Source organism: Sedimentitalea arenosa (genome assembly GCF_016428585.1).
Classification (GTDB): Bacteria; Pseudomonadota; Alphaproteobacteria; order Rhodobacterales; family Rhodobacteraceae; genus Sedimentitalea; species Sedimentitalea arenosa.
In genome coordinates this window covers 1-55,194 of record NZ_JAELVR010000010.1, presented here as the reverse complement: position 1 = coordinate 55,194, position 55,194 = coordinate 1, and the positions used below count along the sequence as shown (strand labels likewise).

Sequence of the window (55,194 nt, the reverse complement as noted above, 5' to 3'; positions counted from 1 at the left end):
GCGGGTGATGTTGTCGAAGAGACCACGGATCGCAATCCCCAGCGGTCCGGTGCGGCTGGCGAGTGCAGCCATGGCGTCGGCTACGGTTTCCAGAGCGGGCGCCGCTGCGACCGCCAGCTGATTTGACAGCCCGCGCCAGATCAGCCCGAGCCGGGAGATGGCGTCGTTGGTCCGCTCGATCTGGTCGGCATCCTGCTCGGAAACCACGACGCCGAAGGCGCGCACGTCCTCTGTCGCCTGGCGCAGCGTCGCCGTGTCGATCCGCGACATGGCGATGGAGCCTTCCTCGCCGAAGAGCTGGCCCGCGACCGCCGCGCGCTCGGCCGCCGGCACGAAACCCTCGATGGCGGCATTGATCGCGTCAACGCGCGCGTCGAGCGGCAAGGCCAGCAGGTCAGCGGCCGAGAGCCCCAGCCGCTCGAGCGCCTGCGCCGCGGGACCGCCGCCGGCCGCGGCCTGGCTGAGACGGCGCGTCAGGTCCTTCGTTGCCTGCTCGATGCCCGACATGGAGACCCCGGCCAGCTCGCCGGCGCGTTCCAATGTCTGGATGGAGGCCACCGTCGTGGCAAGGGACTGGGCGAGCTTTGCCTGCGCGTCCACGGTCTGCAGGCCGGAACGCACCATGGCGACGCCCGCCGCCGTGGCAGCTGCAACCGCGGCAGCGGCGGCCACCTTCACCCGGCGCGAGAAGGCTGCCATGCGCGCATTCGCCGCCTCCATCTCGCGGCTGAGCCGGCCGAAACCGCGAGTGCCCGCTTCACCGACACCTTCCAGCTCGGCACGGACCTGCCGTCCGCCCACGGCCGCAAGGCGGACGCTGACCTTCTTCTCAGCCATTGCTTTGTTCCATCTGTTCGTTGAGCTTCGCGACCATCACCGCCTCAACGGCAGGCAAAAGTTCGGCCGCGGCCATGGGCGGAACGCCCAGCGCGTCGGCAAGTGAAATGGCAGCAGCCAGGTCCCAGCCGATGATGGCGGCGGGAAGCACGCGCAGCTGGCCGCCGAGACGGCCGACCAGGTCCCAGACCTGCCAGCCTTCATACGTTAGCGGCTGGTTGGTGCTACCTGGGCAATCCGGGCAGGTCCCTACGCAGGCGTCGCAGTATCGGTCGCCCCCGCCGAAGGACCATTCGGCGAGAGCGCGGAGGCGTTTTTTTCCTGCTCCAGCAACAGACCCCTGGAGACGTAGGTCAGCTGGAAAGCCTCGAAGATCGGCCAGATGTCGAGCAGCGCGTCAATGGCCTCGGGGCTTGGGTCGATCGCGTTGCCGTCGGCATCACCCACGCCCTCCCAGGCCAGAACCGCCCGCCGAGCCAGTGCATTGGCGAAGGCGATGGCGCGTTCCTCGTCGGTGGCCGCCTCGGGCATCGCCTCGACGGCCGGGTCGCTGCGCGTCGCGACCATGAGCGCGGTTGTCAGCGGGCGCAGCTGCACCCGGACACCGGGCGCGAGATCGTGCCAGCGGGGTTCGTTGGAAAGATCCAGCGTCAGCATCAGTATACCTCGACATCGTTGATCAGGGTTGCGGTGCACATCCGGCCGACCACGCTGTCGCGCGCCGCCTGCCAGTCGAAACTCGCCTGCACGCCCTGTGGCCCCGAGATCTCGATGCGCGGGCGCGGCAGGTAGACGGCGTGCACGGTGAAGGTGAAGCTTTCACCGCTTGGCAGAACGTAGGCGAATTCCATCTCGCAGGCCTCGCCGTTGATCGCCTGCGTCACCAGCGTGCTGTCGGCGAAACGGACTTCGATGGAACCGGTCAGCGTGGCAATGGAGGGGTCTGCCCCGTCGATCCGGCCGTCGCTCCTGATGGTCTCGATCCGGTCAAGATTGTTGGCATAGGTGATGTCGGCGGAGACCACGTTGCCGAGCGCAGTTCCGTTCCGAGTGATCGACCCGTTGAAGTGACCGAAGCGCTTGAGCGCAATGTCCGCGGGTGTACCTGCGCTGGTGGTCGTGCCGACCGTCTCGCCCTGCGCCACCAGCCGCGCGGTCGCGGTCAAAAGCCCCGAACGCTGCATCTGCCAGGTGATCTGGTCGAGCACGCAGCCGGAGTACATCGCGTAGCGTGGCACCTCGGGCATGCCGGTCTCGATGGAAAGGCTCGGCAGCGTCCAGGACCCCGACTGGAACTCGTGAGTCCAGGGGCCGATGCCAGTCGTGGTCGGCGCGCCAAAACACGCCTTGAGCCAGAACCCGAAACCCTCGGCGTCGAGCGGCACGACGATTTCGCCGTCGGCCGTCACCGCGTCCTTGACCGGCGCCAGTGGATCGCGGCCGTAGCCGAGCAGTTCGGAGTTCAGCAGCGGCTGTTCTGCGCCGAGCGATGTGCTGGCGAAGGGCATGCGGGTGAAGCCGCTGGCGGGCGGCGTTCCATAGGTCGTTTCGAACGCGAGTGCCATCTGCGCTCTCGCCCCCTGGGCTCGTGCCATAGGGTGTTTCTCCTTCTCCGAATAGACTGTATTGCTGCCCTGAGTGATGTCTTGAACATCGAGATCTCATTGGCCTTCCGGCCTCGGGGCTTTTAGGGGATTGTCATGTTTGAAACAGCGTTCACCATCATCTTCATGCTGGTGGCACTTTTCGTTGTGTTTTGGCTCTACATCCTGTTGCCAGCAGGCATGGCGACAAACCGAGGTCGCAGCGCGTTTGGGTGGGTGCTATTGAGCCTGCTGTTTTCTCCGATACTCGCCTGTCTCCTGCTGTTGCTGATTGGAGACAACCCTGACAGGCAAGAGTCGTAGTTTTGGGTCAGTGATCTGCAGGTCTTCCATTCAGAGGCCGTGTCCCGCTCAAAGAAGCGGATCACTCGTAGCGTAGAATAAGACGACCGGAATCACGGCCGCCTTCAGGCTGGCCGCGCCCTCGACCGGCAGGTCGACAGGCCGTGGCGCTTCCGTCTCGACCCAGTCGCAGAGCCCGCCCAACGTGCGGTCAGTGGCGAGCGCCGCGCCGATGTTGGCGCAGAGGGTGTCGAAGGCGGCGTCACGGTCGGCGCCTTGCACGACCGTCTCGATCTCGGTGCGGTGCTGGTAGTGGAAGCGCAGCGGTGACAGCGTTACCTCGGGCTCCCCCGGCTCGCCGTCGCGCAGGATCAGCAGGCCCTCGGCCGGTACGCGCTCGGGCAGAACCTCGCCACGGAGCGCGGTGGCAGGCAGCGCCGAGAGCCGCGCATGCAGAGCGGAGAGGATGGTTTCGCGTGGAGTGGGCATGGCATTTGCCTACATTTCCATGATATCGAACAATTTTTGCTTCTCCAAAATGAAATCGCAAAATATTCTCAGGGGAGTGAGGAGGATGATTTGCCCGATTTAAGAGTGCGCAGAGCTGTTTGGTGGTTGTCGCTGGTAATGTTCTTAGGCGGCATGGTCGTTGCATACTGGGTTCACTCAAGCGGACTTTCATTTTGGCTAAAGCGGGTCGATTGGTGGCACACGATTGGTGCTGTCCTAATCGCGGGTGTATCGCTGGTCATTTTTGTAATTGCTTCTCGGGGTCGTATGACGGACATGGGTGCTTCGATGAGACTTCTTTGGCTTCTCCCAGCGTTTCCGGTCTGGGTATTGTTTATGGGCTTGGTGCCCGGAGCAACGGAGGCAAAGCCGGATCCAGTCAGAGCAACGTTTAGACAACTGTGGATCGTGTTTCTGGTTGGATCTGTCCTAGCTGCAGTTCTGGCAGCGGCCTTCACTTGGCTGGAGAGCAGCAAGTTTGACGCAAACGATTCCACAAGGGGAGTTTTGGGCGATTCAAGGCCCAAAGCTGGTGTATCGCCGTCTTCGAACCAACCGGAGTCAAAGTCTATAGCCATGAGCTACGACGACTGCCTGTCGTTGATTCGCCGTACCGGGACGGATTTGGGAGTCGCTCCAATCAACATTGTTGAAACAGATATTATGCGGATGGTGAGGTTTGTGGCCTCGGATGGGACGGTCTTAGTGACCTGCAGTCGTCCGGACGGCAAAGCAGTGATCACCAAAAGTGATTGATCCAATGCATTACTTTTAGTCTCGTCTACCAAACCCACCTCGCCACAATCAACTTTGGCACCCCATCCAAAGCGCGTTCCGCATCCCGGTCCAGAACCAGCCGCTTCGGCAGCCTGACCTGCGGCACCAGCAGAAAGATCGGCACCGTCGCCCGCCCGCGCCCGGTTTTCGACCGCGACGCCACGCCCAGTCCACGCGTATTCAGCCGCCCGTCAACGACCAGCAGGCTCGGCCCTCGGCGGCGATAGACAAACCGCAACCGCAGCCCGCGCCTTCGTTCCCATTCGCCCGGCGTCATCCGGGCGCCGCCCCGCCCGCGTCCTGCCGCCGGCAGGGGGATCGCGAGCCAGAACCCGTCTTTCGAGCGGATCAGCGGGCCGGTGTCATGGGCGCCGACGATGACGGGCGCCTTGGACCAGACGAGCGCCGCGGCGTTCAGGCTCTCGCCCGCCTTCGGGAAGGTCTGGCTCCGGATCGAATTCGCCAGACGCCGGCCGAGTCCCGCGCCGGTGATCTGGTTTCGCCAGGCGGTCTTGAGCCCGGTGCCGGCCTCGCGCATCGCAGCGGTGACGGCCTTTTCACCCGCCTTGATCTCAGCCTGAATCATGCCGACGAGGTCAGGGGTGATCTCCAGCTTCAGCTTCATGCGGGCTGCAGATCGAGCGTCCAGACCAGCCGTTCCCTGTCCCGGACCGGTTCACCCTGAATGACAAAGCTCTCGGCACCGAGAACGATGAGATCACCCGGGCGCGGGTCGGGCAGATCGGCGACCCGGACATCCAGCATGGTGCTGTCCGAGAGAATGCGCGCCTCGCCGAACCCGGTGATCCGGTCCGGCGCCTTGCGGATGGCGTGGAGGGTGCGCTCCTCGGAAGTGGTGGCCGAGATCCAGACCGCCTCCACCGTCAGGGCGGGATGGGCGAAGATCCTTTCCATGGCGGTGGCAAAGGGATTCATGGCGGATCAGTTCGAGCTGTGTAGCCGGATGGCGAGGCGGGGACGCTTGTTGACCGGCAGGATCGAGGCCTCGGTCATCAGATCGATCCAGCGGCCCTTGGCGTCCAGATGCTGGCGGGCATAGAGCGGCAGGCCGACGCTGTTGGCGGTCTCCAGCAGGTTGGCGGGTCCGCCATAGGTGGTGAAGGTGTCCATGGTGCCGAGCGGAAAGGCGATGCCCTCGCTGGCCGGAATGAAGCGCTCCGACGTGCCACCAGACAGCGTGGCGGAACCATTGTATTCCTCAAACAGCAGACCGGCGAAGGGGAAGTTGCGGCGGACATCCTGGCGCAGGGGCTGGGCGCCGGTGGCGGCGTAGAACTTGTAGGCCTCTTCGGTCTTGGGATGCGAGATCAGCTTGTCGAAGAACTCACGGCTCACGAGCGCGTGCACGGAGGACATGCTTTCGCCGAGCAGGTTGTCCTCGATGGCGCGCAGCACCTCGCGGACCTTGCCCTGCACATTGGTGCCGGCGGTGCCGAGCAGGAAGTCAACCGAGATTGGCGCGAGGCCGAACTCGGTGAAGTAATTGTAGAGCGTGGTGCCGGCGCCATCCTTCACGATGCCGCGCAGGGCGTTCATCTCCATGTATTCCCGGGTCTGGGCGTGCTTGCGCCGCATCAGGGTCAGTTTGCGGGTCATCACCGCGACCAGCGGATCGGCAGCGTCCGAAACGCCCAGCGCCGGGATGCCCTGAATGTCGGCGGGCAGGATCACGTCATCATGCGGGATCCAGGGGAGCGCGAAGCTGCGCATCGACCGGCCCTCGCGGGTTCCTACCGTGGCGGGGCCGCCCAGCGGCACCGAGGGCAGAAGGTTCAGGATGCCTTCATATTGCTCGATGAGAACGCTGCGCTGGGTAACGCCCTCAAAGCGAAAGAGGCCGATCTCGCCGAGGCGGGTGTAGAGGTTGGGCAGGATGTTGATGGCCTGCGTCATCTCGGCCAGCGAATAGCCGCCGGCGTCAAAGGGATTGCGGGTGAGGGTCATGGGGGCTCCGGGGAGAAGGTGGGAAGAAAAGCAGACGCAGGAAAAAGAGACGTCCGGATCAGGCGCTGTCGCGGACCAGGATGTTCAGGGATTCCAGCTCGGCAATCTTGGCGCTGATCTTGGTGCTGTCATCGACGGAGCCGTCGTAGATGAGCGCCGCGCGAGACAGGATCGCGGGTCCGCGGACCAGGACCACGCCGATGGCATCGGAGAGGCGGGCGTCGACGGGGTAGAGCAGCACGGCGGCTGCGGTTTCGGCGCCATCGCTGCCGCCATGGCTGGCCAGGGTGTATTTGCCGCTCGCCGTCACCCGGCCCAGGACCGAGCCGACGGGATAGTTTGTGCCCTCGAGCAGGGTGATGGTCTCGCGGGTGTAGTTGGGGTTGAGCTCGTATTTGAGCGCATCGCCCATGCTGGGCGGTTGTGTCAGGACGGACATGGATCAGGCTCCGGGGATTGAGGATGGATCAGCAGGTGCCGGCCGATTTCTGCGCGGCGGCGATGATGGGGCTGAGCTTCGGTGCGGTCACGGCCGGGGGCGTCGCGACAATCGCCGTGGCATCGCCGCGGGCGGCGAGATCGGAGAGCACATGGCTGCGCAGGGCATCGGGTTTGAGACTCCGGCGGACGGCATCGGCGGCATCGATGCTGACCCCCAGCCGGGCGGCCTGAGCACAGATCTGGGCCACTTCGGCCGCTTCGGCGCGGATGGCCTCGGGGGAGGCTGCCGCTGCCGGGACCACGGGTTCGGTGTTGACTGGGGGCTCAGCCGGTGCGGCTGCCCCGGCCGGTGCGGCCGGCGCAGCCGCTACAGGCGGATTGGACGGTGCCGTCGCGTCGGGCGTGGCAGCAGCGGGCTGCACAGCATGGGCGGCACTATCACAGGCATCGGTGGTCGTGTCAGAGGACATCAAAGGCTCCTTCATGGTTTGGGTTGGGTTGGATTGCGCCGGAATGCGGGGCGCAGACAGGCTCTCGGCAAAGGCCCGGAAACCAGTACGGGGATCGGCGACCACGTCTGCCAGCCCGGCGGTGACGGCGTCACTTCCGCGAAATACGGCGGCCTCGGTGCCCAGCGCCGCCTCGATGCTCAGCCGGTCGCCCCGCCCGGCGACCACAGTCTCGGCAAACAGGTGCCGCAGGTCTTCCAGTTCCGCCTGCATCCGGTCGCGCACCTCGGCCGGCAGCGGCTCGTAAGGGTTGGCCTCGGTCTTGCGGGCCCCGGCGTGGATCAGGGTGACGGCCATGCCTTTCTGCTCCAGCATCCCGCTCATCTCCGCATGCAGCACCACGACGCCGATGCTGCCGGCGGCGCCGGTGCGGGGCAGGGTGATGTGATCTGCCTGGCTGGCCAGCGCATAGCCGGCCGAGAGGGCGTGCTCGGCGACAAAGGCGTGCACCGGTTTGACCGCCCGTGCCGCGCGAATGCGATCGGCGAGATCAAAGGCGCCGGCCACTTCACCGCCGAAGCTGTCGATATCGAGCGCAAGGCCAAGGACATCCGGATCGGCGACGGCGGCATCGATCTGAGCAGCGAGCCCCTCATAGGAGGTGATACCCGAGGACTGCCCGATCCAGGCGCCGCGATGCACCAGCGTGCCGGCGATCTCGATCACGGCGATGCCATCGGTCAGCGTGAAGGGGCGGGCGATGTCGCCTCCTTCCTTCAGAGCCGGAGTTCCCGTGATCAGACCGGCGCGGGCCGGCCGGGCAGCCTGCCCGGGATTGTGAAGCGGCAGATCGGCGTCTGCGAAGGTGATCTTCTGCCCGGTGATCCGTGGTCCGAGCCCGGACAGGAAGGCCAGGGCTTTCGAGGGATCCAGCATCAGCGGCGTGTTGAAGGCGCGCTGGGCGATCTGGGTGTGATGCATTTCAATCATCTCAGGGGTGCCGTTGTCGTCTGGGATCTTGATTTTTCCGCCCGAAACCCGATATGGTAAGGCGAATGCGAAAAAGGTAAGGAAGTGCGCTGATGCAGGAATCAACGGTGACGGTGAAGGGGCAGACAACCCTGCCGAAGGATGTCCGGACGGCGCTTGGTCTCGCGAGCGGCGACCGGGTCCGGTATGTCATCCTGGATGGCGAGGTCCGGCTCCTGAAGGTGCAGCCTGTGAGCGGTCTTGCCGGCCTGCTTGCCAGGCCGGCACGGAAACCGGTCAGTCTCGAGGAGATGGACGAAGCCATTTCCGGCGCCGCCGCTGAGGGTTCCAAGGCGTGATTGCCATCGATACCAATGTGCTGGTGCGATTCCTGACCCAGGACGATCCCGATCAGGCTCGCGCCGCCACGGAGTTCATGACCGGGCTGCGCGAAAGCGATCCGGGCTTCATCAGCCGCGAGGTCATGGTGGAACTCGCCTGGGTGCTGGAGCGCGCCTATGGCTTCGGGCGCGCCGAGGTGGCGGGTGCGCTGGAAGGTCTGCTCTCCGCCACCGAGATCGAAGTCGAAGAGGCCGACGATACCGGCCGGGCAGTGTTTCAGTACCGGGAAGGTGGGGTCGGATTTGCCGATCTGATGATCGCCGCGGCGGCGCGCCGGGCGGATGCGGTGCCGCTGGTGACTTTCGACCGGAAGGCGGCGCGCATCGCCGGTGTGGAATTGCTTGAGCCTTGACGGCATCAGGTCGTCTCCTCGCTGGTAGATCCGTCATCTTCTGAACCTCCGCCGGGCTCGTGGTCGCTTTGGCCTTTATCGCCTTTGCTTGCCGGCCCCTGCGCCGGCGAGCCGGGCCGTCGGAAGTCGAGGCCCAGCGCCAGTTCCCGATCTCGCTCGGCGGCGATTTCACGATCGACCTGATCGGCGTCATAGCCGCGCTCGGACAGCGCCTGGGTGCGGGATTTGAGACCCGCCTCGATCTGCAGGATTTCGGCAGAGGCATCCTTCATCGGATCGACCCAGTCCCATTTCGTGGGCAGCCAGGCGCAGGCCTGGTAGTGCCGGCGCTGTTTCTCGTAGTCGGCGATGCCCAGCGCCCCGGACAGAACTGCCACATCCATCCAGCGCGCCCAGACAGCGCGGCAGAGCTGATACACGATCACGCTGTGCTGAAACGCTGAGACCCGCCGCCGGAAGTCGACCAGCGCGATGCGGGTGTTGGAGAAGTTGCCCTTCGCCGTGTCCCCGGTCAGATAGCCGTAGGGCACGCCCAGCGCGGCCGAGATCTGCAGGAGCGTGCGGTATTGAAACGGCTCGTAGGTCGACCCGGAATCCGGTGTGGCGGGTGTGGAGACATCCTCACCGGGATCGAGCCGTACCACCTGGCCGGGCTCGACCTCGAGATCTTCTTCAGCCGGGTCGAGCGGCGTTTCCGGCGCGGGCGAGGTGATGAACATCGCGAACATCGCCGCGGTCTTCTTCCGCTCGAGCTCGGCATCGTCATAGAGATCCAGAGTGAACAGCTTGACGATGGACGGGGCAAACCGCGACACTCCGCGCAGCTGGCCGGCTTCGACCGGGTCCATCACATGGATGATGTCGGCCGCCGGCACCCGGACGGTCTCACCGACCAGCCCCGGATCGGTGCTGTCGCCGGGATGGCGGCGCAGCAGGTGATAGGCGACGCGCCGGCCGATCCGGTTAAACTCGATGCCCTGGCGGATCAGCCCGCCGCCAGGCAGCTCGCGGGTCAAGTCGAGCGGCAGCATTTCCGCGGGCAGCATCTGCAGCTGCAGCGGGACCGAGAGCCCGTCCTCCGGCCGGCGCGGCCGCAGACGGAAAAACACCTCGCCCGAGAGAAACACCTCGCGCGCCGCCCGGCGCTGCAACCCGTAGAAATCCGTCAGACCCTCGGCATCGGCCTCGTCGGTCCAGGCCAGCCACAGCGCCTGCAGCTCTTCCTTTAGCGCAGCATCGGTGATGGACGACGATGGCTTGATGCCATCGCCCACCACATTGCTGGCAAAAGCCTCGACCGCATTTGCGGCATAGCCGTTGTTGCGTGCAAGCCAGCGGGCCCGGGCGGTGATCGTGTCCCCGGCCCCCGCGATCAGGGTGTTCACATGGGCGCGGGAGGCGCGGAAGCCCCGCAGCCGCCGGTGCGCCTGCGCCGCGTCAAAACCGCCGAGCAGGGCGCCCAGCCGCTGGCGGAGGCCGTCCAGTGCCATGGCTCACAGCCCCTTCGTGGCGACGGTGCCCCAGCGCCGACGGCGGGGCGTGCCGGTGGCGGCGGCAATGCGGCTTTCCAGATCGGCAATGGCTGCGGCCAGTTCCGCATCCGAGCCATAGGTCAGGGTCTTGCCGTCATAGCTGACCGCGCGGACCCCGGCATAGCGCGCCTCCTGCAGGGCGCTCAGCAATGTGGTCATCCTTTCGATGTCCATCTCTACCTCATGAAACGGGGCGTATAGGCCCGGCGCCGGCGGCGCGGTGTCTTCGGTGTGCCGGCCCGGGTCGGTTCGGGCGCGTCGGGTGTCGTGTCTTGTTCCGATATGCGGGGCGGTTCCGGCAGCCGGGTCTCGACCCCGGCCTGCGCTTCAAGCTGTCGCCACATGCGGTCGTCCCAGCGATCGGCGCCGAGGATCCAGATCGCGGCACGGGCATAGACCCGGCAATCCAGTGCCTCGTTGCGCTCGCGCAGCTTCTGCCATTCCTGCCGTGCGTAGCCGCGCTTGTTGCGCACCGTGACGAGCTGCTCGGCAACCAGCTGCTTCAGCCATTCGCTGTCGATCCAGTCCGGCAGATGGACACTGCCGGGCGGGTCCAGCACGCCCAGCGCGCGATCCTCGTCGCCCGGCCGCTCCAGTCGCAGAAACCGGTAGGTCTCTATCTTGAACGTCGCGGTGGCGATCGACCACAGCCGGGCACCGCGGCGCAGGCGGCGGCCGCCGATCGTGGCATCGACAAAGGTTGGTCCCGAGACCGGCGTCGCGCGGTTGAAGCCCTCGAGCCCCTTGATCGGGGCGACCTGTTCGAACCCCTGCGTCCGGGCCCAGCCATAGACCGCCGCTGCCTCGTAGCCGGTGTCGATGGCCAGATTGGCGATCGGCATCACCGCGCCGTTGGCGTGCTGCCAGGTCCGCCCCAGCAGCGCGGTCAGCTGATCCCAGCATCGTGGATCATCGGGACCACCGGGAAGGACGATGTGATCGACGAGCCAGCTTTCCAGCCCGCGGCCCCAGGCCCAGACGTCCACCTCGATGCGGTCCTTCTGGACATCGACCCCGGCGGTGAGGATCAGACCGCGTTCGGGGATCTGCGCGGCAAATCCCTCGCGGCGATCCGCCAGCCGCTGCCAGTCGGGTGCTTCGCCACTCTCGACCCAGGTCTCGCCCAGCAGCGTGTTGCGCGCGGCCCGCAGCATGTCCTCGGAGCCCTGCGCCGCCAGCCAGTCCCGCGCGATCTGTTCCCAGCTTTTCCACCCCACCGGCGAATAGAGCGCCGACAGGTGGAACCCGATCGCCGTCGGGTCGGCCGAGACCGCGGTGGCCCGCCATTCGCCTTGTTCCAGCATTGCCGTCTTGTGATGCTCGGCAATCGGCGTCTCGCAGCCGGCGCAATGATAGGCAGCTGTCTCCGGGCGATCCTTCTCCCAGTGCAGGCGTTCGAACTGCAGCCACTGCCTGTGACCGCAATGCGGGCAGGGCACGAAGTAGCGCCGCTGGTCGCTGGCCTCGAACTCGCGCTCGATGCGGCTCAGCCCCCGGATCGTGGGGGTGGAGACCAGGAACAGCTTGCGTCGATGCGCGAAGGTGGTGGTGCGGGCCTCAGCCAGCGTGACCGGATCGCCTTCCTCATCGGCCGAGGCGGGATAGGCATCGACCTCATCGAGAAAGATGTAGCGCGCCGGCATCGAGCGCAGCCCTGTGGCGGAGTTCGCGCCCGTCAGCACCAGAATGCCGCCGGGAAATTCCTTCGACAGCATCGAATTGCCGGCATCACGCGAGCGCGCCGGGTTGACCCGTTCCTTCAGCGCCGGGCTTTCGGCGATCAGCGGATCGAGCCGCCCGCGGGAGGCGCGCTTGGCCATTTCCACCGTCGGCAGCACCGCCAGCATCGGCCCCGGCGCGTGATGGATAACAAAGCCGATCCAGTTGTTACCGGCCTCGGTCGCCCCGACCTGCGCCGCCTTCATGAAGCTGATGCGCTGCGCCGGGTGGCGGGGCGAGAGCGCATCCATGATCTCGCGCAGATAGGGCGTGCGGGCAGTGCGGTAGCGCCCGGGCTCAGCCGCCGCCCGCGAGGACAGCCAGCGGTGCTGATCGGCCCAGTCCGAGACCGACAGGTCCGGATCAGGGCGCAGGCCCCGGCGCCAGGCCCGCAGGATATCGTCGGCCCCGTCAAAACCGGTGTCGGGATCGTTCGCTAGATCGGACTTCGCCTCATTCAACCGTGACCCGGAGATCGGCGAGGGCGTCGAGTTGTTCCCGGACATGGGTTTCCAGCACCCTCTGCAGGATCGCGGCCTCGAGCGTCACCGGAGACCCGGTAGTCTTTTCCTCCTCCGCCGAGATATCCGCCGCGATCAGCGCCGCCACCCGGGCGGGCCAGGTCACCCAGGCGTCCCGTTCCTGCCGCGCCAGGCGGAACACCAGCGTTTCGGCCCGGGCCCGGTCCACCAGCGCGCCCTTCTTCTTCTGGATCGCCAGCTGGCGGTCCTGCGCCTGGTAGACCGTGAGCGCGGTGCGGGCCTTCAGATACGAGGTGCTGTCGCCTGCACCGGACACCGCGCTGTCGCCGCCGAGGCTGCGCCGCTGCTGATCCGGATCGGTGGTCTCGGCCCGGCGGGCGTCGGAGGCTTCGGCATTGATCGAGCCATCGGCGAAGAGCACCAGTCGCCCGGACTTGCGCGCCTTCTGGATTGCTCCGCGCGACAAACCAGTGTGGGCGGCGTATTCGCGCTCGCTCAGGCCGTCCATGGATGATCGCCGGTCTGATTATAAAGCACTCTTATTGCTCGCTATTTCGTTGATTGAGCCTGCCACCAGAGCGATTCTGATTGCACCAGAACGATGCACCTCACCCCGGAGAGCCGATCATGACCCGCCTCAATCCCCAGACCACGCCCCGCCATCAGCTGCGGGCCGAAAAGGCCCGGCGCAACCGGGAGGCGGCGCTTGCCGCCTTCATCGGCAGGAAGGCGGAGATCGACGCGATGCTGGCCAGACTGCAGAGCCTCAGCGACGACCACTTCAACTGCCAACCTGACGAAGTGGGCTGGGCGACGGTCGGCACTCTTGAGCATTATGCCAGCCTGCTGAAGCGCATCACCGACAGCGCCTTTGGCGAAGGCGAGCACGCCGGGTAGTTTCGCCGACTCCGGCAGAAGGCCCCGCTTGGCGGGGCCTGTCCCGGTAGAAGCCGGCGCATCCCGCGCCTGCCGAGACCGGAGACAATCATGGCCCACCTCACCGAAACCCAGACGAAGATCCTCGCCGCCGCCTCCACGCGCCCGGGCAACCTGGCGATGCCGCTGCCCAAGGGCCTGCACGGTGCCGCCGCGAAGAAAGCCGTGGGCAAGATGATCGAACGCGGGCTGCTCGAGGAGGTCGATGCCGACCTGCGCCGCAACGAGCCGCTCTGGCGCGAAACCGGGGATGGCCATGGCACCACGCTGATCGCCACCGAGGCCGGGCTTGACGCGATCGGCATCGAGCCGGTGGTGGCGCAGGCCATGGCCGGGCTGCGCAAGCCGAAGCCCGAGGTGGTGGAAACCGCCTGTCCGGTTTCCGTGCGCAAGGGCACGAAACAGGCGGAGCTGATCGCGCTGCTGCAGGCTCCGGAGGGTGCCAGCATAGCCGAGATCACCGCCACCACCGGCTGGCAACCTCATAGCGTGCGCGGGGCCATCTCGGGTCAGCTGAAGAAGAAGCTGGGGTTCGTGGTGACCTCGGAGAAGATCGAGGGCCGGGGAAGAGTTTACCGGATCGATCCCCTCGAGGCCTGACCTACCGCCAGCGCCGACAGGCGCCTTCGGAGATCATGATGGCGGCGATGTCGCGCCCATCCACCAGCCGGCAGGAGCCGACCTAGCGGTCGTAGCTGCGCCGCCCGGTGAGACTGCAGTCCAGCCGTTCACCGGACACCAGCTGCCGCATTCGCCTTGTGGCGGCATTGCCCTGCGCGGTGCCTTTCTCTGCACAATCCAGCGCGGCAATGCGGATCGGTGTGCCAGCCACCTCGATCGTATCCCCGTCCCGCACATGGCTGACCCGGCCTGAGAGGCTTCGGCCAGGCGCGGATGGTGACGTGCCGCCGCTCCGGCTGTTGAGCGCGTCTCCTCCCCGGATCACCCGTGGCAGGGAGGCGGTCGCGCCGGTGCCACTGTCCCGCAGGAGGCCCGGGAACAGATCCGGATACCGGTCTGATCCGAAAGCCACCATCCAGAGCAACAGGGCCGCCGCTGGAATCACCAGAATGACCAGCGGAGAACGCTGGCGGATACGCGCAAACCAGCCTTGCGACGGCGGGCTGTTCCGGCGGCGCATCTTCCGGTGCTCCTTCGCCATGCGCTGCCAGTCACGCTTTGATCTGATCGGTCGGTTGTCCAGGCGGCGGCGCATGGGTCCTCGGTGTCTCTGGGTTCCGGGGGGCGACTATTGCACTGCGTCTGTTGCCTGTCCACCAAGGCGAGGACGTTCCCGTCACCGGGAAACCGCGTCAGCTCTGTGTTCCGATCCTTTCTGCCTGCAGCGCTGCCCAGCTGCGGACGGTCGCCTCGTGAATGGCGGATTCCCCGGTAAACCGCTGCCAGCGTTCGATCGCGACATCCACATAGGCCGGGTTTAGCTCGATCCCGTAGCAGACCCGGCCCGTGGTCTCGGCCGCGATCAGCGTGGTGCCGGAGCCCATGAAGGGTTCATAAATCGCCTGTCCCGGGCTCGAGTTGTTCAGGATCGGCCGGCGCATGCATTCGACCGGTTTCTGGGTCCCGTGTACGGTCTCGGCATCCTGATCGCGGTTGGCGATCTGCCACAGCGTGGTCTGCTTGCGATCCCCGGCCCAGTGGCCCTTGCCGGACTTCTTCACGGCATACCAGCAGGGCTCATGCTGCCAGTGATAATCGCCGCGGCTTAGCACCAGCCGGTCCTTGGCCCAGATGATCTGCGAGCGGACGGAGAAGCTGGCGGCGATCAGGCTTTCGGCGACCGTGGTAGCATGCAGGGCCCCATGCCAGACATAGGCGACATCGCCTGGGAACAGCGCCCAGGCCTCGCGCCAGTCGGCCCGGTCGTCGTTCAGCACCTTGCCGGTACGTCTGGTGGCCGCGGCGCCGGCCTGGTTGCGCCAGCCGGGATCGTATTCCACGCCATAGGGCGGGTCGGTGACCATTAGCAGGGGCTTCACATCGCCGAGCAAGCGACCAACGACATCGGCCGATGTGCTGTCACCGCAGATCAACCGGTGCGGTCCCAGTCGCCAGAGGTCACCCGGGCGGCTGACCGGGTCCTCCGGCGGGTCCGGCACCTCGTCCTCGCCGTCGACGGCACCTTCGCCGCTGTCGCCCGGGTCCTGCAGCAGCGCATCCAGATCCACATCGTCAAAGCCCAGCAGCGACAGGTCGAAATCCTCGGCCAGCAGCCCGGCGATCTCGTCGCGCAGGATTGCCTCGTCCCAGTCACCGAGCTCGGTCAGCTTGTTGTCGGCAATGCGATAGGCGCGCCGTTCCGCCTCATCAAGATGGCCCAGCCGGATCACCGGCACCTCATTCAACCCGAGCCTTGTGGCCGCCAGCACACGTCCATGCCCGGCAATCAGCTCACCGTCATCGGCCACCATGCAGGGCACGGTCCAGCCGAACTTCGCCATGCTGGCGGCGATCTTCGCCACCTGATCGGCGCAATGCATCTTCGCATTCTGCGCATAGGGACGCAGCCGGTCGATCGGCCAGCTCTCGATCTGGCGCGGCGCGAAGACAAGGTCCATGGGTGAGGCTCAATGCTCTGAATGCGCGAACGCCCCATGTCGTCAGCAGGGGATAGCCAGCGACAAACTCGGGTTCGCGATGATGGGAAAACGATAGCGCCCGCGAGGGGTTTCCTCCGGGCGCTCTCCTTCGATGATCAAGGTATGAGTCAAGGGGGGCAGGTTTGTCAACAGGAAATCACGCCCGGATTCAGTGGCTTCAGAACGGGTGGATTCCTCAGCCTGGAGTCCGGCAGGTGGCTTCCCCGGGTGGATTTTAGTGTTTTTGTCAAGAATCCACCCTTGGCGGAAGTTTGCGAGTCGTAACCAACTGTTTTTGCTAATCTAATTGCTTCGGGCTCGGCAAGGTGGATTCCGGGTGGATTCCCCGGTGAGATCCGGTTTCGCTAGCGAAATGTTGCGCTCAGCCCCCCCGTATACAATTGGGGCCGGGGAGGAACCATTGGGAGAGGCCGCGAAAGATGCGTTCGTTAAAGCGGGGCTCGCCCCGCTTCCCAATGTAGCGGCATTTATCTATCTAGATCCAATTCTAAGCGTTCACTGATTGTCGAATTTCAGTCAGTGCTCGAAGACTGTCATAGATTACTTCTCGCGCAACGGTTATCCCAAACGCATTGAAAACAACTTCGTCAAAGGCGATGCGATCTTCTTGGTCGAGTTCGTCTGCAACTTCCAAAATCGTCCGTGTTGTAAGAGGCATGAAGGCCGCGACGATACTGTTTCTTGCGTCGGCGTTAATCGCAGCCGGATCAAGCACATGCAGAGAACTTTCGATCCGATCCTTGTTTAGGTCCAGCACACCAAGACCACGCCCAAACCCAATCGCCTCAATCATCAAGATGCCAAGCGTACTGTTGAGTAGCGCGTGCAATAGGTCTGCATCAGTTCCCGCTTTCGCGTTCAGGGCTATAAGGCGCTGGTCCACGAAAGCTGGAGGGTCGAGCCGTCCAACGTAAAGCCGTGATCCGAACCCCATCGGCACAACGAATTCTGTCAGCCGATCGGCGCGCATTTCGTACCAGTGACCTCCCAACGGAGCAGTCTTCGCCAGCACGTCTGTAAGTGGCTCATTCTTGCCGTTTCGCACGTTCTCAAATCGCTTGATCCATGCAAGAGCACCAGTGTCACCCCTTTCTGTCAAATCATCAATCGTGCGGGAGCAGCTAAAGGCGTCCTTACCAGCATTCCCAACCAATCTGTCCAAGCCTTTTGACGAACGAAGAACCGGTGCGATATATTCTGCTTCAATCCCGTGATTTGGTGCCGGGTAAAATAGATCATTCCAGCCGCGACGTTCACCCCGCCGAATGTCGAGGAGATTGCGCGCCGGAACGAGGGGCAGATCGAGCACCCAATCAACGCCAACAAATTGCGCGCTACCCGCAAGACCCATCGGGCGAAGTCGTTCAATATTCTCTCGATTCGTGCGCTGAACTGTCAGAACATCTTCCTGCGGCATACCTTGATCTATCAAAGCCGCAACATTTTGGGCGTGGTCATCATCGGTGAGGACCTCGATCGGCTGCTTGAGAACAACAAAGTCTGTCCCATGATCCGGTTCTGCCCCGATTGCTGGTTTTTGCAGCACAAGGAGGTTCGTCACCACATCAGCGTTTGAGAACCATCGCCCTGCGCCGGACGTTACTACAGTTCGCAACTCAAAAAAGTCCTTTAGGCGTTCGTAAAAGGCTGCACCCCAAGCCGTGCCAAGCCACGCGTTCGTGATGATGATGCCCATACGGCCGCCCGGCTCCAAAAGGTCGTAAAGCGCGAAAGGGAGATAGGCGGCGACATCAGCCCTGCCTGGTAGTGTTTCGCCAGTCTCATTTTCCAGCCAATTGTTTACAGTTTGGATTGCATTGCCGTACGTTGCCCTTCCTTCTTGGGCGACGAACGGCAGATTGCTTGCGATCGCGCGGAACGTTCCCAGTGCCTCCGTGTGCTCCGTGCCATCGCTCGGATCACGAAAGCTCACAGCCAAATCGGGTACGAGGATGAAAGCATCGAGTGAAAACAATCGCAGCGGTTGCCGCATCAACAAAGGCGATGTCAACGAAAAGGTTGCCAGCTGGACCGCTGGTTTGTCGAGATCGTTTCCGCAAATCTGGGATGCAGCATCTGCTGGGGCGATAGCTCCTGCAAGTTTCATATCAAGCGCCGCCCGCACTATTGTTCCACTACCACAACACGGATCGAGTAGACGGTCATTTAAGTCATCGAGGCAGAGCTTTACGAGTAAATTAGCGAGTGGAGCGGGGGTAGTATATTGCCCACGGGCCTTCCGGTCCGAAACGGCTGCCGAGGTTTCTAAAACCGTTGAAAGCTGTGCTTGATCGACAGCGCCGAGGCGTAGGTCACCTAGGAGGCGGTTGAACTCGCATAGCTGTCGCCATGCTTCTGGCGGCATCACACGGAGTGCCATCGCATCGCAAAAAACAGTCCAGAAATTGCAAGCCCGAGTTATCTCGTCGAACGTTTCGAGCGCGCGGTCAGGACCGGTATTTTCATTAATCCCAGTGACAATAGCAGCACGGTCGTCGCGTTCACGCAAGACATGCGCAAATAGGAATTTACCCATCCAATTGATGAGGTTCGCCCGAGCCAGTGCGAGATGAGGGTCACTTCCGTCATAATCTTGCTGATTCCGACTCCACCACAGGGCAATCTGTGAGCGTAAGTCCCGGCTTTTCTGGGTTTCAACTTTGATTGCATCGGCGACAAGTTGCGTGTTTTGCAGAACAAGCGTGGTTAGTCCGCCACTCCGGTAAGCTTCGATAAATTGACGGCCTTCCAAATCGCCCGATGCAAGAAGAGCGTTCACCGTCTGAAGGATTTCAGCACCGACAGTCTCCCAACGTACGCGATGCCGCTGCACATCTGCCCGTGTTTTGATATCTCTCAACTCGTCCCATTCCGTATGCAAAATAAAGGTGTCTTCTTGGTCAAGAACATAAAGGCGGGCGTAACGCACGTTCCAAAGCACGAAGCTGTCTAAGCCAAGTGATCGGGCCTTTTCTTCTGCATTGTCAAAAAATACGGCGTCATCAATGGAAGTGTCAGGAAGTTTAAGCTCCCAACCTTGCAGGATGCGCGCTGCATCTCGATCGCCAAACAGCAGGACATCTGGGAACATACTTCCGCCATTCACTGCAATCGTCTGTTCTCCACTGACATGGCGAACAGATTGGTGCCCTGAGTTTGCTATACGCTGAAGATGTCCGATGAGGTCGATCGCCCAAGAGCGCTCGTTGTAATTCGCTTTTGCCACTATTGGGTCGCCTCTAACTTCATGCCTCCGATAACCTCATCAACGTCTATCAAGCCGCGGCCCTTCTGTTTTCCAGACTTGCCCGCGACTTCGATGCTCGCAGACAAATGCGGGAGATTCACAAGCTCTAATTTTTCGACTTCCAATAGTCGTTGTCGTGCGACATCCATGTAGTCTATCGGTTCGTTCTTGAATTGACGCGACTCTTCATTTTTTTCGATGCCAATATAGCGACGACCTTCGATGGCGGCTGCCACTAAGAAGCTCCCGCTTCCAAAAGCATTGTCTAGTACGACATCGCCGGGACCAGTAAACATCTGGATAAGGTATCGACCTAGCGCAACGGGCTTTTGAGTTGGGTGCCAGACCCGGCGACCAGCCTCGCTCTCGGCTGTTTTGCAATATAGCGCATCTGTAGGAAATCTTCCGCCTTCGCTCTTAACCTGAACAGGACGAAAGTCACCATAACTGCCAGTATACTGGGCTTTGCGCCGCCCTTTATCATAGGGCTCTCCGGAAGACATTACTGGCCTATAGACCGGTTGTTGTTTGTAGAAAATACAGATGTCTTCGTGCTGGCGGAGTGGCTGACGGCGTGCATTGAGGAAGTTCGTTGGTTTACTCTTCACCCAAATAAATTTGTATTTAAACCATTTCTCTTTGCTCAACATGAGTTTAGCAGTAAACAACCCTTGAGAAGTTAATGCAATGACGCCGCGGGGCTTAATGATCCGTTCGTAATGCGCCCAGAGTTGCTTTAGCGGAATCACACTATCCCATTTGTTCTGTGTTGTTCCATAGGGAAGATCGCATAAAATCATATCGACCGACGCATCCTCGACGTCAGCCATGAGCTCTAAGCAGTCCCCTTCGTGGATACTATTTGCCTGAATCGTCACTGTACACGTTGCCCATCGTACCCTTGCCTGTCGTGACGATCTTCGAAATAGGAAGCCACCGCCTTACGAACGACCCAAGCAATCGAGGTGTCGTTTTCATTAGCTGTTCGTTCCAACTCGTCATGAAGATGGCGGGGAAGACTCACAGATAGCCTAACGCGTGACGAACCTTCATCTCTAACTCTCTCATCGTTCTTCATGTCAGTTCGCTCGTCGATTTAAAAGTCACCAAGATGGTGCATAACGGTGCAGAACAAAAATGCAACTCTTATCTGTCAACATGGTTTTTTTAGTGTCCTGTCTACAAAGATAAGATCTCGGTGTCATAAATCAGCGAAGCTTTCCAAACTGGGGACTGTGAGCAAAAGGTTCGTACAGCAGCTTGGCCAAAGTATTCCGTAACTTCGCGCCATCACGTGGTTTTCCAAGGCCGCACCTTCGGCATCGCCGCCGTCACCTCGACCTCCCGCAGTATCCCGCCCACCATCAGCCCATCGCGCACCCAGGCCAGCGCCTGCCGCCAATCCTCATAGCCGCGCCGGGCGGAGGTGATTTGTTCCGGATGCGGCCGCCAGGTCACCGGGCAGGCCAGAACCTCCACTGTCCGCCATTTGCCCCGGGTCAGCAGCCGTTCGGTGCCCACAACTTCCGTCACGGCCCGAATACCATGCTGATTTTGCCGCGTTTCCACTGGCACACAGCGTGGTACCACGCCAGGCATCCAGTCGGGGGTCAACCCAGCGCGGGCCAGTTCCGCTACCCGGATCGCCATGCGGATGCCACCCAGACTGTCGGGCATTCCGGCGACGGCGGCGGCGATCACCTCGGCGTCCGCGTGGGTGTAGCTGCCCATCTTGTGCTGGCCGCCGTCGACCTTGCAGCCCAGCGCAGCGCGTTGCATCAGGACATATTCTAGGCCGAAGCCAAAACCCTCCTCGGTCACATCATTCGGCACAGGCAGTTCCAGCTGAGCCTTCTCGACCCGGAACGCCCATTCCAGCGCCGCCTGCACGCCCAGCGCGCGTTTTACTTTCGTGCCGCCCCTGCGGCCGAGCTTGCCTTGGAAACTCATGGCTGCAATCCTTCAAGGAAATCCAGTTGCGCTGGGCTTTCCGTCCCAGCGGTCGGTCGCCAGATCCACGGGCCCCAGGCCATGGGCAGCTGTGAGAGCGCGCCACGCATGTGCCGCTGCCAATGGATGAACTCCGTTGCCGAGCAGTTGCAGAGCGCGTGCCCGATGGGCCAGCCCATCAGCCATCCGACGAAGAGCGGGTTGAGCCGCCGCCGTGCCCGGGCTTTCAGTATCCGCCGCGAGACGACGCGCCCATGCGAGGCAATCATTGAAGCCCAGAGCGGGCGCGAGGTCGGGGCGTGCGGTGAGGATCGCTGCCCACGCGGCACGGTCGTCAGGTCCGGGCGGATGAAGCCCTGTTCCGCGCGGTAGTGCAGGATGTCCATCCGGCTCTTGCCATCCGCCCGTTTCACGCTGTCCGGGCTGCTGCCTTTCCAGTTCTGGGCCGCCGGTGTGGGCCAGGATGAAGATCCGCAGCCGCTGGTGCGGCGCGCCGACTTCTGCCGCGCTGAACAGGCCTGCCGCAGGTGTGTAGCCCATGTCCCAAAGCTCTCGCAGGACGGTCTCAAGCCCGAGGCTGACGTGACCGGGCACGTTTTCGAGGAAGACCCAGGCGGGACGGCATTCCCCGATGACGCGAGCGACGTCTGGCCAGAGGTGCCGGGGATCATCGGCCCCACTGCGTTTTCCGGCAGCGCTGAAGGGCTGACAGGGATATCCGGCGAGGACGATGTCGAAGGCACCGTGAAAGGGGCGGGCATCGAAGCTGCGCAGATCGTCCCAGATCGGGGCCGGGGCGAAATATCCCGCGCGCTGGGCGGCGATGAGCACAGCCCGTGGCCAGTCCTCCCATTCGACAAAGGCGCGCGTGTGATAGCCGGGTTCGGCGAGCATGAGGCCCAGATCAAGGCCTCCACCGCCTGCGCAGAGGGACAATCCGTGCCGGGGACGTGACACCATGGCATTCACCGCACTCCCCGCTGATGTAGTCTGTCCGCTGTCACCAACCTGCGGGCCAGCATTGCCTCGCAGATGGCGTTACTGATCATGCTGGGGGGCAGGTATTCGTCGGAGTTCACCTTGGCCGCATAGAACGCCGCCAGTTCGTCCGCGCTGGGCGGTGACTTTCCTTGGGCCTTTCTGCTGCGCTTGGCGGTCAGGGCGATGCCATTTGTAGCAGCACCTTGGGCGTCGCGCTGGGCGGCGCGTTCCATGAACCGGTCGAGCGCTTTTGGCCCATCGGGCGGATTGGGGTGATCGCGCCGGGTCTCGGTGGCGACCTCAATGATCCGATCCCCGGAGAGCCCGAGGTCATCGATCCAGCGGCGAACATGGCTTCTGGCTGGCGCGCCCTGCCACCAGGCGGGCAGGCTGGCATTTGCGGCGAAGCCCAGCGCCGAGAGCAGCTCTGCAAAGAACCGATCAAGATCGGAATCTCGCGCCTGCGCGTCCTCCTCCTCCTTTACTGGTTCCCTTAAAGGTTCTCTTACAAGGTTAGTGTCCGGATTCCGGACACGGCTTTGGCCATTTTCCGGACACGGGTCGGGGCAAAAACCGGACACGGCTCCGTGTCCGATATCCGGACATGGTATTGCCGCATCCACCGCGTTTGGCCGCCATTCACCTGCAGATGCGAATGGCGTTTCAGAGTCGGCAAGCCCGTGTCCGGATTCTGGACATGGACCTGAGTTATTCGGTGCGGGCGGTGCCTCGAAGCCGAGGAAGTACCGGGTCGTTTTCTGGCGTTTGGTGACCGGATCGATGCAGGTGACCCGGCGGATCAGACCGGCCGCTTCAAGCCGGTCAAGATGCACATTCAGAGTCGATCGGCTGATCTCGCAATCATGCGCCAGCCGGGTCTGCGAGGGGAAGCAGCCGTAATCCGGGTTGTGCCGGTCGCAAAGATGCCAGAGCACGATCCTGGTGGTGGGCTTCAGCCCGCGCTGCTGGATCGCCCAGACGGTTGCCTTGTGGCTCATGGTGCAACCCTCCGTACCTGGGGCACCACGCGCGTGGTGAACCCGTGATCGGCCAGCGCGCCCAGCGCGTCATCAAGTGAGCGGACCAGCGCCCAACCGAAGCCCTGTGCCAGAACGGCATCTCGGAACGCTTCTTGGTTGGGGCGCAGGCGCCCCTTGGGGGCCTTCAGTTCAAGAAACAGGATGCGCCCGTCGCAGAGCACCATCAGATCGGCAAAACCCGCATGCACGCCCATTCCGACCAGAATGGCCTGGCGCTTTGCGCCGCGAGGCCCGGCCTCGGTCACTTCGTTGGCGCAGTGATGGATGATGGCGGTGCGGGGCAGGGCGACGCGCAGCGCCTGCACCACTGCACGCTGCAGATCGGCCTCGGGGGTGCCGCGTCGCTTCATCGCGCGCCCCTCCCATCAAGGTCGCGCCGTCGGGCGGCTCGGGTTGGCTGGCGCGCATTGATCACAACCAGCAGAATGCGAGCGTCCTCGCGTTCCTGTTCCGTCTCGCCATGTTGAACGAGGATATTGCAGGCGAGCCGGATCAGGGGATCACTGTGATGGGCGACATCGCCGATCACGGCGCGGGCTTCCGCCAGGCGGTCAGAGGGCCAGGTGGAATTGTGCATCACCGGCGCCCTCCGGCACGGCGGCGGCGCGGGGCGTTCTGCTCCTGCTCCTCCAGCCAGTCCTCGACGGCGGCACGGCGGTAATAGACCTTGCGCCCGGCGCGCACGCAGGGCGGGCCGGTGCGTTGGGCCTCCCAGCGGCGCAGCGTGTCGACCGACAGGCCGAGTTCCAGCGCCAGGTCGAGGCGGCTGATCCAACCAACCAGCAGCGTGCGGGGTTTTTCTTTAGGGGCGGGCATCGATCCGAGATGCGGCATTGGGGGTCTCCCTGTTCTGGCCCCGTGACGGGTCGTGTCGGGGGGCGTTTGCAGAGATCAGTGAGCGCAGAGGCGAAGGGGTGGCGGCGAGGCGCAGAGTGGCGCAAAGGCGGACCCCTTTGTGCCACCCCTTGTTTTATTGGGTATTCGTGAGTTTTGCGGATTGGGTAGGGTCAAGCTGCGCCGAGCGGCCCGTGGTCGTGGGGGATGAGGAACTCAGGCCAAAGCCGCAAACACCTGCGAACACCCGGATTTACAGGTGATTTACCGGCATTGGCGGGCAAAGAGGGGGTGGCACCCGGCACGGCACCCGTGCCACCCATTGAATTTGTTGGAAATTTACAAAACTGGCGGGCTCTGGTGCATTGATTCCGGGTCTTTCGGCATCGTTTTGTGCCTGCCAGGGGCCACCTGTCGCGATGACCTTGACCGCCGACCACCCCGCCCAGCGCGGGATTGCCAGTAAAACAAGGGGTGGCACGAAGGGAGCGACCTTTACGCCACTCTGCGCCTCGCCGCCACCCTGTCCTCCATGCTTGTCTTGATAGAGCGGCGAAACCACGCCTCATGTCGGATGCAAGAAGGATCAGACACATGCCAGAACGCACTAAACTGACCGAGAAAGTGCTCCGCGAGGCCGTGCCCATCGTTGGGCGCGATTATCAGATTTTCGACACCGACGTGCGCGGGTTCGCTGCCTGCATCTATCGCGGCGGCGGGCGGGCGTTCACGATCGATTACCGCCATGCCGGGCGGCAGCGCCGGATGACTTTCGGACGCTGGCCGGACTGGCCGGTGTCAGCGGCACGCGAGCGGGCTAGGGAAATCCGTCGCGAGATCGACGCCGGGGCTGATCCGTTGGCCCAGCGCGTCGCGTTGCGCGAAGCGCCGCGTGTCAGTGACCTGATCGAACGCTACTGCGCCCAGCATCTGCCAAAACTGGCGGACCGCAACGCCGCAGACCAGCGCGCCTCGCTGGCCAAGCTGGTGGCCCCGGTCTGGGGTCGGAAACTGGTGACGGACATCACCCCGACCGACGTCGACAAGCTGCTGACCAAGATCGCCGAGGGCAGGGCGCGACCGCACAAGGAAAAGCCCAACAACAGGGCGAGAAAGCTGCAGCCTGTCAAGCCGACGCCGGTGCGTGCCAACCGAATGGGCGAGGTGCTGCGCAAGATGTTCACGCTGGCGGTGGAATGGGGCTGGTGCGCCGACAATCCCGCCCAGCGCTTTCACCGTCGTATCGAGACGCCCCGCGAGCGTTTCCTGTCCAAGGAGGAAATCACCAGCCTCGGCGCCGCACTGGATGCGGCAAAAGACCGGCGTGCCGCCGACATCATCCGGTTGTGCATGCTGACCGGCGCGCGGCTGGGTGAAGTGCGGCAGGCACGCTTCGAACAGTTCAACCTTGAACATCTGAGCTGGTCGAAACCACCGATGATGACGAAACAGCGCCGTGCGCATCGCGTGCCGATCTCGGACGAGACCGCCGCCATCGTGCGCCAGCGCCAGCTGTCGGTGCCAAGCGGCACACCGTGGCTGTTCCCCGGCGATACGCCCGGCCAGCCGGTGCAGGAGCTGCGGCGGTTCTGGGCGCAGATCCAGAAGCAATGCGCGCTGCAGGACGTGCGCATCCACGACCTGCGCCACACCTTTGCCTCCTTGCTCGTCAGCGGCGGGGCCTCACTGGAAATGATTGGCAAGCTACTGGGCCACAGCCAGACGCAAACCACGCTGCGCTATGCGCATCTGATGGACTCGCCTCTGCGCGCCGGTGTCGATGCCGTCGCCAGCGCGTTCCGGCCAAAGCCCCGGCTGGTTCACGATGCGGACGATCACGGCGACATAAAGTCTGCCTGACGCTGCCCGGCGTGGATCCGGATCATCATGCATCCTCTCGTCGCAGAGCGCGCCAGATCGGCGTAATCCGGCGTCGAATGCTGCGGCTGTCGGGCATCTTCCTGCCGTCCGTCTGATCCGCGAACCAGTCTTGCATCTCGGCGACCAGCTCGGCCTGGGTGGCGGGCAGCCCGTGATCAAAGATGCGCAGGATCAGGGCGATGGTCATCCCTTCCCAATCATAGGGCGAGGTCACGCCCGGTCCGCTGGGCGTGCGACGCACCATGTCGTTCTCGTCTTCGAAGGCATGCACCTCCTCAGCCTGGATCAGCATGTCGGCGACCGCAACAGGAATACCGCCTGCGGGCTCCGTGATCAGCATCCAGTCGTGGCCGGCCAGAGGCTGGATACGCCGCATGATAGCTTCAGAAGGGCCCGTACCACACCGACGAAACAGCGGCAGCAATTCCATCGGCGACAGCGCGACCTTGCCTGCAACAATTTCCTCACCACTTTGAACAGCCGGAATCCCAGTCAGGATTCGAAATCTGCCCGCATCGGCCCAGCCTGCGATGTCGGAGATGTTGCAGCCCCAGCGTGCGGAGGCCTCGTGAAGGGTGAAAAATACGCGTGGCGGCAAGGCCATGGCTGAAACCTCCTCAAAATGACCCGAGGATGATCTGAGCTCAAACCGCCTGCAGCCCGCACCTTGACGGCGCAGGATAATTGTCTGGGTGGAACGACCTGGCGGGCACTATCGCGCCTCTATCGATCGAATATTTTTTACCGATAGACCTGTTTTGCTCTTGGTTGAGGACTGCTCTCCCCACGCGTGCAACCTGCACGGGAGCATGTTTCCGAGCAAGAGGGTCACACGCACGAATCTGTGGATAACGAAGGTGACGCGGTGGCACTTTCAGCATCGGCGTTATGGCCGTGCAAGCGGCTGTCGTTCCGGCGGACTCCAGCCATTCGCCGCGGACGCACACTCACCAGTCAGATTCGCGAAAGCGGCCATTTCCCATGCGGGCCGCAGGTGCGTTCTTTCGCCCTGGTGCTTGGTCAGCCCGTTTTGGACATCCCCAATTGATCCGGACATTGGCGTATGGTCTTGGGATCAGGCACTAAGGATAACGACGGCCAGCGGGACGGGTGATACCGCGATCGCGAACGCAAGGAATGTTAGCAGCGGGGCGAAGAGGCCGCTCATCCCGGCCAGAAGAGCGATTCCGCCGCCACCGCCGATCAAGGCGTTGCCGGGAATGTTCAAGACCAGCGCGAGGGCCACGTAACGGCGGCGGAGCTCCAGCGCCATGATGCCGGGCGGGGCATCTTCGAGGAGCATCGTCAGCCGTTCGTCGCGCGACAGAGAGGCAGCGCGCCTGACCAGATAGGCCGCGCGGCGCACTTTCAGGATCGCCAGAACGCGCGCGAGCGCCGTCATGGGCAGCATCCGGCCCCGCGTATATGAAAGCGACAGCGCGAGGACCGTCGCCACATAGACGAGCGGGGCAATTGCCGCGCCGAATGCAGTCAGCATCGCCAACCCGATCTCCACGCCCGGCACGAAGGGCACGGCGAGCAGCGCAACGTAGGCGATCGCGCCGATCATGATCATGTTGTGAACCTGCTGCTCGTTGGCGGGCATGACTTGCAGGTTCAATGCATCGCGAACGATATGAGCACACCAGGTCGCAGCGACAATGAAGCTCAGCAGCGCGGCAATCCGCAGGAGGACACGTGCCGGGCTCCCAGGCGACGGCGGCGTCGAATACTCGCTCATGTGTCGGCAACCGGGTGTGCGAAGGGCGTGGTCGAGCCCTCGCCGACGACACCGATCTGGCGCGTCCAGTACCACCGCCGCGTGGTCCACGTCCGCTCGAAGCGCACCTCGTCCCCTTGCACGGTGCCATACCAGACGACGGTATGCGGGGCATCGGGGCATCGGCTCGTCGCCGTGAAGTGGATGGTGTCGCCCGTCTACTTCGTTTCGTAGTCCGCCCAGCCGAAATCGCAATATAGCTGGCACTTCGCGGATTGGAAGCGTTCACCCATGAAATGCAGTTCGTCACGCAGGACTTCGCCGGATCCCAGGATTGTATCGACGGTATGGAACACCCGCCCATCCAGCGCGCTGCCCGCCTGCCATGGCCCTTCGGGCACAGCGAGATCAGGGATGTCCCCGTTCATTACACTGACCGCGCCGGTCGCAGCACCTACGACGACTGCGCAGAGGGCGAGGGCCTGCAAAATGGGTGTCAAGATTGTCTCCCTCTGCTGATACCGAGGACAGCGTCATCGATCGGCCGCTCCCGGATGCGTGCGGGTCAGACCGTGGCGACGAGATAGCGGGCGCGCGCGCTGAAGCCTATGCTGCCATCTGGCTTTCGGAACGGCGTGAGGAATTCGGTCATGGCCGCGACAAGCGCGTCCTCGCCGGAATGGTCCGCGGCCTTCGCGGCCACGCCCGACGAGGCCAAGCCCCGCAGCGCCGTTTCGAGATCGGGGTAGTGCCACGGCGTATCGACGTCGATCACTTCGACCGGCGTGAGGCCGCCCGCTTCGGCAAAGCCACGCAAGGCGGCCTCCTCCGACAGCGCGAAAGGGCCGCAGGCGCCGGGTGGCGGCGGCAGAAGCGGCTTCAGGGCCGCGACATGCCCGGCTGCCTCCATGCCCGCGGGCTCGCCCCAGGTCATGATGACGATCGTCCCGCCGGGACGGGTCACGCGTCCGGCCTCGCGAACTGCCTGGCCTGCGTCGCCGGCATACTGGAACGAGTTGAACCCGGTGACGAGATCGAAGCTGTCGGTGTCCCAAGGCAGCGCCTCCAGATCACCCTGACGGAAATCCCTGCCGGGCGTGCGTTCGCGTGCGATCTCCAGCAGGGCCTCGGACGCGTCGAGCCCGGCGACGGTTGCGCCGAGCGATGCCGAGAGCGTCGCGGCCATGCCCGCACCGCAGCCGGCATCGAGATGGCGCGTGCCTGGCCCGACCTTCGCATGGGCCAGAACCGCGTGGAAGGCGGCGGCGAACTGCCCCTCCTGCACCTCCGCCCAATCGCGGGCGCGCGCGCCCCAGAGCGGGCCGTTCACTTCCGATGTACCCTTTGGCCTCGTTGTCGAAATTTTTTTCTCCACATAGGTCCCGCTGTCCGTCGTGGGCCGGCTCAGTCGATCTGTCGCGGCGTGTGCCCGCGGGCCGCCGCGAGACAAGGCGACACTCGGCAGCAGCCCGATCTGGTCACTTCAGGCCGATGCGTGCAGGCCTTGCAGCGAGGTCGCGCGGCGCCGCGGCCGCCGCTATCGTCTCGCCCGTCTTGCACTGCCAGCGGGAGACGATCAGCTCGGCATGGGTTTCCTTCCACTGGGCGATTTCCGCCTGGGCGCCCATCATGCAGGCCATGGGTGACACATCGGCATAGACGGGAATGTACCGTTCCCCGCACTCTTCGGGGCTGGACACGAGGCAAGCTGTCAGGACGATATACAGCATGAGATGTTTCCTTTCTTGCTGGCCTGTCGAGTCAAGCCCAAGGCGGTCGTTCCCGGCGGCAAGTGCCTGCGAATTTCTCCGCGACACGGTCGCGCAAGTCAGCTGTCGCCTGTCTCGATGGTTCGCGGCTATACGAAGGCCTAAAAAGTTCTAAAGCTTGGGGGGCGTTCAGCGCAGCGCGTCGGCGGCTTGCGGCGGCGCGAGCCCGGCCGCGATGCGGAAAAACGTGTGTGCGCGCGTGAGATAGTCCGGGTTCGCGCTCAGCCAGCGGCCGGACAGGCGCGCTTCGACCAGTTTGGGTGCGATGCGCTGGACCCTTCGGAAGGTCTCCGCAGCCTTTTCGATCTGGCCCAGGCCGACATAGGCGATTGTGCCGAGGATCAGCGGCGTGGTCCCGTTCGCGGACTCTGCGAGCGCCGCTTCGGCGCACTCGGCCGTTGCCGCGTAGTTGCGCGCGGCGAACTGCGCGAAGCCCAACGCGCAGAGCATAGAGCCGCGGGCCGGATCGCGCGGGCTGCGCCGAATGCCGGCCTCGGCGAGAGGCACGCCGATATCCGCGTTCCCGTTGATGGCCTCGTAGATGCCCAGCCAGCACAGCGTCACGGCGCAGTTGGGATTCATCTCGTGCGCCTGCCGCAATTCGGGCAGGCCTGCCGCGACATCCTGGTTCATCAGATGCAATTGCGCGCGAAGCCGCCGCGCCTGATGATCCGTGGGCTCGATGGCAATGGCGCGGGTTGCCGCGTCGATGCCCGTTGCCAAAGTATCCGGGACGCTGTCGGTCGTGCCGTGATAGACGTGCCACCAGGCCACCCAGGCGAGAACCCGCCACGCGAGGGCCGACGCGTCGTCGCGCGCCAGGGCCCGCCGCGCCAGGTCCTCGGCCTGATCACGGAGCCCCCGGTCATACGCCATCTCGCCGGACGAGATCACCGACCAGCCCTGTTGCGCGAGACCGTGGGCGGTCAGGTCATCCGGGGCAATCACACGGATTCGCTCGGCCTCTGCCCGGTCGATTTGCGGCGAGAGGCAGGTGACAATTGCGCGGGCGACACGCGCCTGCGTCTCGAAATGATCCGCCATGTCCCGGTCGAAGCTTTCCGCCCAGACATGCCCGCCATTGGTCGCATCGATCAGCTGCGCCGTGACCCGGACGCGGTCCGCACGCGCCCTCACGCTGCCTTTCACGACATAACGCACGCCCAGCTCGAGTGCTATCGCGCGCAGGTCGCGCGGTGTATGCCGGTAGGCGAAGGCGGAGTTGCGGGCGACCACGAACAGGTCGCGGAAGCGCGAGAGCTCTGTAGTGATGTCCTCCACGAACCCGTCTGCGAGCCAGTCGAGGTCGGGGTCGCCGCCCAGCATGTCGAAGGGCAGCACGACGACAGATGGCCTGCCTGGCAAGGCAAGTGCCGTTGCATCGGGCAAGACATCGAGTGCGAAGTGCAAGCCGCGCCCGGGCACGGTGACGATCGCGTCCGCGCCCAGCAGACGGCGCAGATTGGCGACCTGCACGTTCAGATTGTTGTCGCCCACGATCGTTCCGGGCCAGACGGCCTGCATGATCTCGTCCCGCGACACGATTCTGTCGCGGTGCATCACCAGCATCTCCAGAAGATCGAAGGCGCGTGCCCCGACCCGGACGACGTCAGGCCCGCACAGAAGCTGCCGTTTCCGGCGGTCGAGAATGAAGTCATCGAAACGGTATTGATCCATGGGCCCGGAAATGGAAACGGAAGTCGAGAAATAGTATGCACCTTATCCGCATTTTCTTGGAACGTCCCGCGGCAACTGAGATGCGACGCAATTCCCGATCGCTGCATGCCGACGCGGGCGACACATCCGACGCGCCACGGCACCCTTCAAGAAGGTCGAGCACATGGCGCCGACCTTGGTCAATACAGGGCCTTCCGGACGTTGGCTAAGTTCGAACCCCAATTAACTTGCGCGTGCCGACATGTTCTTTCGCTTCGCCGCGGGTCTTGCGCCACCCGATGACGCGAACGCTCTACGATAGAAGCGCGCTTGCGCAGGTTTGGCCGCAGGTCTGACCCGCCGGATTTAGATATTTTTAGCCGGTCTTGTAGCGAGTGCCGCGCAAAACTGCCCCATTGGAAAAAGCTGCCACAGTTCGCGGCCACCTGACAGGAAGCGACACGATGAACAAGACCATGACTATGACCGACACCGCCGCCGCGTTCTTCGACACCATCGAGACGGGCAAGGGCTGGGCCGCCTGCGCGCCTTTCTGCACGCCGGGCGCCACCTTCTCCTGCCAGTCGGACGCTCTGGCTGAGATCGGCACGATCGAGGCCTATGCCGGCTGGATGGAGGGTCTGCTGAAGCTGGCGCCGGACGGACGCTATGACATGAAGGCCTTCGCGGCCGACGAGGCGCGTGCCACGGTGCTGGGTTTCGCGGTGTTCCACGGGACCCACACGGACGAAGGCGGGCCGGTGCCGCCGACCGGGCGCAGCGTGGCGGCCGACTACGTCTATGCGATGAGGTTCGACGGCCCGAAGATCCAGCACATGACCAAGATCTGGAACGACGCCCAGTCGATGCGCGCTCTCGGCTGGACCTGACGCCACCGGCGCGGGCGGCCAAGCCGGCGCCCGCACGTCGCAGATGCCGCCGCAGCGGCCCATGTTGCGCGCGCTCGTCTGCCTGCGACACACCGCGGAAAGCCTTTCATCTTTTCATTGTCTTTGAGGACATTTCTCTTGCCGATGCGATGGATCATTCTTTGTGTACTTTTCTTCGCCCGAACCGTGATGGCCATACAGTTCCAGTCCGTGGCGGCGTTATCTCCATTCATCATGGATAGCCTGGCGATTACGCTGACGGAAATCGGTCTTCTGATCGGTCTCTATCTGGGACCGGGTATCATTGTCGCGGTTGCCGGCGGTGCCGTCGCGACCTGGTTTGGTGACAAGCGGACCGTCATTGCAAGCCTGATGTTCATGGTCATTGGTGCCGTGATGATGATGTCTGCGTCAACCCTCGGATGGGCAGTCGCCGGCCGGGTGGTTTCGGGCATTGGCGGCGTTGTCATCAACGTTCTGATGACGAAAATGGTGATTGACTGGTTTGCTGGGAAGAATGTCTCAACGGCGTTGGCGATCTACATCGGCTCCTGGCCCGTCGGGATCGCTCTCGGTTTGCTGATACTCCCGGCGCTCGCCGCCAGCGCGGAGGTGCAGTCTGCATGGACCGCGCTGACGATCTTCACAGTCATGGCACTTCTGCTTTTCGCGTTTGTCTACCAGACTCCAGTTGGTGCCACGACAGCCGACACACGTATCAACATCACTACCCTCCCATGGACGCCCCTGGCATTCGCCGCACTATTGTGGGGCCTCTACAATGCAGCATTCGCGATGATCTTCGGGTTCGGCACACTCGTTCTCGGAGAACGTGGCATGTCCATCCCCAATGCAAGTTCCGCCATCAGCTTCTACATACTGGCGGCAACGTTAACGATTCCAATTGGTGGATGGCTGGCAGATCGAACGGGACGGGCAAACCTGCTCATATTCGTGAGTCTCGTCGGGGCCATGCTGGTATTTCCAGCGGTTCTCTATCTGCCCGACAGCTTTTTGATTGTGGCGCTCGTATTGGGCGGCCTGTTGGCCGGATTGGCTCCGGGTCCCATTGTAGCCATGCCCGGCTTCATCCTGCGACCCGAAACGCGTGCCTTTGGAACAGGCGTCTTCTATTCGATCTACTACCTGCTAATGATGATTGCCCCGGCGCTGGCAGGTGGAATTGCCGATCATGTGGGCGATGTAAACGTGGCATTCGTGCTGGGTTCTGTCATGATGCTGCTTGCAATCCTCGCGCACCTTGCATTCCGGCAAACGGCTTCGGCACCGCCGGTCGCAGCATAGCGAGGAATGGCCATGCGCTCATGGTTCAGGATTGTGCGCAGTGCGGCGAAGGCTGGCTATCGATGGTGAGCCTGCACCGAACTGGAAGGGGGCTGCCGTGCGCCGAGAAGAACTGACAGAGCCATTCCGTGCGCTGCATGTCCCGGGCAAGCCGGTCGTGATGCCCAACCCTTGGGACATTGGCTCGGCGAAAGTGATGGCGCGGCTTGGCGCGCGGGCGCTGGCGACAACATCGTCCGGACACGGATTCACGCTGGGGCTTGTCGATGGCGGTCAGATCTCGCGACAGGTGGCACTGCAACACGCAGCCGATATCTGCGACGCTGTCGATGTGCCGGTGAACGGCGATTTCGAGAATGGATTTGGTGACAGTCCTGAGACGGTGGCGGATACCGTGCGACTCGCAGCGGAAGCCGGTCTGGCCGGCGTGTCGATCGAGGACACAGCCCTCCCGACGAAAGATTCCTATGCCTTCGATCTCGCTCTGGAAAGGATCGAGGCGGCAGTTGCCGCAGCCCGTGCCGCAGGAATTGTGTTGACGGCGCGCGCTGATGGCTGGCTGCTGCGCAACTATGACCAGGCCGAGGCACTGCGCCGCTGCCAGGCTTTCGCCCAGGCAGGGGCCGACGTGCTCTACGCGCCGCTCGTCGATGTGGATACGACCCGCGCGCTGGCGGCAACCGGGGTGCCGGTCAACGTTCTCGCCGCAGGCGACATGCGCGACCTGACGGGGGAAGAGATCGGCGCGCTCGGCGCGGCCCGGATTTCCATCGGTGGAGGACTCGCGCGCGTCATGCAAAAGGTGATCATCGACGGGGCCCGTACAATTCTAGAACGGGGCGATTTCACGATCCTGAAGGAGGCCGCGAGCGCCGCTGATGTGGATGCGATGTTGACCGATGAGCCGCCGGGTTCGCAGTACCGAGGAGAACAGAAGCTCTCGGAAACATGACGCCGCATCACATCTTACAGGCCGAAAACCACTCCGACTGACTTTTGCACCCGAAATGATTGGAGAAAACAGCCCATGACCAAGTCCGTATTTGTGGCCGAGCCCTCCGACATGGGCGCGATTGCCGCTGTCATGGACAAAGGGTTTCATTCGGACCCAACCGTGATCTGGGCATCATCGACCGAAGAGGACTTCCTGGCACTTCATCACAAGTTCGTCGAAGTGTGCGCGCGCCCAGCCTTCGAGCTGGGCTGCGTCCATGCGCTCAGCGATTTCGCCGGCGCGGCAATCTGGTATCCGCCTGGAGTAGGCATCGATGAAAGCGAGTTGGCGACTGTCTTCAAGACAGCCTCGCGGCCCGACAGGATCGAGGAATTCTTCCAGCTTCTCGAAGCCTGCGAGCAATACAGGCCGGCTGAACCCTATTGGGAGCTCGAGTTGATTTCCACCGACCCGATGTTCCAGGGGCAGGGGCTTGGCGCGACGCTGCTGGAGCACGGATTGGCGATCTGCGATGGTGAAGGCGCGCCCGTTTATCTCGAGTCGAGCAATCCAGCCAATCTTTCATTCTACCGCCGGCACGGCTTTGAGCTGTTGGCGGAAATCCAGTTGCCCGGATCTCCGAAACGCTTTCCGATGTTGCGAAAGTAAAGGAAGTCCGCTCGGTCCCGCAACTTTCAAATTCACGAACCGCGCACCGGAAGCGGGATATCTCCGTTCGGCGCGAGGACCAATGTTTACGCTTTGGTCTGCTTGCCGTCTTTTTTCGATTTGACGCGAACGGCAACTGCGTCCCGAGACTGCCCCGTTCACAGGTGGCTCGATCTCGCGCTTGCAGCGAATGTCGGTTCTGATGAGCCGCGCAGCGACGGAGCGACCCGGGGTGAAGGTTCGGACTGGGCCGAAAGCGATTATTATCAGTGCATCATCGATCAGCTTACATCAACGCCACATCAACCTGCGACTGCGCGTTTCACGATGGTTTTGCCGGTAAATCCGTGCGAGTGCTGATGCTTGCAAGGGTGAAAATAACGCCCAATCAAAGGCTTGGCAGCCAAGCGCTTGATTTTCATAAGCTATTGGAATCGCGAGAATTTCGGCTCATAACCTGAAGGTCGTAGGTTCAAATCCTACTCCCGCAACCAACGATTTCTGCGAAAGCAGGTTGTCCAAAGCCTCGGCCTCCGAAAGGAAGTCGGGGTTTTGCTTTCCGGCTGCAAAGCGCAGGATCGCCCCCAGGTCGCCGCGAAGGACGATGGAGAGTTCGCCGTTCTCGGGCACGAGGGTGATTTCATCAACGAGTGACCGAAGGACGTCGACGGCGGCGCCTCGATCTTCCTCGGATTGCAGGTTCTCGCAGAGCTTGGCGATCCGATCCTGAAACATCTGCGCCATGTTCGGGTGCAGCAATGGCGGCGGCTCATCGGCATTGTCCAGAAGCTCGATCAACTGCGACTTCCTCGCCTCCAGCTTCTCGGCCTTGTCTTTAAGCTTTGCTGGCGGGAAGCGCTGAAGAATGGCATCGACCATCTTGTCGAGCTCTTGGTCAACCTTCTCGAGTTCGCTCCTGCAGCCGGCCAGGTCGGCTCCGCGCTCGATCCGGAGCCGATTTACCTCGCGCGTGAACTCGGAACAGAATTCATTGAACAGTTCCGGCGACATGAGATGCTTCCGAAGGCCATTCAAGATCGACGCCTGCAAGGCATCCCGACGGATGTTCAGACGGTTATCGCATGTGCCCTTGTTCCGCGACGCTGCGCAGCCAAGCAGGTCTTTCGAGATCAGGGAGTACCCACCACCACAGCAACCGCACTTGATGAGACCGGCGAAAAGGTGCTTCGGCCGCCGTCTATCGTTCATCGGATTGCTGCCTGTCGGCGACGTATCAAACGAAAGGCTCTTTTGCCTTTTCTTCACTGCGTCCTAGAGATCTTGGTCCACAATCCGAAGGTCCGGGACCTCCTGGACAACCCACTCACTTTCCGGGTTCGGGCGGGAGACGCGCTTACCGGTGTCAGGATCCTTCATGTAGCCTGCGCGCCCGGTCGCTGTCCAGACCAAGGGCGCGTTTCTGCCTTTTTCTCTCCGTTAAATAGGCATTTACAATGCGTATTGAGGCGCCTAGGCTGAAACGGCCCTGCGGAAGTAACTCTCGTGATCCGAAGACGCCCCGAAACACCAGGACGTGTCACGCATCGGCCGCAGCCGGCGCCACGGCAGACCGCGAATGCGCTAGAGACTGCGTATGCGCTAGGCCCCGGCGCGTTCCGCATCTGCGCCGCCACCAACTCGGTGCGGCGCCCGATCTGGCCGTGACCTGAACCGGGCGTCCCGCCGCGCCGGTGGAACGCCTCCTCTCGAAAGCGATTTGCCACAGGAAAGGAAACACCCATGAAAAATCGTATACTCACACCTGCATTGCTCGCGCTCGCCCTGACCGCCACGCCCGCCCTCGCGCAGGACAGCGGCGACAGCTGGCTGCCCAGCCTTCTGACCGAGACACCGCAGGAGGGCTTCGACCTCGCGGTGACCATGGCGCGCAAGGGGGTCACGACCACGCAAGGCGACAAGGATGTGCTCTTTGCGGTCCGCCCGAATTACGCCAGCGATCCCCAGAGCCTGATCGATGTCTCCGGCGTCATCGCGATGTATTTCGCCACTGTCGCCCAGGCGAACGACCATTGGGAGGAGTGACCGCCCTTGAGATCTGACGACACCTTCCGCCCTCTCTGACAGGCGCCGCCTCGCCCGCACTCCTTGCCGGGCGAATGGGACCTGCGCCTGGACCGCGGGCTTCGACCTTGTGGAGACCGGGCGCTACGATCTCAACCGCCCCGCGAGCCTCGAATACGACCGGACCTTCTGAAGGCTCTGGATCGCCAACGAGGGCCCCGAGGCGGTGCTCGTCACCCTGCAGGGCAATCACCTGATCGTCGGCGGCGGCGCCGGGAACATGCAACGGCTCGCCACGGACGGGGAGGCGCTGGGTCCGCCCTTCGCCCTCGACGGGGGCTGGGCCGATACCGAGGGTCTGTCGGTCAACGCCCAGGGGGAGTTGGTCACGGTGGAGGATGACCCAGAGCGGCTGTCCTGGTTCGCGCCCGACGGCGCGCTCCTGCGCCGGATCGACACCATGGACCTCTCCGCGCCGCTCACCGAGGCGCAGGGCATCGCCATCGACCCTCGCACATGCTGATAGTGGACGACTGGGAGGGTTCCAACAGCCTCACAAGTTTTCACCGGACGGCACGCTCCTCGCCTGGCAAAGCCTGCGCCCCTACGGCATCGCCATCCGCCCCGGATCCAACCAACTCTTCATCGCCTTCGACAGCGGAGCGGAAATCGTCACCTTCGACTACACCCCGAGCCTGCCCGAAGGCGCCGACCCGATCCCCCCGGGGGCCGACTGCGTGATGCTCCGAGCGGGGCAGGGGGCACGGGCCGACAAGGGACAGGATGCGCCCGTCCGACTGGGTCCGCGCGGTGCCGCGAAAAGCCTCTCCCACGACCCTCCAAAAACACGCCTGGCCCACACGAGTTTTGTCTTGGGGGTCTGTCTGGCCGAATCGGCTGACATGTCGGCGGTGCGAGTGAAGGGTGAGAAGCGACCGTTTTTGGCGTGTAGGTTTAGGCAGGCAGTGTATGTCAGCTGTGCGGGACTTTGCTGCCATTCGCTACAGATGCGCCAAGATCCGCTTCGACGTCGCTGTGACTGGAACAAACGGTCATTTACTTCACTGACAGAAACGTATGAGTTCTCTAGCCCGTAACCGTCCATGAAACCGGGGGAACTCCAACCCAACGACTGCCGAATCTCAAAATTAAAGGTAAGTGTCGAAGTCGAACGCGCTGCGTCTCAGAGGTAAGGACAACGCGACAGCAAGTCTGCACTGATAGCTTCACGAACGAGTGCGTGTGGTCTAACCTTGATACAACTAATGGGAATGCTCTGCATATGGTTCTGTCCGATCAACCTGACTTGGCAAACGCCGCATTCAGCGATGAAGCGTGGGGTGATGTCATCAATGCGATGGACCGGACATATTCTGAATTGGTGACATATCGGTGATCAGCCCCACTTGAGTGGTCCAATTTGATTGTTAGTGCATGATTGGTCTTTGATCCATCTGGACGATGGTTTCTGGCGCTGGCGGGCGATAGCCCAGAGCACTGTGGGGTCGTTTGGTATTGTAGTGTTTTCTCCATTCTTCGATCAAGATTTGTGCTTCGTGTAGGCTGTAGAAGATCTCGCCGTTAAAGAACTCATCTCTGAACCGGGCATTGAAGCTTTCGCAATATCCGTTCTCCCATGCACTGCCCGACAGGGCATCGCATTGCGATGTCCCGAAAGGGGTGACCCTGGTTCGATGTATGCCGTCTTCGCGCCGACAGCCTTGATCCAATCGCGTACGGCCTGGGCAACGAACTCTGGGCCATTGTCAGAACGAATGAACGACGGCACACCGCGCAGGATAAAAGGTCGCTCAAGGCATCGATGACATTGCCTGAGTTCAGCTTGCGATCCACCCGAATGGACAGGCATTCTCGGCTGTGCTCGTCGATGATGTTCAATGTCCGGAACGCCCTTCCGTCATCGGTCCGGCAATGCACGAAGTCATAAGACCAGACATGGTTGCGATACTCAGGCCGTAGACGGACACATGATCCATCGTTCAGCCAAAGCCGCCCTTTCTTCGGTTGCTTCATTGGCATTTTCAGCCCCTCTCGTCGCCACAGTCTTTCGACCCGCTTGTCGTTGACATGCCAGCCAGCATCTCTCAGCAGCGCTGCGATCCGACGATAGCCGTATCGACCATATTGCCGGGTCAGCTCGATCATATCGGCCACCAACAGGTCTTCATCAGGACGACCGACAGGCACCTTACGTTGCGTGGATCGCTGTTGTCTCGGAACGCGGCAAGCGCGGCGTAGTGCCGCTTCTTTCCGTCCAACTCGAACTGTACCGTCATCGGCTGGAACTTGACGTCATACGTGTTCGGCAACATCAGGGCTTCGAGGGCCACCGCAAACTCTGCGGCACTTTCACAGATCCCGAGTCGATGTTTCCAGTCGTTTGCCGGGGTTCTGTAGCCAAACCAGACTTTGTGGGAGGTCGAACTCCGGGATCCCGGATTCCTAACACCATCAAAGGGCAAAACACCTGTAACATGCCCCAATTCAATGATTGGCAATTTTGCCAGTTTTGGCGGCGAGTAATTCCACGTATCGTGGGCGATCATTTCGTCAGACATAGAAGTTCCAGTATCCTCACATTGTCCGGGCGCAGGGCAGCGAAAACGCAACCGAAGAGCACGGGAAAGACAAGCGCTCGCCTACAGACGGAAGTTCTCCGTGTTGATCGGGCGCCTAAGCTGCTGAGTTCAGACAGCTATTTTTGTGAGGGGGCGATCTGGGTTGTCGGCGACATGATCCGGCCATGCGGAAACCCATCCCACCAAAGGGTGGCACGAGTAGTCTTTCTTGGATCGATTTGATTGCATTGACAAAAGCGCTCCACCGAGGGGATGTGAGCGGTCTGAAGATCGGACTTGCAAAGCTGAGATGTAGAAGCAGACACCGAAACAGACCGCACGGGGCGGTGTGTTAAACGGTGCCTATCAGGCGGATATGAGCCATTGTCTTCAACATGGCGCTTTTTATCGCTCAATTAAATTGCAGAAAGCAAGACCAAATTTGATGAGATGCGGAATTTTTTTGAAACACACCATCGACACATGGGGGTGAGGGTATAAAACCTCTTGTTTTTAGGTTCCTCTCAAGAAATGGGGAGGTGGCGTGGGTTGTGTCGTTTCTGCATCACGTGCTTCTTCGCCGCTTCATAAGTGGGAAACTGAATCGACGGCCAACAAGGCGCGCGTGAAATAATTTCGCCATGTATTTTTCACTCCACCTTTCTTCGTTTTCTCATGGGGCCTTTCGTCACGCTCAATGATTCGCGCCCTGGTCGAGCGAATCAGGCGAGTCGGATGAGCAAGATTCAGTGCTCCAAGGCCAATTGAAGATCGTAAAGCAAGAACTAGAAAATCGACAAGTGGGTCGATCACTATTCTTGTGAAGAAGGCAAAACTATTCTTCAGTGGGGCGGGCAATAGAATTAGGCTTAGCCTAATTCTATTGATTTGAATTTTGAGAATTATCAAAATCCAAGAATAGTGTGTAATAACAGTGAGTTATTTGATTTATGGCGGCGAAACTGCTACACTCATTCCGTTGGTGGGCAACTGCTCAACGCGATGGAGGGTGAAATGAGAAGGGTGTAGAGGTTATTATCTCCACTGAATTATGTGGCCAGTTTTTCGGAGGATTCTTAATTCTCCAGCGCCGCATAATCTTTTTCTCACAAGGAGGTCAATGATGGCGATTGTAAGAAACGGGTTTAACTTTTCTCTGAATTGCGGGCGAACAATCTTTGGATTTCCTTCTCGTTTGGTCACTTGGACCATGAAGTTTATCTGCCTTCTACGTAGCCTACAGTCGATAACGATGAGCTTGGATCAGTGTCGTGCACGGCTTTGCTGCCCAAGCGATCCTTACCCGGATTTCTCTCAGCCCCCCCCAATTGAGCACCACAAGAAGTTGAAAATATTGGAATGATCGTATGCGTCCGGCCTGGCTGCTCTGACGCGCCGAAGAGTGTGTTGATAGTGTCCACGTTTGATAGTGGACGTGTTGAGGACGGATAGGGGGACAAAAGCAATCACTGGTAGTGATCGGCGAAAAACCGTGCAGTTTGCTGTGGCGCCGGAGATTGGGCCGCATCGCGCGGGCACGGAATTGCCCGGTTCTCAGGACAAAATGCCCTGAACCACGCGCGGCCGCGACAGGTATCCGACGATGCCATGGCGGTCGTTTGTCGGGTTCTTGATGTCGGATACGTTCGGGATTTCAGGCACGACATCGAAATTGGCCGCATCCAGCGGGTACAGCGCGATGGGGTCGCGGTCGTCAAAATAGTTTTCCCAGCGCGCGACGCCTTCGGGGAAGGACAGCGGGGTCAGCCGGATGCGGATGGTGCGGATGCCCAGTGGGCTGCCCATGGTCAGGAACAGCGGCACGTTACGGGGCGTGGCGCGCAGCACGTCATAGGCCACGATGGTGCCCAGTGAATGCGCCACCACGATGGTGGGCCGGTCGTCGAGATAGCTGTCGACGATGCGGTTGATGTCGCGCCGGACCACGTCCTTGTTGAGATAGAGGAACACGTCGCGGGTGAAGACATCGAGGGCCGACTGTGCCAGCCGGTCGTTGCGCTGTTCCAGCGTGCGCAGGATCGCCTGTACCCATTCCCAGTTGGCGAAACCCTTGTCGGTGGAAGTTCCGTCATAGTTTTCCTCGACCGCCGAGAGGGGGATGTCGTTGGCGTCCAGCATCTCTTCGGCCAGCGCCAGCTGGAACTTGAGGTATTCGTCCTGGCTGGCGTTGCCCTTGGAGGTGATGGCCGAGGTCGCGTTCACGTCGAACCGGTCGACCCAGTCGCCCAGCGCACGGCCGTAGTAGGGAAATACGAATTCGATATCGTCGGGCAGGGTTAGCCCCGCCGCCGCCGCGCCGTCGCGCAGGGCGGGCATCCATTCCGCGCGATTCTGGTCTTCGCTGCGGTCGGGGTGGCAGCAGCCGTGGATGATGACGATGCGTTCGGCCTGAGCGGCGGCGGCCCGATGCGTGGGCAGGGCGGCACCGACGGCAAGGCCCCCGAAAGCGGCGAGCAGGCGGCGTCGGTCGATCATGGTGGCTCCCTTCTTGTGTTCGTGCGTCAGCGCAATGCGCCGGATTTGACCGTATCCAGCAGGATCGCCACACCGGGTTCGGTGAACGAGGTCCAGACGGCGGGCGTGAGATAGCGCAGGGCGGCCTGCACCGGTTCGGGTATGGCCACCCCCTTGACCGGCAGATAGGACCAGCCGTTTCGCAGCATTGGGCAGAAAGGCACGACGTATTCCAGCAGTTCTTCCCCTTCGGCGACGTTGTCGCGGGCCAGAAGCACGTTGTCGAAAATCGGAGCCAGCTGGTTGCGGCCCGACTGTATTTCCGCGATCTCGCGCACCTCGCCCTGGATTCCGTCCTGGGCATAGCCATAGGCGGCGTAAATCCCCAGCGTGGGGTCGGAGAATTTCAGGAACCGCACCCGGTCGGCGAAGGTCTGGCCGTTTCCCGCCGCCCTTGCGAATGAATCGTCTACGCCGAACAGCCCGTCTTTCAGAGCCAGCGTGACCAGCGCCCGCAGGTCGCTGCGCCTTTGGCCGTAATCTTCGAATTCGTACCACGCATCCGATCCCGGTGTGGGCTCATAGGCGATCATGCCCGCGCCCTGATCGGTGACGAAGACATGGGCGACATAGCCCCGTAACAAGGCCAGCACGCATCCGGTACCATTGTCGAAGGACAGAACCGCAGAGGCGCCTTCTTCGGGGGGATCGGCGACGAAGATCTCGGCCGTGACGGGGGTTCCTTCGGTGGTTTCTCCGTCGGTGATGCCGACATATCCGATTTCCGCCGTGGTTCCGATATCGGTGGTCTTCGCGCCATAGATGGCGATGCCGCCGGGCTCGTTGCTGAGTGGCGGGTCGCGCATCGGTGTGATCCGGCTTTGCTGCGCGCGCAGGTCGAACAGGCGTTCCTCCAGGTTGGCGTCGAACTCGGCAGTCCTTTCGGGACCCTTGGGCGCGGCAAAGGGCAGGTCTTGCCGGGCGAAAGCTTCGGCGAAGACCTGGGTTTGCGAGGGTTCGCGCGCGCTGAAGTCGGGATCGGCAGAGGGAAGCTGAATCTGCATTCCTGCGGTGGTGTCGGCAAGTGTGTCGAGGGCATGCGGGCCGGCGATATAGACCGTATCGCGCGAGGGCACGCGGATGAAGGGGGTGACGTTTTCGTAAAGCTGGCGCTTCTCGGCCAGGCGCGGCATCTGGTCTTCAAGATATTCCCACAGTTTGCGGTTGGTGATGACCTGCCGTCCGTCCACTGGGGACAGCAACGTATCGGGCGGTTCAGTGAAGGCCCCCAGGATGGCCTGTGTGAACAGGCTTTCGTATTTTTCCGAGGCCTTGGTGATCAACGGCGAGGCGGCGGGGTCGGCTGGCACCTCGACCTCGTAGGCGGGTTTGGTGCTTTTGGCGGCGAAGAATCGGTCGATGATCACATCGGCAGAAGGCGCGTTGGGGGACGGGAACAGCCCCGAGCCGCGCACGCGGGCCTGCGCGTCGTCCGACGGGTCGGGCAGGGACCGGCAGGCATCGCCGATGAACACGATGTTGCGGATGCGCGAGCTGAGGGCGAGCTGTTCCAGCGACTTGACGTGGATCGCCTGGTCGGGGTCGCGCAGGGCATTGGGCAACAGCCAGACGTCTTCTTTTTCGGGCGACCAGAAGCCGTGGCCGGAGAAGAAGATGACCAGCTGGGTCAGGCTGTCTTTGGCGGCGATGTCCCAGGCGCTTTGCTTGATGGGCCAGACCATGTTGGCGCGTTCCGCGTCGGACAGTACCTCGTCGACATGCAGGTGCACGTCATAGCCTTCGCGCTCCAGCAGAGCGGCCAGCATGTGGGCCTGCGGTACGGGCGAGCGCAGGGTGGGAAGTTTTTCGGTCTTGCCGATACCGATCACGAGCGCGGCGTGGGTTTGCGGACGGGGCGGGGCTGCGCTGGCGAGATACGGCAGCGTGGACAGAAAGGCACTCCCCGTGCACAGGAAAGCTCGTCTTCTCATCATGTAAACACTCGGGTTCAAAAAGGAATTTGGAACCGGACGGCGATCAATACGGGAACAACCCTAGCACGAGATTAGCCAGTTGCCTAGGCGTCCGCCGGGAGCGGGCTGAGCGTCAGGCGGTGCGCCAATCGCCGGAGGCGAAGCCGTCAAGGGTCCAGTCGCCCACCGACCAGCGGATCAGGCGCAGGGTGGGGTGGCCTATATTCGCCGCCTTGCCGCAAGACCGGCGCGACGGCTTCAGAGCGGCGTTCGAGGACTTCCACCGATCATTTGCCACCGGGTCCGGCCTGGCGATACCTCGACTGGCGCTCGTCATCCGCGGTTTCAGGATTTAAGCCACCATGCCGCTGAAGGCGTGGAAACGGGGTGCTGGCTCACGCGCAGAGCATTGGCAATACTTCCTGAAGCAGTCATTCATGCACCCTGCCGAGAACAACGCTCAACGTAAGGGGTGGAGAGCGGTCGTTCACCACAGCTTGCACAGAGGTCTGTTGAGCGGACGAAGCTGCGGCTCACTGCGGCTGCGCCAATGGCGGCTTCTGGAAAACGGACACGGTCAAAAACGGTGGGTTCTGGTACGGCACAAAACCCATGCCAGTACCTTCCTTCTCACAGGGCCAGTAAGGCTGGAGTGCTGCATCAAACCCCTGCGCAAGAAGCTGATCGACATCGAACGTTCCAAAGACATGGTAAAGACACTAGTCCCTAGGGCGCTGACGCCAGACATTTTCTGGCGTATACTCGAGTGGTCCATCTATGGGAGGAAATAGCATGCCAAACAATTTCGTTTGTGTCTGTACGTGGGCTGCATTTCTAGTTTCAGCTAACATGGGGCATGCCCAGTTTGGCCAAGATGGCCTTCTTGGACAAGTTCCTCCCAACCAACGCTTAGATCGTGGAATGAAAGAGATGCAAGAGGAACTGGAAAGGATTGAGAAGTCGGTAGCTTCACTTGTGAAGCGCGGGGTGAAGTCATACTCTATCTCGGCCACCTGCGTGATGAGCCACAACGATCTCTTTTATGTCGCAAGCCCCTCCGATTTTGTCCTGACATCGGCTGATGGGGGGGCCTGGACCTATCCGCAAGTTGATCTGAAGGTAGGCGACGTGATTACGGTCAGCGCGGCGGAGGAGTGCAGCTATATGAATGACGCGTCCAATAATATGATCGCGACGACCTCGGCCGCCGGTGGCTACGTCGATTACACGCCCGCTCCGTCGGACGATCCTGAAAAAATGAAACACTGGTTCACGCTTCAAGCTCAATAAATCTCGCGTACGGGACTTACGCACTACTTTCCATGTTAATCTGCCAAGTGCCCTGTAACTTCGGCCTCTCATAGCATCCGAACTAGGAGTGCCTCGCCCGGTTGGCAGGAGGCAAGTTGTGCCAAAAACCTATTGGCAGAACGGATTGGACAAAAACGGTCGTTTTTACCGGTGTCACAAATGGTTGAGTTTTGACCAGGATTTCGTTTCGGGTCTGGCGTCATCGCCGTGCAATTCAGAAAATTCAAGCCGCGCTGAAACTATCCAGCATTGCCTTTCGTGGTTGAAGGCAGAGCGCACTCAATACGTGCGAACTGAGACCAACCTGAAAGGAAAAACAATGAAAACCCAAGCTCTTCTGACATCTCTGCTCGCTCTTGCTGCCGGCCCGGCATTTGCAGCAGATCACGCGGTGATTTCCGGCTATGCCCTGAGCGATGACGGCGCAACGCTCGTTGTGATGGCTGATGTGAATGCCCCCGGCGAAGTGATGACCTACAGCCTGGCATCTCCATTGAAGGCGATTGCCTGGCGCCCTGTGACCGGAGAGTTGCTCGGATTCTCGAACGGCATGATCGCGACCATTGATCCGATGTCGGGCGAGATGACCGATCTGGGCGCAGCGTTCATGGATGATGCGATGATTGGCGACGGGAAGATGGTTGCGTTTGACTTCAACAACAAAATTGATGCTGTGCGCGCCGTCACATCGGCAGGAGACAACCTCGTCTATTTTCCCAAAGGCTTTGGCGACAATGATGAGCGTGCCGGTTCTGTACGCCGCTTCACCGACTTGGCATATGCCGCCGATGACGCGATGTCCGGTACGACGCCCATGATCTTTGCCAACGCTTACACGAACGCCATCCATGGTGAGACAGCAGGCGCGACCTTCCAATACGCACTTGATGCTGCAACCGACACGCTGGTCAGTCTGGCCAACAACGCAGGGACTTTGGAAACCATCGCCAAGATCACCGTTGAGGGCGCAGCTGTCGACTTGGCCCCGATGGGAGGGTTCGACATCGTCTCAGCCAAGGAAGGCGAGAACTTGGCACTGGCAATCCTGCAAATGGAAGGTGCTGAAACCGCCGGTCTTTATGAAATCGACCTTGAAACAGGTGCGGCCACAATGAAAGCCGATCTTGGCATGGGCGGGATTACAGGTTTCGCGGCATCGCTCGGTATGTAGCCCGTGATGACGGGGTCGCGAGTTGATTGGTAGCAGTGCAGGATGGTCCTGGCGGCAAGAGATTGCCGTTTGGGGCCATTTCTGTCAGTCAGGCAGGGAAAAGTAGCTATTTGAACGGCTTAAGACACACATGACGGATCGCAAGGACATTGAAGAGCTGATCGGCAAGATCGCCCTTGGCGACCGGGCTGCGCTGGCCGCGCTCTATGATGCCACGAGTGGGAAACTATTCAGCGTGTGCCTGCGTGTCTTGAAGAGCCGGTCCGAAGCCGAGGATGCGCTGCAAGATGTCTACCTTCGGATTTGGGCCAAGGCTGACCGATATGCGGTGACAGGTCATAGCCCGATGACATGGCTCATCACGGTTGCGCGAAACCTTTCGATTGATCGGTTGCGCGCCAGGAAGAGCAATAATGTGGACCTCGACAGCGTCGGTGAGCTTGTTGAAAAGAGACCAGGGCCTGAGGCTGCAACTATTGCGGCGTCAGAGCAACGCCGGATCAGCGCCTGTTTCAAGGAACTGCCGCCAGACCGCGCCGATGCCGTTCGTGCCGCCTATCTTGACGGTGCGACCTACCAAGCGCTTGCGGACCGCTTTGATGTGCCGCTGAACACGATGCGAACCTGGCTGCGCCGCAGCTTGATAGCTTTGAAGGAGTGCCTTTCGCGATGAGCGATCAACAGGACATACCGGAAGACGAGGCGCTGGCCGCCGAGTACGTCTTGCGCCTGCTGGACGCGGACGCGGAACGGGCTTTTGAGGCGCGGCTTCAGACTGAGCCCGATCTTCATGAGCATGTGCGTTTCTGGGAGGAAGAGTTCGCGGCCCTCGCTACTGATCTGCACGAAGATGTTCCTTCGCCCTCGGTAAGAGCAGCGCTTATCGCAGAGTTGAGTGGTGAGAAAACAAACGCAAGGCGCGGTTGGGCCTGGAATTGGCTGCCCTTCCCTGCACTGGCCATCGTGGCCGCCGCTGCGTTTCTCATCTTCAGCCCAATGCTACGCGGCCCGGCATTTGATCCGACGCTCCATGCCACGCTGATCTCGGAAGATGGCGCTGTCCATATCGAGGCTGGCTACGCCCCGAATGGTAACTTTTTCAAAGTGATCCCTGAGCAGGGTGCGCCAGCGTCGGGCCGAGATTTCGAGCTTTGGGTGATCGGTGCAAATGCAGACGCACCCGTATCTTTGGGTGTGATCCCAACGGATCGTGAAAGCCTGTTCGAGATCACGCCTGAGATTGCAGCTTTGATCGATGGCGGCGTATTGGCTGTATCGGATGAACCCGAAGGCGGCTCGCCGACTGGCGCGCCAACGGGAGCAATTCTCGCGACCGACGAATTCTTCGACGCGGATTTATTTCAGTCGGGCTGAAACTCTCTTTCGGACCTGCCCGTGACTCCCCTGCAACCGCAAAAGATCGCGGGCAAACCTAGAGGAGTTACTTATGACAATCGCATCCAAGCTATCCGCCACGGCAGTCGTCCTGAGCGTTGCAACCGCAGCCTATGCTGAAAACCCGATGGTGGGTGGTGCTGCAATGTTCGAAACCAAGAACATTGTCGAGAATGCCGTGAATTCGGCAGATCACACCACGCTCGTCGCAGCTGTTCAAGCCGCGGATCTCGTCGACACGTTGCAAAGCCGTGGGCCCTTCACGGTTTTTGCACCGGTGAATGATGCCTTTGCCGCATTGCCTGCGGGAACGGTCGATACGCTCTTGAAGCCAGAAAACAAGGACATGCTGGTCAAAGTGCTGACCGCGCATGTTGTCGCTGGCGACTGGTCCGCCGCAGAGATCGCGCGTCAGGCGCGCGCCTCGTCCGACGGCTTCTATCATTTCAATGCCGTGTCAGGCGATGCGCTGTCAGCACAGGTCAAGGGCAAGAACGTCTACATCTATGACGAAAACGGCAACGCCAGTCGCGTGACCATTGCGGATGTCGATCAGTCGAATGGCGTGATCCACGTTGTCGATGCCGTCCTCGTCCCGAAGTAAGTCGAGCAGACCCACATGCTTGCATGGGCCAGCCATCTTCTAGGCTGGCCCATGTTGGGTTTTTACGAAGGAGGTAACACATGAAACGCAGAGCATTTCTGATGACGGCCGGTGCGGCCTTTATCGCCAAACCCCTTTCCGCCGCGACATGAGGTTATGAGATTTGCCGCAGTGAAGCTGAATGGCGCGAACGCTTGACTGAAAGTGAGTACCTCGTGCTGCGGGAGGAAGAGACCGAGCGTCCCTACACCAGCTCATTGAATGGGGAAACGCGCGCTGGCACATATCGCTGCCGGGGCTGCGACCTCTCCGTCTACAGCTCAGACGCGAAGTACGACAGCGAGACTGGTTGGCCGAGCTTCTTTGAAAGCTTGCCGAATGCGATTGGAACGAAAGAGGATAGAAGGTTCATCTTTCAAGTCAGGACCGAAGTACATTGCCGCCGCTGCGGCAGCCATTTGGGCCACATCTTCGACGACGGGCCGGAGCCGACTGGCAAACGTCATTGCCTGAACGGGCTAAGCCTGACTTTTGCCGCTACTGCATGAATAAAGAGATTGAATGGATTTGCCCGTCTGACAGCGGAGGTATCGCGGGTGGCCATCGAGCGCGAGCTGCGTGAGGGCACATCCGGACGATCTATGTCGGAAAGGGCAATGGATCGGCCTAGGTGGTCTCCTGGGATCCGGAGAGAGCAGGATACCAGGCGCGATAGCGATCAGGGCCGGGCGTCTCTGAGACGTCGATACCTGGCCAGCGATGGCCCATGCCTCTCCAAATGCTGTGCTTCGTCATGGAGACCTACACGTGCCTCCTTGGCCCACTCGGCGCGACGTGCCGCCTCTTCTTCGAGGGCGGCTTTGCGCGTATCTCCAAGGCCTTGGGATTTGTCGGCAGGTGGCATACGGGTCTCCCATGCTTTGCTATCCGCTAACACATCTTGCTGGAAATGTCGCTCCAGTGATCTCTCAGCGCCCGAAGATTCGATTGACCAGCTCCTCCAGCCAGATCCTCATCTCGAGGAGCTTCTCCCGCAACTTCTTCTGATCTTCCTCGGCCTCTTTGTGGGTCTTTGACAGCTCATCGAAATGGATTGGACTGCCCCCATCGAATGGTCTTCTGTTCGCCGTGCAGGGCGCCTGTCAGATCGGCTCGAACCCATGGTGAGCCTCACCAAGATCTTGTTTTCAAATTATTTTGCGAGTTCTGTCGACGCTAAAGCTTGGTCAACAATGCCAGCCTTGATCGTCGAGAGTGCAATTTTTGGGTTGCTCGGAAATATTGCTGTATAATTTTTGTTGACAGATTTTGGTGATGCGGCAATATACCGATATTGCCAAAGGAGATTCTCATGCGACTGACCCGCCATGCCACCGAACGACGCACGTTGCGCAACCTGCCAGTGGACATCCTCCAGCTCATCCGGGACTACGGCGAGCCCGTTCATTCTCGGGGAGCCCTCTCATTGATGCTGGATGATGCGACGCTCGACCTGATCGCTGAAGGTGATCTGCGACGCCGCCAGTCACTCAGCCGCTACCGGGGAGCTTACCTGATTGAATCCCGCGACGGCACCGTCATTACCGCCGCGCGGCGCACCCGCCGCCACCGCCGCTAATCCAACCCACACGGAGTTTCCGAACCTTGGAACAGGATCTTTCCCTCGCCACGACCTATCTGGCCCGCATCTCTCCCACCACGTCCGCCGAACTGGACGGCCAAGCCATGACCATCGCTCAAGATGGTGCCCTCAGGGTTGCTTATGCACCCTTCGACCACATTGCCCGTGACGCCAGGGTTGTGATCGTGGGCATCACGCCGGGCCGGGTTCAGGCGACGAAAGCTTTGTCGGCCGCACTGGAAGCGCTGGAAATGGGTATATCCATTCCCGAAGCCCTCGCTGAGGCCAAGCTGACCGGCAGCTTCAGCGGACCGCTCAGGACCAATCTCGTGGCGATGCTGGACGCGATTGGCTTAGCGGAACATCTGGGTGTCGAGACCACGGCCGAACTCTTCCGGCCAGGCTCACAGGACGTACACTTCACGTCTGCTCTACGCTACCCGGTCTTCATGGGCCGCCAGAATTACAACGGCACACCGGACATGCTCAGGACTCCGCTTCTGCGCAGGATGATCGAGACTTATCTGGAGGAAGAAGCCCGGATGCTGCCGAACGCGCTCTGGCTTCCCCTCGGCCCACGCCCCGAGGCGGCTCTGCGTCACCTTGCCAGACAGGGACTGATCGACGGAAAGAGAATCGTGGGCGGCCTTCCGCACCCGAGCGGCGCGAATGCCGAGCGTGTCGCGGTGTTCCTCGGACGGAAATCGCCTGAAATGGCCTCGCGCCAGACAAACGCGGCCAAGCTGCTAAGCGCATTCAAGGCGCTCTCGGCACAGATTGCCGCGCTGAAAGCAGTCTCAGCATGAGCAAGACATCGAACATTCCGCACGACTGGCCAGAGATCGAAGCTCAGGTTCGTGACGCGATTATTGCGATGGCGTCGATCCTTCAAGTCTTTGGGCCGCAGGACGAGGATGAGATGACCGTCACCGCGTTTCTCGGTCTGCCTATCGAGATCGCTGGCCGAGGGGATATGAGCTCACAAGAAATCGCAAGCGTCGACATCACCCGGCACGCCCTTTACGGACATGCGCGTGCCGCTTGGTGCTATGCCTACCAGCTCGACGGGTGGGAGGATTTCACGCCTGAGCATTTGCACGAGATAAGCTGCGGCTTGCTCAGCGGTGGATATGCGCTGACTGACAGGGAGGCAGAACCGACGGGTCTCAACTTCAGGAACGATCCGCCGCTTCGGCGGGTTTTCGAAACAGCCCTAGCCCGCTGGAACTGGACCCACGACAATAGCGACCTGACGGTCAGGGAGCTGGCCCTTCTATCCAACATGGCAGAAACGACCGTGCGTTCCTCTCTCAGCAAGGAAGGGTTCCGGCTGGAACCTCCGAACACCAAGGACGAGGACAGGTCATCCTACACTCTGTCGGCCAACGACGCACTACAATGGCTAAGTCGCCGCCGGGGGTTCATTCCAAATGCCACCACCCAATCACCTGATCGACAGCGCATTGCGATCCGCGAGACTCTTGCCGATCTGTCTATCCCGTTCCCCACGGTCCTGAAACGAACGGCGGACCTTGCCGGCTTTTCGGGCACGCAAGGATCAGGGGTAGACCCGGAATGGTATGCCGGGCTGGTGGAAGGGCGAGCGGTTGCTCCTGATGTCGAAGCCCTGGTCAAGCTGGCGGATATGCTCGATGTTCCACGAGCCGACTTCGCAGTGCGCGGGGTGCGGCATCTTCTGGATCAATAAACAGCCAAGGCCAGGTCCCAGTGATTTCAGCTCAAGTGGTTGAATGGCACTGGTTGGGGAGAGGCCGCGCACATACCGGTAACAGAGTACGCCGTATTTTCCGGTGTCATACTGCATGATCTATTCCTCCCGAAATGAGCCTTTGCCCCGGCTGCGGCTCATTTCGGGAGGAATAGATGCTGAAGGTGGCGGATCATGGATCACCCAGAGGGTGCACGCGAAACGGGCGATAGGCGGCTTGGTTTTGACCGCCGGGTGCGGTTGAAATTTCGTGGCACGCAGCTCAGTTCCGACGGCGGTCTTCTGGTGACGCTCTTTCGCGGTCCGATCCACCCAAATTCAAGCGCTCTGACGACCGCACTTAAGGCTGAAAGCGCGAACCACTTGATCTGGCGAGAAGTTCAGACAACAGTGACATCAAGCGGCAGGCCACCTTGGGAATGTCGTTGGGGTATTTCGATGTAAGATTGAGCATTAGGTCGAGGGTTTTAAGTGGATATCAGAATTGAAATTGCCGGTGAGATAGCCGCAGGCTTCGTTAATATCGATCTGTTTGAAGAGGTTGCGCCCAACCATGTGACACAGATCGTTACGTTAGTTGAGCAGGGGGCTTATGATGGCGTCGTCTTTCACCGGGTAATCGACGGCTTTATGGCTCAAACCGGTGACGTTCAGTACGGCAATATCTACGGTGATCTGAGCCTTGTCGGCACTGGCGGGTCCGATCTGCCCGACTTGGCACCCGAATTCTCGGAGATCATGTTTGATCGCGGCGTTGTCGGAATGGCGCGGGCGCAGGATCCTAGCAGTGCCAATAGTCAGTTCTTCATTATGCTTGAAGACGGACACTTCCTGAATGGACAATACACCGTCGTCGGACGTGTCACGTCAGGCATGGATATCATCGACGACATTAAGTTGGGGGAAGGTGGAAATGGCGCCGTTCTCGGCCAGCCTGACTTCATGCGGAGTGTCACCGTTGTGGAACCGCCAGACGTTCCCGAAACGGCCGTCGTGGATGCACATTGGGTCCTGGAGGGCATTGATCTTGATGGCAACACTTTCACAGGAGATCTGGTATTTGACAGCCAATCCTTCGACCTAGCGACGGGCAAGACAGCCCTGACGGGGCACATTGACTGGCTGGCCAACGAGAGCTTTTCCTTTACTGTCGATTTCAGAGCGCAGCGACACTCCGACGGTAGGCTTGAGTTCAATTATACCGAGAACAACCCTCCCGTCAGTGGCGTGGTCCCGGCGCTCTACAAAGCCCAGTTTTCCGAGCAAAACAAAGCGATCAGCGCCTACTACGACGATCCTGGGGTCGTAGAAGGAACATGGTGGGCAATGCCCAAGAGCGTGGGCATCCTGCCGCGCTGGTCCAAGTTGCAGGAGAAGATCAAATTTGAAGGTGGGTTCGGTTTGGCTGAGTTTGATGCTCAAGGAGAACTCAGTATTCTGAGTGAAATGATGCGTCTCTATCACGAATCTCCGACAGCGCGTCGCGATCTCAACGACGCTTTGCTGAACCGAAAGTCGGATGTGTATATGAAAACGCTCGAAATCGGCGCAGTGGCAGACGGAACCGGTTCGAAGCACTTTCCGCTAAGAGACAGCAACCAGATTTTCATCGATCCTCTTGATCCCGTCGCCCGAACGTTTCTGAGCACTGAAGCCCAGCCAATCAAACTGAGCCTTGGTAGCATTGTCTTCCACGAATTCCGCCATGCCTACGAGGATTACGCGACCTGGATCACCGAGCGCCCCGAGGTTGAAGTTGGGGCATCCCGCTTCGACGATCCGGATTTTGACCATCTGGGAAGCGTCGTTCGAAGTACCAACGAAGTGCGCGCCGAACTTGGAGAGGAACTGCGCGGCTCCTACGGCTCGCTCACCAATCGCCCAAACGTGATCGCGGCTTTAGAAGAGATGGCAGGGCCGATTTCCGCTCTGCCCGTTCCTTTTGACCAAGTCGTGCATTTTCGTGATCCCTCGAACGACATGCCGGTCTGGTCCAGCGTTGGCACAATCGCTTCCGGACACCCGAGTAAAGACTTCGTCATCGCGAACAACAAGTCGAACATCGTCAAGACCGGTGGTGGCATTGATGTCGTGCTGGGTCTCAAAGGGGCACTGAATGCGAAACTTGGTAGTGGGAATGACTGGGCATTTGGATCGAGCAAGCGCGATACAATAGAAGGTGGGTCCGGTCGAGACACGATTGATCCTGGTGCCGGTCGCGACACGCTTTCAGGTGGGCGAGGTCCGGACGATTTCATCTTTGGTGACAGCTATGGGGTAAACAGAATTCTTGACTTTAATGCCTCGTCACGCAAGGAAGACATTGACCTTTCGAATGTCAGTGAGATTACCGGGTATCGCGATCTGGTGAACAACCACTTGTCACAAGTTCGTGGGAATGCTGTAATCGACGATTTCAACGGGACGCGGATCATATTGGTGAATACCGATTTGGCCGACCTCGACCGGAGCGATTTTATCTTTTGACGAAGTTAATTCGGCTTTAAGCGAAGGTGCGGTGGGGTGCTGGCAGACTAATTCAAACCATAAACGGAGGGAAAGTGAGACTTTCCTATATGCTGCGGCGAGAACGCGCTACTCGGCGACGGCGTGGTTGCGTTTGAAATTAGTTCGCCAGTGCAGCTTCTAATGAGCGCTAGTCTAGCGCGTGAATCTCCTCCACATTGACAACAGTGTCAAACAGGCCAATCTCCTTAAGATCGTGCTTGCTGAAGCCGGCGTAGTTCAAGCTCGAGTCTTCGTAGCGCTTGAATTTGTAGACGGCGTGATTCATCAGACTGCTGTTAAACACATCGAGACTGACCAGAAGCTCAAAGTCAGCAACATTTAAGCCAGTGACTTTCTTGAACAGGCCCGGTTCCAGTTGTGTAATAACGTCTCGCAGGCTTCGCTCCCTGTAGTCCGTCAGATACATGAAAGCTGGAATGCGTGTCGCAAACTTGATGAGCTTCTCCTGGATCTGTTTTCGAAGGCTCTTGTATTTGACCTGAGACCCGTTTCCTCCTCCATATTGAGGTAGAGTCCGTCCCAACGAAGCAGACGGACAGAATGAAGAGATCACGGTTCAGCGAAGAGCAGGTCATCGCGATCCTGAAGCAGCAGGAGAGCGGTGTTTCGACGGCTGATGTATGCCGCGAGCATGGGATCAGCTCGGCGACGTTCCATAAATGGAAGGCGAACTTCGGCGGCCTTGAAGTGTCAGATGCCCGACGACTGAGGGCTCTTGAGGACGAGAACGCGAAGCTGAAGAAGTTGCTGGCCGAGCAGATGCTGGACAACGCCATGTTGAAGGATGTCGCCTCGCGAAAGTGGTAACGCCCGGCGCGAAGCGGGAAGCTGTGGCGCATCTGTGCAAAGAGCACGAGGTGAGCCAGCAGCGGGCGTGTTCTGTGCTTGGCGTAGACCGGTCGAGCGTGGAGCTATGAGTGAATCTGGTGTCCGGCTGGTTTGAAAGCTGGCGGTGCATCTGGTTGGTTTGTTGTTGCGACACAAGCCACCGACCAAAGAGGACGCACCACCATGGACGACGCTACCATCAT

Annotated in this window: 59 protein-coding genes and 4 pseudogenes (1 of these 63 only partly in view); 25 read left to right on the top strand and 38 right to left on the bottom strand. The window is 61.2% G+C overall.

Going from position 1 to position 55,194, the window contains the following annotated elements:
- The 4 genes from JF290_RS14620 to JF290_RS14605 form a co-directional block, all read right to left on the bottom strand.
- Positions 1–837 carry the 5' end (the start) of a phage tail tape measure C-terminal domain-containing protein gene (locus JF290_RS14620; protein ID WP_199025639.1) on the bottom strand. 1,317 nt of this gene lie to the left of the window's left edge, so the window shows 837 of its 2,154 coding nt (coding positions 1–837); the start codon lies at positions 835–837; its stop codon lies off the left edge, out of view.
- The gene (locus JF290_RS14615) at positions 830–988 is read right to left on the bottom strand and encodes a DUF7697 family protein (RefSeq protein WP_233155412.1); all 159 of its coding nucleotides are present in this window, start codon (positions 986–988) and stop codon (positions 830–832) included. The genes JF290_RS14620 and JF290_RS14615 overlap by 8 nt, the downstream gene beginning before the upstream one ends.
- Before the next feature lie 98 nt (positions 989–1,086).
- Positions 1,087–1,494, bottom strand: a complete 408-nt coding sequence (locus JF290_RS14610) for a hypothetical protein (protein ID WP_199025638.1) — start codon at positions 1,492–1,494, stop codon at positions 1,087–1,089.
- Positions 1,494–2,432 (bottom strand): phage tail tube protein, encoded by a 939-nt coding sequence (locus JF290_RS14605; protein ID WP_199025637.1) that lies wholly within the window; start codon positions 2,430–2,432, stop codon positions 1,494–1,496. The genes JF290_RS14610 and JF290_RS14605 overlap by 1 nt, the downstream gene beginning before the upstream one ends.
- Before the next feature lie 105 nt (positions 2,433–2,537).
- Here JF290_RS14605 and JF290_RS14600 point away from each other — a divergent pair, with 105 nt between their 5' ends.
- Positions 2,538–2,744: a hypothetical protein gene (locus JF290_RS14600; protein ID WP_199025636.1), complete on the top strand. Its 207-nt coding sequence runs from the start codon at positions 2,538–2,540 to the stop codon at positions 2,742–2,744.
- 48 nt (positions 2,745–2,792) lie between these two features.
- On the opposite strand, the gene JF290_RS14595 is transcribed toward JF290_RS14600, so the two are convergent.
- A complete protein-coding gene (locus tag JF290_RS14595; protein WP_199025635.1) occupies positions 2,793–3,212 on the bottom strand; it encodes an acyl-CoA transferase in 420 nt (139 codons plus the stop codon).
- Between JF290_RS14595 and JF290_RS14590 the strand changes: the two genes are divergently transcribed.
- A complete protein-coding gene (locus tag JF290_RS14590; RefSeq protein WP_199025634.1) occupies positions 3,174–3,989 on the top strand; it encodes a hypothetical protein in 816 nt (271 codons plus the stop codon). The two genes, JF290_RS14595 and JF290_RS14590, sit on opposite strands and share 39 nt — an antisense overlap.
- A 25-nt stretch (positions 3,990–4,014) precedes the next feature.
- Here the strand turns inward: JF290_RS14590 and JF290_RS14585 are convergent, their stop codons facing one another.
- The 5 genes from JF290_RS14585 to JF290_RS14565 are packed head-to-tail and all read right to left on the bottom strand — an operon-like array spanning position 4,015 to position 7,846.
- Complete coding sequence (locus JF290_RS14585) at positions 4,015–4,635, bottom strand: DUF6441 family protein (protein ID WP_199025633.1); 621 nt, start codon at positions 4,633–4,635, stop codon at positions 4,015–4,017.
- A complete protein-coding gene (locus tag JF290_RS14580) occupies positions 4,632–4,946 on the bottom strand; it encodes a head-tail joining protein (protein ID WP_199025632.1) in 315 nt (104 codons plus the stop codon). The genes JF290_RS14585 and JF290_RS14580 overlap by 4 nt, the downstream gene beginning before the upstream one ends.
- A gap of 6 nt (positions 4,947–4,952) precedes the next feature.
- Positions 4,953–5,975 carry a major capsid protein gene (locus JF290_RS14575; RefSeq protein WP_199025631.1) on the bottom strand — a complete coding sequence of 341 codons (1,023 nt, stop codon included), beginning with the start codon at positions 5,973–5,975 and terminating at the stop codon, positions 4,953–4,955.
- A gap of 58 nt (positions 5,976–6,033) precedes the next feature.
- Positions 6,034–6,414 (bottom strand): head decoration protein, encoded by a 381-nt coding sequence (locus tag JF290_RS14570; RefSeq protein ID WP_199025630.1) that lies wholly within the window; start codon positions 6,412–6,414, stop codon positions 6,034–6,036.
- Between the two features lie 28 nt (positions 6,415–6,442).
- On the bottom strand, positions 6,443–7,846 hold the full coding sequence (locus JF290_RS14565) for a S49 family peptidase (RefSeq protein WP_199025629.1): 1,404 nt from the start codon (positions 7,844–7,846) through the stop codon (positions 6,443–6,445).
- A 101-nt stretch (positions 7,847–7,947) separates the two neighbouring features.
- Between JF290_RS14565 and JF290_RS14560 the strand changes: the two genes are divergently transcribed.
- Positions 7,948–8,193: an AbrB/MazE/SpoVT family DNA-binding domain-containing protein gene (locus JF290_RS14560; RefSeq protein WP_199025628.1), complete on the top strand. Its 246-nt coding sequence runs from the start codon at positions 7,948–7,950 to the stop codon at positions 8,191–8,193.
- Positions 8,190–8,588: a type II toxin-antitoxin system VapC family toxin gene (locus JF290_RS14555; protein ID WP_199025627.1), complete on the top strand. Its 399-nt coding sequence runs from the start codon at positions 8,190–8,192 to the stop codon at positions 8,586–8,588. Before JF290_RS14560 ends, JF290_RS14555 begins: the two co-directional genes overlap by 4 nt.
- Positions 8,589–8,593: 5 nt before the next feature.
- Here JF290_RS14555 and JF290_RS14550 read toward each other — a convergent pair whose 3' ends face one another.
- From JF290_RS14550 to JF290_RS14535, 4 genes are read right to left on the bottom strand one after another with little or no spacing between them, the layout of a single operon-like run.
- Positions 8,594–10,078: a phage portal protein gene (locus JF290_RS14550; protein WP_199025626.1), complete on the bottom strand. Its 1,485-nt coding sequence runs from the start codon at positions 10,076–10,078 to the stop codon at positions 8,594–8,596.
- Positions 10,079–10,081: 3 nt separating this feature from the next.
- Complete coding sequence (locus JF290_RS14545) at positions 10,082–10,294, bottom strand: phage head-tail joining protein (protein ID WP_199025625.1); 213 nt, start codon at positions 10,292–10,294, stop codon at positions 10,082–10,084.
- 2 nt (positions 10,295–10,296) lie between these two features.
- Positions 10,297–12,345 carry a phage terminase large subunit family protein gene (locus JF290_RS14540; protein ID WP_199025624.1) on the bottom strand — a complete coding sequence of 683 codons (2,049 nt, stop codon included), beginning with the start codon at positions 12,343–12,345 and terminating at the stop codon, positions 10,297–10,299.
- Positions 12,293–12,829, bottom strand: coding sequence for a hypothetical protein (locus tag JF290_RS14535; protein WP_199025623.1), 537 nt, complete (start codon positions 12,827–12,829; stop codon positions 12,293–12,295). Before JF290_RS14535 ends, JF290_RS14540 begins: the two co-directional genes overlap by 53 nt.
- A 116-nt stretch (positions 12,830–12,945) precedes the next feature.
- Here JF290_RS14535 and JF290_RS14530 point away from each other — a divergent pair, with 116 nt between their 5' ends.
- Together JF290_RS14530 and JF290_RS14525 are read left to right on the top strand one after the other, a co-directional pair.
- On the top strand, positions 12,946–13,218 hold the full coding sequence (locus tag JF290_RS14530) for a hypothetical protein (RefSeq protein ID WP_199025783.1): 273 nt from the start codon (positions 12,946–12,948) through the stop codon (positions 13,216–13,218).
- Positions 13,219–13,308: 90 nt separating this feature from the next.
- A complete protein-coding gene (locus JF290_RS14525) occupies positions 13,309–13,857 on the top strand; it encodes a DUF3489 domain-containing protein (protein ID WP_199025622.1) in 549 nt (182 codons plus the stop codon).
- Positions 13,858–13,939: 82 nt separating this feature from the next.
- Here JF290_RS14525 and JF290_RS14520 read toward each other — a convergent pair whose 3' ends face one another.
- The 10 genes from JF290_RS14520 to JF290_RS14475 form a co-directional block, all read right to left on the bottom strand.
- Positions 13,940–14,398 (bottom strand): thermonuclease family protein, encoded by a 459-nt coding sequence (locus tag JF290_RS14520; protein WP_199025621.1) that lies wholly within the window; start codon positions 14,396–14,398, stop codon positions 13,940–13,942.
- A 172-nt stretch (positions 14,399–14,570) separates the two neighbouring features.
- Entirely contained in the window at positions 14,571–15,836 is a 1,266-nt protein-coding gene (locus JF290_RS14515) for a site-specific DNA-methyltransferase (protein ID WP_199025620.1), read from the bottom strand.
- Between the two features lie 529 nt (positions 15,837–16,365).
- A complete protein-coding gene (locus JF290_RS14510) occupies positions 16,366–19,104 on the bottom strand; it encodes an N-6 DNA methylase (protein ID WP_199025619.1) in 2,739 nt (912 codons plus the stop codon).
- Entirely contained in the window at positions 19,104–19,955 is an 852-nt protein-coding gene (locus tag JF290_RS14505) for a DNA-methyltransferase (protein ID WP_199025618.1), read from the bottom strand. The genes JF290_RS14510 and JF290_RS14505 overlap by 1 nt, the downstream gene beginning before the upstream one ends.
- A gap of 460 nt (positions 19,956–20,415) precedes the next feature.
- Positions 20,416–21,075, bottom strand: coding sequence for a hypothetical protein (locus tag JF290_RS14500; RefSeq protein ID WP_199025617.1), 660 nt, complete (start codon positions 21,073–21,075; stop codon positions 20,416–20,418).
- Positions 21,076–21,087: 12 nt separating this feature from the next.
- Positions 21,088–21,969 (bottom strand): DNA cytosine methyltransferase, encoded by an 882-nt coding sequence (locus JF290_RS14495; RefSeq protein WP_233155409.1) that lies wholly within the window; start codon positions 21,967–21,969, stop codon positions 21,088–21,090.
- 71 nt (positions 21,970–22,040) lie between these two features.
- Complete coding sequence (locus JF290_RS14490; protein WP_199025615.1) at positions 22,041–23,054, bottom strand: helix-turn-helix domain-containing protein; 1,014 nt, start codon at positions 23,052–23,054, stop codon at positions 22,041–22,043.
- Positions 23,051–23,446 (bottom strand): VRR-NUC domain-containing protein, encoded by a 396-nt coding sequence (locus JF290_RS14485; protein WP_199025614.1) that lies wholly within the window; start codon positions 23,444–23,446, stop codon positions 23,051–23,053. Before JF290_RS14485 ends, JF290_RS14490 begins: the two co-directional genes overlap by 4 nt.
- On the bottom strand, positions 23,443–23,673 hold the full coding sequence (locus tag JF290_RS14480; protein WP_199025613.1) for a hypothetical protein: 231 nt from the start codon (positions 23,671–23,673) through the stop codon (positions 23,443–23,445). The genes JF290_RS14485 and JF290_RS14480 overlap by 4 nt, the downstream gene beginning before the upstream one ends.
- Positions 23,673–23,930: a helix-turn-helix transcriptional regulator gene (locus JF290_RS14475; protein WP_199025612.1), complete on the bottom strand. Its 258-nt coding sequence runs from the start codon at positions 23,928–23,930 to the stop codon at positions 23,673–23,675. The genes JF290_RS14480 and JF290_RS14475 overlap by 1 nt, the downstream gene beginning before the upstream one ends.
- A gap of 594 nt (positions 23,931–24,524) precedes the next feature.
- Here JF290_RS14475 and JF290_RS14470 point away from each other — a divergent pair.
- Positions 24,525–25,790, top strand: a complete 1,266-nt coding sequence (locus JF290_RS14470) for a tyrosine-type recombinase/integrase (RefSeq protein WP_199025611.1) — start codon at positions 24,525–24,527, stop codon at positions 25,788–25,790.
- A 25-nt stretch (positions 25,791–25,815) separates the two neighbouring features.
- Here JF290_RS14470 and JF290_RS14465 read toward each other — a convergent pair whose 3' ends face one another.
- The 6 genes from JF290_RS14465 to JF290_RS14440 form a co-directional block, all read right to left on the bottom strand.
- Positions 25,816–26,415 carry a hypothetical protein gene (locus JF290_RS14465; protein WP_199025610.1) on the bottom strand — a complete coding sequence of 200 codons (600 nt, stop codon included), beginning with the start codon at positions 26,413–26,415 and terminating at the stop codon, positions 25,816–25,818.
- Positions 26,416–26,886: 471 nt separating this feature from the next.
- Positions 26,887–27,552: a hypothetical protein gene (locus tag JF290_RS14460; protein ID WP_199025609.1), complete on the bottom strand. Its 666-nt coding sequence runs from the start codon at positions 27,550–27,552 to the stop codon at positions 26,887–26,889.
- 197 nt (positions 27,553–27,749) lie between these two features.
- Complete coding sequence (locus JF290_RS14455) at positions 27,750–28,031, bottom strand: hypothetical protein (RefSeq protein WP_199025608.1); 282 nt, start codon at positions 28,029–28,031, stop codon at positions 27,750–27,752.
- A gap of 65 nt (positions 28,032–28,096) precedes the next feature.
- Entirely contained in the window at positions 28,097–28,861 is a 765-nt protein-coding gene (locus JF290_RS14450) for a class I SAM-dependent methyltransferase (protein WP_199025607.1), read from the bottom strand.
- 148 nt (positions 28,862–29,009) lie between these two features.
- Complete coding sequence (locus JF290_RS14445; RefSeq protein WP_199025606.1) at positions 29,010–29,261, bottom strand: hypothetical protein; 252 nt, start codon at positions 29,259–29,261, stop codon at positions 29,010–29,012.
- Between the two features lie 168 nt (positions 29,262–29,429).
- A complete protein-coding gene (locus JF290_RS14440; protein ID WP_199025605.1) occupies positions 29,430–30,977 on the bottom strand; it encodes a winged helix-turn-helix domain-containing protein in 1,548 nt (515 codons plus the stop codon).
- Positions 30,978–31,420: 443 nt separating this feature from the next.
- Between JF290_RS14440 and JF290_RS14435 the strand changes: the two genes are divergently transcribed.
- The 4 genes from JF290_RS14435 to JF290_RS14420 all read left to right on the top strand — a co-directional run bounded on the left by JF290_RS14435 (position 31,421) and on the right by JF290_RS14420 (position 34,754).
- Positions 31,421–31,846 carry a nuclear transport factor 2 family protein gene (locus JF290_RS14435; RefSeq protein ID WP_233155407.1) on the top strand — a complete coding sequence of 142 codons (426 nt, stop codon included), beginning with the start codon at positions 31,421–31,423 and terminating at the stop codon, positions 31,844–31,846.
- A gap of 144 nt (positions 31,847–31,990) precedes the next feature.
- Positions 31,991–33,151, top strand: a complete 1,161-nt coding sequence (locus JF290_RS14430; protein WP_199025604.1) for an MFS transporter — start codon at positions 31,991–31,993, stop codon at positions 33,149–33,151.
- Positions 33,152–33,248: 97 nt separating this feature from the next.
- Entirely contained in the window at positions 33,249–34,103 is an 855-nt protein-coding gene (locus JF290_RS14425) for an isocitrate lyase/PEP mutase family protein (RefSeq protein ID WP_199025603.1), read from the top strand.
- 75 nt (positions 34,104–34,178) lie between these two features.
- Positions 34,179–34,754: a GNAT family N-acetyltransferase gene (locus JF290_RS14420; protein ID WP_233155403.1), complete on the top strand. Its 576-nt coding sequence runs from the start codon at positions 34,179–34,181 to the stop codon at positions 34,752–34,754.
- A 450-nt stretch (positions 34,755–35,204) separates the two neighbouring features.
- Here JF290_RS14420 and JF290_RS19610 read toward each other — a convergent pair whose 3' ends face one another.
- The gene (locus tag JF290_RS19610; RefSeq protein WP_233155442.1) at positions 35,205–35,765 is read right to left on the bottom strand and encodes a hypothetical protein; all 561 of its coding nucleotides are present in this window, start codon (positions 35,763–35,765) and stop codon (positions 35,205–35,207) included.
- A 21-nt stretch (positions 35,766–35,786) separates the two neighbouring features.
- Positions 35,787–35,963, bottom strand: a pseudogene (locus JF290_RS19605) (recombinase zinc beta ribbon domain-containing protein); the annotation flags it as partial.
- A gap of 531 nt (positions 35,964–36,494) precedes the next feature.
- Between JF290_RS19605 and JF290_RS14410 the strand changes: the two are divergent.
- The gene (locus JF290_RS14410; RefSeq protein ID WP_199025601.1) at positions 36,495–36,797 is read left to right on the top strand and encodes a hexameric tyrosine-coordinated heme protein; all 303 of its coding nucleotides are present in this window, start codon (positions 36,495–36,497) and stop codon (positions 36,795–36,797) included.
- A 205-nt stretch (positions 36,798–37,002) separates the two neighbouring features.
- On the top strand, positions 37,003–37,299 hold the full coding sequence (locus tag JF290_RS14405) for an SdiA-regulated/phytase-like domain-containing protein (RefSeq protein WP_199025600.1): 297 nt from the start codon (positions 37,003–37,005) through the stop codon (positions 37,297–37,299).
- A gap of 904 nt (positions 37,300–38,203) precedes the next feature.
- Here the strand turns inward: JF290_RS14405 and JF290_RS14400 are convergent.
- The 5 genes and pseudogenes from JF290_RS14400 to JF290_RS19790 all read right to left on the bottom strand — a co-directional run.
- Positions 38,204–39,032 (bottom strand): annotated as a pseudogene (locus JF290_RS14400) (IS3 family transposase); the annotation flags it as partial.
- A complete protein-coding gene (locus JF290_RS14395; protein ID WP_199025599.1) occupies positions 38,939–39,355 on the bottom strand; it encodes a hypothetical protein in 417 nt (138 codons plus the stop codon). The pseudogene JF290_RS14400 and the gene JF290_RS14395, both read right to left, overlap by 94 nt.
- A 1,554-nt stretch (positions 39,356–40,909) precedes the next feature.
- Entirely contained in the window at positions 40,910–41,851 is a 942-nt protein-coding gene (locus JF290_RS14390; RefSeq protein ID WP_199025598.1) for a hypothetical protein, read from the bottom strand.
- Between the two features lie 26 nt (positions 41,852–41,877).
- Entirely contained in the window at positions 41,878–43,824 is a 1,947-nt protein-coding gene (locus tag JF290_RS14385) for a caspase family protein (protein WP_199025597.1), read from the bottom strand.
- A 112-nt stretch (positions 43,825–43,936) separates the two neighbouring features.
- Positions 43,937–44,140: a hypothetical protein gene (locus JF290_RS19790; protein WP_328701265.1), complete on the bottom strand. Its 204-nt coding sequence runs from the start codon at positions 44,138–44,140 to the stop codon at positions 43,937–43,939.
- A 584-nt stretch (positions 44,141–44,724) separates the two neighbouring features.
- Here JF290_RS19790 and JF290_RS14375 point away from each other — a divergent pair.
- The 11 genes and pseudogenes from JF290_RS14375 (at position 44,725) to JF290_RS19785 (ending at position 54,121) form a co-directional block, all read left to right on the top strand.
- Positions 44,725–45,093, top strand: a complete 369-nt coding sequence (locus JF290_RS14375; RefSeq protein WP_199025596.1) for a hypothetical protein — start codon at positions 44,725–44,727, stop codon at positions 45,091–45,093.
- Positions 45,094–45,211: 118 nt separating this feature from the next.
- Complete coding sequence (locus JF290_RS14370; protein WP_328701263.1) at positions 45,212–46,285, top strand: DUF4394 domain-containing protein; 1,074 nt, start codon at positions 45,212–45,214, stop codon at positions 46,283–46,285.
- Between the two features lie 130 nt (positions 46,286–46,415).
- On the top strand, positions 46,416–46,958 hold the full coding sequence (locus tag JF290_RS14365; protein WP_199025595.1) for a sigma-70 family RNA polymerase sigma factor: 543 nt from the start codon (positions 46,416–46,418) through the stop codon (positions 46,956–46,958).
- Positions 46,955–47,659 (top strand): anti-sigma factor, encoded by a 705-nt coding sequence (locus JF290_RS14360; RefSeq protein ID WP_199025594.1) that lies wholly within the window; start codon positions 46,955–46,957, stop codon positions 47,657–47,659. Before JF290_RS14365 ends, JF290_RS14360 begins: the two co-directional genes overlap by 4 nt.
- Before the next feature lie 73 nt (positions 47,660–47,732).
- Entirely contained in the window at positions 47,733–48,284 is a 552-nt protein-coding gene (locus JF290_RS14355) for a fasciclin domain-containing protein (protein ID WP_199025593.1), read from the top strand.
- Positions 48,285–48,445: 161 nt separating this feature from the next.
- The gene (gene msrB, locus JF290_RS14350; protein WP_328701270.1) at positions 48,446–48,832 is read left to right on the top strand and encodes a peptide-methionine (R)-S-oxide reductase MsrB; all 387 of its coding nucleotides are present in this window, start codon (positions 48,446–48,448) and stop codon (positions 48,830–48,832) included.
- A gap of 803 nt (positions 48,833–49,635) precedes the next feature.
- A complete protein-coding gene (locus JF290_RS14345) occupies positions 49,636–49,902 on the top strand; it encodes a hypothetical protein (protein ID WP_199025592.1) in 267 nt (88 codons plus the stop codon).
- Between the two features lie 26 nt (positions 49,903–49,928).
- Entirely contained in the window at positions 49,929–50,711 is a 783-nt protein-coding gene (locus JF290_RS14340) for a hypothetical protein (RefSeq protein WP_199025591.1), read from the top strand.
- Entirely contained in the window at positions 50,708–51,613 is a 906-nt protein-coding gene (locus tag JF290_RS14335) for a hypothetical protein (protein WP_199025590.1), read from the top strand. The genes JF290_RS14340 and JF290_RS14335 overlap by 4 nt, the downstream gene beginning before the upstream one ends.
- Before the next feature lie 492 nt (positions 51,614–52,105).
- Positions 52,106–52,600 (top strand): annotated as a pseudogene (locus JF290_RS19595) (peptidylprolyl isomerase); the annotation flags it as partial.
- Positions 52,577–54,121, top strand: a complete 1,545-nt coding sequence (locus JF290_RS19785) for a calcium-binding protein (RefSeq protein ID WP_328701269.1) — start codon at positions 52,577–52,579, stop codon at positions 54,119–54,121. The pseudogene JF290_RS19595 and the gene JF290_RS19785, both read left to right, overlap by 24 nt.
- A 169-nt stretch (positions 54,122–54,290) precedes the next feature.
- Here JF290_RS19785 and JF290_RS14325 read toward each other — a convergent pair whose 3' ends face one another.
- The gene (locus JF290_RS14325) at positions 54,291–54,569 is read right to left on the bottom strand and encodes a hypothetical protein (RefSeq protein ID WP_199025588.1); all 279 of its coding nucleotides are present in this window, start codon (positions 54,567–54,569) and stop codon (positions 54,291–54,293) included.
- A gap of 134 nt (positions 54,570–54,703) precedes the next feature.
- Between JF290_RS14325 and JF290_RS14320 the strand changes: the two are divergent.
- A pseudogene (locus tag JF290_RS14320) lies at positions 54,704–55,071 on the top strand (transposase); the annotation flags it as partial.
- Positions 55,072–55,194 lie beyond the last annotated feature (123 nt).

Excerpts from the sequence above, each read along its gene's own strand:
- JF290_RS14355 (WP_199025593.1), top strand. The coding sequence starts at position 47,733 with ATGACAATCGCATCCAAGCTATCCGCCACGGCAGTCGTCCTGAGCGTT.
- JF290_RS14335 (WP_199025590.1), top strand. The coding sequence starts at position 50,708 with ATGAGCAAGACATCGAACATTCCGCACGACTGGCCAGAGATCGAAGCT.
- JF290_RS14570 (WP_199025630.1), bottom strand. The coding sequence starts at position 6,414 with ATGTCCGTCCTGACACAACCGCCCAGCATGGGCGATGCGCTCAAATAC.
- JF290_RS19790 (WP_328701265.1), bottom strand. The coding sequence starts at position 44,140 with ATGACGAGCGCCAGTCGAGGTATCGCCAGGCCGGACCCGGTGGCAAAT.
- JF290_RS14375 (WP_199025596.1), top strand. The coding sequence starts at position 44,725 with ATGAAAGAGATGCAAGAGGAACTGGAAAGGATTGAGAAGTCGGTAGCT.
- JF290_RS14575 (WP_199025631.1), bottom strand. The coding sequence starts at position 5,975 with ATGACCCTCACCCGCAATCCCTTTGACGCCGGCGGCTATTCGCTGGCC.
- JF290_RS14470 (WP_199025611.1), top strand. The coding sequence starts at position 24,525 with ATGCCAGAACGCACTAAACTGACCGAGAAAGTGCTCCGCGAGGCCGTG.
- JF290_RS14495 (WP_233155409.1), bottom strand. The coding sequence starts at position 21,969 with ATGCTCGCCGAACCCGGCTATCACACGCGCGCCTTTGTCGAATGGGAG.
- JF290_RS14345 (WP_199025592.1), top strand. The coding sequence starts at position 49,636 with ATGCGACTGACCCGCCATGCCACCGAACGACGCACGTTGCGCAACCTG.
- JF290_RS14490 (WP_199025615.1), bottom strand. The coding sequence starts at position 23,054 with ATGAGCCACAAGGCAACCGTCTGGGCGATCCAGCAGCGCGGGCTGAAG.
- JF290_RS14360 (WP_199025594.1), top strand. The coding sequence starts at position 46,955 with ATGAGCGATCAACAGGACATACCGGAAGACGAGGCGCTGGCCGCCGAG.
- JF290_RS14410 (WP_199025601.1), top strand. The coding sequence starts at position 36,495 with ATGAAAAATCGTATACTCACACCTGCATTGCTCGCGCTCGCCCTGACC.
- JF290_RS14435 (WP_233155407.1), top strand. The coding sequence starts at position 31,421 with ATGAACAAGACCATGACTATGACCGACACCGCCGCCGCGTTCTTCGAC.
- JF290_RS14480 (WP_199025613.1), bottom strand. The coding sequence starts at position 23,673 with ATGCACAATTCCACCTGGCCCTCTGACCGCCTGGCGGAAGCCCGCGCC.
- JF290_RS14485 (WP_199025614.1), bottom strand. The coding sequence starts at position 23,446 with ATGAAGCGACGCGGCACCCCCGAGGCCGATCTGCAGCGTGCAGTGGTG.
- JF290_RS14580 (WP_199025632.1), bottom strand. The coding sequence starts at position 4,946 with ATGAATCCCTTTGCCACCGCCATGGAAAGGATCTTCGCCCATCCCGCC.
- JF290_RS14500 (WP_199025617.1), bottom strand. The coding sequence starts at position 21,075 with ATGAGTTTCCAAGGCAAGCTCGGCCGCAGGGGCGGCACGAAAGTAAAA.
- JF290_RS14440 (WP_199025605.1), bottom strand. The coding sequence starts at position 30,977 with ATGGATCAATACCGTTTCGATGACTTCATTCTCGACCGCCGGAAACGG.
- JF290_RS14395 (WP_199025599.1), bottom strand. The coding sequence starts at position 39,355 with ATGTCTGACGAAATGATCGCCCACGATACGTGGAATTACTCGCCGCCA.
- JF290_RS14605 (WP_199025637.1), bottom strand. The coding sequence starts at position 2,432 with ATGGCACGAGCCCAGGGGGCGAGAGCGCAGATGGCACTCGCGTTCGAA.
- JF290_RS19610 (WP_233155442.1), bottom strand. The coding sequence starts at position 35,765 with ATGTCGCCGGAACTGTTCAATGAATTCTGTTCCGAGTTCACGCGCGAG.
- JF290_RS14325 (WP_199025588.1), bottom strand. The coding sequence starts at position 54,569 with ATGTATCTGACGGACTACAGGGAGCGAAGCCTGCGAGACGTTATTACA.
- JF290_RS14600 (WP_199025636.1), top strand. The coding sequence starts at position 2,538 with ATGTTTGAAACAGCGTTCACCATCATCTTCATGCTGGTGGCACTTTTC.
- JF290_RS14515 (WP_199025620.1), bottom strand. The coding sequence starts at position 15,836 with ATGGACCTTGTCTTCGCGCCGCGCCAGATCGAGAGCTGGCCGATCGAC.
- JF290_RS14535 (WP_199025623.1), bottom strand. The coding sequence starts at position 12,829 with ATGGACGGCCTGAGCGAGCGCGAATACGCCGCCCACACTGGTTTGTCG.
- JF290_RS14590 (WP_199025634.1), top strand. The coding sequence starts at position 3,174 with ATGCAGAGCGGAGAGGATGGTTTCGCGTGGAGTGGGCATGGCATTTGC.
- JF290_RS14445 (WP_199025606.1), bottom strand. The coding sequence starts at position 29,261 with ATGCTGTATATCGTCCTGACAGCTTGCCTCGTGTCCAGCCCCGAAGAG.
- JF290_RS14550 (WP_199025626.1), bottom strand. The coding sequence starts at position 10,078 with ATGGCACTGGACGGCCTCCGCCAGCGGCTGGGCGCCCTGCTCGGCGGT.
- JF290_RS14430 (WP_199025604.1), top strand. The coding sequence starts at position 31,991 with ATGCGATGGATCATTCTTTGTGTACTTTTCTTCGCCCGAACCGTGATG.
- JF290_RS14525 (WP_199025622.1), top strand. The coding sequence starts at position 13,309 with ATGGCCCACCTCACCGAAACCCAGACGAAGATCCTCGCCGCCGCCTCC.
- JF290_RS14465 (WP_199025610.1), bottom strand. The coding sequence starts at position 26,415 with ATGGCCTTGCCGCCACGCGTATTTTTCACCCTTCACGAGGCCTCCGCA.
- JF290_RS14540 (WP_199025624.1), bottom strand. The coding sequence starts at position 12,345 with ATGTCCGGGAACAACTCGACGCCCTCGCCGATCTCCGGGTCACGGTTG.
- JF290_RS19785 (WP_328701269.1), top strand. The coding sequence starts at position 52,577 with ATGCGGAGTGTCACCGTTGTGGAACCGCCAGACGTTCCCGAAACGGCC.
- JF290_RS14460 (WP_199025609.1), bottom strand. The coding sequence starts at position 27,552 with ATGAGCGAGTATTCGACGCCGCCGTCGCCTGGGAGCCCGGCACGTGTC.
- JF290_RS14520 (WP_199025621.1), bottom strand. The coding sequence starts at position 14,398 with ATGCGCCGCCGGAACAGCCCGCCGTCGCAAGGCTGGTTTGCGCGTATC.
- JF290_RS14610 (WP_199025638.1), bottom strand. The coding sequence starts at position 1,494 with ATGCTGACGCTGGATCTTTCCAACGAACCCCGCTGGCACGATCTCGCG.
- JF290_RS14545 (WP_199025625.1), bottom strand. The coding sequence starts at position 10,294 with ATGGACATCGAAAGGATGACCACATTGCTGAGCGCCCTGCAGGAGGCG.
- JF290_RS14390 (WP_199025598.1), bottom strand. The coding sequence starts at position 41,851 with ATGATCGACCGACGCCGCCTGCTCGCCGCTTTCGGGGGCCTTGCCGTC.
- JF290_RS14505 (WP_199025618.1), bottom strand. The coding sequence starts at position 19,955 with ATGGCTGACGTCGAGGATGCGTCGGTCGATATGATTTTATGCGATCTT.
- JF290_RS14420 (WP_233155403.1), top strand. The coding sequence starts at position 34,179 with ATGACCAAGTCCGTATTTGTGGCCGAGCCCTCCGACATGGGCGCGATT.
- JF290_RS14565 (WP_199025629.1), bottom strand. The coding sequence starts at position 7,846 with ATGCATCACACCCAGATCGCCCAGCGCGCCTTCAACACGCCGCTGATG.
- JF290_RS14365 (WP_199025595.1), top strand. The coding sequence starts at position 46,416 with ATGACGGATCGCAAGGACATTGAAGAGCTGATCGGCAAGATCGCCCTT.
- JF290_RS14475 (WP_199025612.1), bottom strand. The coding sequence starts at position 23,930 with ATGCCGCATCTCGGATCGATGCCCGCCCCTAAAGAAAAACCCCGCACG.
- JF290_RS14595 (WP_199025635.1), bottom strand. The coding sequence starts at position 3,212 with ATGCCCACTCCACGCGAAACCATCCTCTCCGCTCTGCATGCGCGGCTC.
- JF290_RS14385 (WP_199025597.1), bottom strand. The coding sequence starts at position 43,824 with ATGATGAGAAGACGAGCTTTCCTGTGCACGGGGAGTGCCTTTCTGTCC.
- JF290_RS14560 (WP_199025628.1), top strand. The coding sequence starts at position 7,948 with ATGCAGGAATCAACGGTGACGGTGAAGGGGCAGACAACCCTGCCGAAG.
- JF290_RS14585 (WP_199025633.1), bottom strand. The coding sequence starts at position 4,635 with ATGAAGCTGAAGCTGGAGATCACCCCTGACCTCGTCGGCATGATTCAG.